General features: G+C 63.5%; 47 protein-coding genes (2 of these 47 only partly in view). 14 read left to right on the forward strand and 33 right to left on the reverse strand.

All coding sequences use genetic code 11. The features are described from left to right. Positions 1-1,487: the 3' portion of a S9 family peptidase gene (locus ACYU0X_RS14935; RefSeq protein WP_461901535.1), read on the forward strand. It extends 538 nt beyond the left edge of the window; 1,487 of the gene's 2,025 nt are visible here — the last part of the coding sequence; its start codon lies off the left edge, out of view; it ends in the stop codon at positions 1,485-1,487. Between the two features lie 60 nt (positions 1,488-1,547). On the opposite strand, the gene ACYU0X_RS14940 is transcribed toward ACYU0X_RS14935, so the two are convergent. The 8 genes from ACYU0X_RS14940 to ACYU0X_RS14975 all read right to left on the reverse strand — a co-directional run bounded on the left by ACYU0X_RS14940 (position 1,548) and on the right by ACYU0X_RS14975 (position 11,991). Continuing rightward, on the reverse strand, positions 1,548-4,052 hold the full coding sequence (locus tag ACYU0X_RS14940) for a DUF5129 domain-containing protein (protein ID WP_461901536.1): 2,505 nt from the start codon (positions 4,050-4,052) through the stop codon (positions 1,548-1,550). Continuing rightward, entirely contained in the window at positions 4,049-5,500 is a 1,452-nt protein-coding gene (locus tag ACYU0X_RS14945) for a hypothetical protein (protein ID WP_461901537.1), read from the reverse strand. The genes ACYU0X_RS14940 and ACYU0X_RS14945 overlap by 4 nt, the downstream gene beginning before the upstream one ends. An 81-nt stretch (positions 5,501-5,581) precedes the next feature. Continuing rightward, positions 5,582-6,502, reverse strand: a complete 921-nt coding sequence (locus tag ACYU0X_RS14950; RefSeq protein ID WP_461901538.1) for a sigma-70 family RNA polymerase sigma factor — start codon at positions 6,500-6,502, stop codon at positions 5,582-5,584. Between the two features lie 25 nt (positions 6,503-6,527). Continuing rightward, a complete protein-coding gene (locus tag ACYU0X_RS14955) occupies positions 6,528-6,971 on the reverse strand; it encodes a carboxymuconolactone decarboxylase family protein (protein WP_461901539.1) in 444 nt (147 codons plus the stop codon). A gap of 212 nt (positions 6,972-7,183) precedes the next feature. Beyond that, positions 7,184-8,608, reverse strand: a complete 1,425-nt coding sequence (locus tag ACYU0X_RS14960; RefSeq protein WP_461901540.1) for a dihydrolipoamide acetyltransferase family protein — start codon at positions 8,606-8,608, stop codon at positions 7,184-7,186. Between the two features lie 22 nt (positions 8,609-8,630). Continuing rightward, complete coding sequence (locus ACYU0X_RS14965; RefSeq protein WP_418907561.1) at positions 8,631-9,608, reverse strand: alpha-ketoacid dehydrogenase subunit beta; 978 nt, start codon at positions 9,606-9,608, stop codon at positions 8,631-8,633. A gap of 2 nt (positions 9,609-9,610) precedes the next feature. After that, entirely contained in the window at positions 9,611-10,756 is a 1,146-nt protein-coding gene (gene pdhA / locus ACYU0X_RS14970; protein WP_461901541.1) for a pyruvate dehydrogenase (acetyl-transferring) E1 component subunit alpha, read from the reverse strand. A gap of 119 nt (positions 10,757-10,875) precedes the next feature. Next, positions 10,876-11,991, reverse strand: a complete 1,116-nt coding sequence (locus ACYU0X_RS14975) for a histidinol-phosphate transaminase (protein WP_461901542.1) — start codon at positions 11,989-11,991, stop codon at positions 10,876-10,878. Between the two features lie 72 nt (positions 11,992-12,063). Between ACYU0X_RS14975 and ACYU0X_RS14980 the strand changes: the two genes are divergently transcribed. Further along, positions 12,064-12,450, forward strand: a complete 387-nt coding sequence (locus ACYU0X_RS14980; RefSeq protein ID WP_309409542.1) for a phage holin family protein — start codon at positions 12,064-12,066, stop codon at positions 12,448-12,450. Here the strand turns inward: ACYU0X_RS14980 and ACYU0X_RS14985 are convergent. Both ACYU0X_RS14985 and ACYU0X_RS14990 read right to left on the reverse strand, forming a co-directional pair. Continuing rightward, entirely contained in the window at positions 12,447-13,784 is a 1,338-nt protein-coding gene (locus ACYU0X_RS14985; RefSeq protein ID WP_461901543.1) for a lipase family protein, read from the reverse strand. The two genes, ACYU0X_RS14980 and ACYU0X_RS14985, sit on opposite strands and share 4 nt — an antisense overlap. A gap of 15 nt (positions 13,785-13,799) precedes the next feature. Continuing rightward, complete coding sequence (locus ACYU0X_RS14990; protein ID WP_461901544.1) at positions 13,800-14,072, reverse strand: hypothetical protein; 273 nt, start codon at positions 14,070-14,072, stop codon at positions 13,800-13,802. 174 nt (positions 14,073-14,246) lie between these two features. On the opposite strand from ACYU0X_RS14990, the gene purB reads away from it, so the two are divergent. After that, entirely contained in the window at positions 14,247-15,653 is a 1,407-nt protein-coding gene (gene purB, locus ACYU0X_RS14995) for an adenylosuccinate lyase (RefSeq protein ID WP_461901545.1), read from the forward strand. A gap of 71 nt (positions 15,654-15,724) precedes the next feature. Here the strand turns inward: purB and ACYU0X_RS15000 are convergent, their stop codons facing one another. Together ACYU0X_RS15000 and ACYU0X_RS15005 are read right to left on the reverse strand one after the other, a co-directional pair. Next, complete coding sequence (locus tag ACYU0X_RS15000) at positions 15,725-15,883, reverse strand: hypothetical protein (RefSeq protein WP_461901546.1); 159 nt, start codon at positions 15,881-15,883, stop codon at positions 15,725-15,727. Positions 15,884-16,311: 428 nt separating this feature from the next. Continuing rightward, complete coding sequence (locus ACYU0X_RS15005; protein ID WP_461901547.1) at positions 16,312-17,796, reverse strand: nucleobase:cation symporter-2 family protein; 1,485 nt, start codon at positions 17,794-17,796, stop codon at positions 16,312-16,314. 393 nt (positions 17,797-18,189) lie between these two features. Here ACYU0X_RS15005 and ACYU0X_RS15010 point away from each other — a divergent pair, with 393 nt between their 5' ends. Genes ACYU0X_RS15010 through ACYU0X_RS15020 form a run of 3 tightly spaced genes read left to right on the forward strand, consistent with a single transcriptional unit; the run spans position 18,190 to position 23,251 of the window. Next, complete coding sequence (locus ACYU0X_RS15010; protein WP_461902820.1) at positions 18,190-19,605, forward strand: MFS transporter; 1,416 nt, start codon at positions 18,190-18,192, stop codon at positions 19,603-19,605. After that, on the forward strand, positions 19,605-21,743 hold the full coding sequence (locus tag ACYU0X_RS15015; RefSeq protein ID WP_461901548.1) for a molybdopterin oxidoreductase family protein: 2,139 nt from the start codon (positions 19,605-19,607) through the stop codon (positions 21,741-21,743). Before ACYU0X_RS15010 ends, ACYU0X_RS15015 begins: the two co-directional genes overlap by 1 nt. After that, positions 21,740-23,251, forward strand: coding sequence for an FAD-dependent oxidoreductase (locus tag ACYU0X_RS15020; RefSeq protein WP_461901549.1), 1,512 nt, complete (start codon positions 21,740-21,742; stop codon positions 23,249-23,251). Before ACYU0X_RS15015 ends, ACYU0X_RS15020 begins: the two co-directional genes overlap by 4 nt. A 236-nt stretch (positions 23,252-23,487) precedes the next feature. Here the strand turns inward: ACYU0X_RS15020 and ACYU0X_RS15025 are convergent, their stop codons facing one another. Together ACYU0X_RS15025 and nirD are read right to left on the reverse strand one after the other, a co-directional pair. After that, on the reverse strand, positions 23,488-23,625 hold the full coding sequence (locus tag ACYU0X_RS15025; RefSeq protein ID WP_461901550.1) for a hypothetical protein: 138 nt from the start codon (positions 23,623-23,625) through the stop codon (positions 23,488-23,490). After that, positions 23,622-23,999 (reverse strand): nitrite reductase small subunit NirD, encoded by a 378-nt coding sequence (nirD, locus tag ACYU0X_RS15030; protein WP_461901551.1) that lies wholly within the window; start codon positions 23,997-23,999, stop codon positions 23,622-23,624. The genes ACYU0X_RS15025 and nirD overlap by 4 nt, the downstream gene beginning before the upstream one ends. Before the next feature lie 362 nt (positions 24,000-24,361). On the opposite strand from nirD, the gene nirB reads away from it, so the two are divergent. Further along, positions 24,362-26,983: a nitrite reductase large subunit NirB gene (gene nirB / locus ACYU0X_RS15035; protein WP_461901552.1), complete on the forward strand. Its 2,622-nt coding sequence runs from the start codon at positions 24,362-24,364 to the stop codon at positions 26,981-26,983. A gap of 12 nt (positions 26,984-26,995) precedes the next feature. Here nirB and ACYU0X_RS15040 read toward each other — a convergent pair whose 3' ends face one another. From ACYU0X_RS15040 to ACYU0X_RS15075, 8 genes are all read right to left on the reverse strand, one after another. Beyond that, positions 26,996-27,265, reverse strand: coding sequence for a DUF6457 domain-containing protein (locus ACYU0X_RS15040; RefSeq protein WP_418907574.1), 270 nt, complete (start codon positions 27,263-27,265; stop codon positions 26,996-26,998). A gap of 20 nt (positions 27,266-27,285) precedes the next feature. Continuing rightward, positions 27,286-27,882, reverse strand: coding sequence for a molybdenum cofactor guanylyltransferase (gene mobA, locus ACYU0X_RS15045; protein ID WP_461901553.1), 597 nt, complete (start codon positions 27,880-27,882; stop codon positions 27,286-27,288). Continuing rightward, positions 27,879-29,117, reverse strand: a complete 1,239-nt coding sequence (locus ACYU0X_RS15050; RefSeq protein ID WP_461901554.1) for a molybdopterin molybdotransferase MoeA — start codon at positions 29,115-29,117, stop codon at positions 27,879-27,881. Before ACYU0X_RS15050 ends, mobA begins: the two co-directional genes overlap by 4 nt. A 66-nt stretch (positions 29,118-29,183) precedes the next feature. After that, on the reverse strand, positions 29,184-29,981 hold the full coding sequence (xdhC, locus tag ACYU0X_RS15055) for a xanthine dehydrogenase accessory protein XdhC (protein ID WP_461901555.1): 798 nt from the start codon (positions 29,979-29,981) through the stop codon (positions 29,184-29,186). Then, positions 29,978-32,338 (reverse strand): xanthine dehydrogenase molybdopterin binding subunit, encoded by a 2,361-nt coding sequence (gene xdhB, locus ACYU0X_RS15060; RefSeq protein WP_461901556.1) that lies wholly within the window; start codon positions 32,336-32,338, stop codon positions 29,978-29,980. The genes xdhC and xdhB overlap by 4 nt, the downstream gene beginning before the upstream one ends. Further along, positions 32,335-33,840, reverse strand: a complete 1,506-nt coding sequence (locus ACYU0X_RS15065) for a xanthine dehydrogenase small subunit (RefSeq protein ID WP_461901557.1) — start codon at positions 33,838-33,840, stop codon at positions 32,335-32,337. Before ACYU0X_RS15065 ends, xdhB begins: the two co-directional genes overlap by 4 nt. Before the next feature lie 348 nt (positions 33,841-34,188). After that, positions 34,189-35,709: an NCS2 family permease gene (locus ACYU0X_RS15070; RefSeq protein WP_461901558.1), complete on the reverse strand. Its 1,521-nt coding sequence runs from the start codon at positions 35,707-35,709 to the stop codon at positions 34,189-34,191. A 13-nt stretch (positions 35,710-35,722) separates the two neighbouring features. Then, on the reverse strand, positions 35,723-36,205 hold the full coding sequence (locus tag ACYU0X_RS15075) for a nucleoside deaminase (RefSeq protein ID WP_309409586.1): 483 nt from the start codon (positions 36,203-36,205) through the stop codon (positions 35,723-35,725). A 272-nt stretch (positions 36,206-36,477) separates the two neighbouring features. Here ACYU0X_RS15075 and mmuM point away from each other — a divergent pair, with 272 nt between their 5' ends. Both mmuM and moaA read left to right on the forward strand, forming a co-directional pair. Further along, complete coding sequence (mmuM, locus tag ACYU0X_RS15080; protein WP_461901559.1) at positions 36,478-37,440, forward strand: homocysteine S-methyltransferase; 963 nt, start codon at positions 36,478-36,480, stop codon at positions 37,438-37,440. A gap of 112 nt (positions 37,441-37,552) precedes the next feature. After that, positions 37,553-38,596, forward strand: a complete 1,044-nt coding sequence (gene moaA, locus ACYU0X_RS15085; RefSeq protein WP_461901560.1) for a GTP 3',8-cyclase MoaA — start codon at positions 37,553-37,555, stop codon at positions 38,594-38,596. Here moaA and ACYU0X_RS15090 read toward each other — a convergent pair. From ACYU0X_RS15090 to fdhD, 4 genes are all read right to left on the reverse strand, one after another. Then, complete coding sequence (locus ACYU0X_RS15090) at positions 38,593-39,471, reverse strand: hypothetical protein (protein ID WP_461901561.1); 879 nt, start codon at positions 39,469-39,471, stop codon at positions 38,593-38,595. The genes moaA and ACYU0X_RS15090 overlap by 4 nt on opposite strands. Before the next feature lie 232 nt (positions 39,472-39,703). After that, complete coding sequence (locus ACYU0X_RS15095) at positions 39,704-40,117, reverse strand: molybdenum cofactor biosynthesis protein MoaE (RefSeq protein ID WP_461901562.1); 414 nt, start codon at positions 40,115-40,117, stop codon at positions 39,704-39,706. After that, on the reverse strand, positions 40,114-41,322 hold the full coding sequence (locus ACYU0X_RS15100) for a ThiF family adenylyltransferase (protein ID WP_461901563.1): 1,209 nt from the start codon (positions 41,320-41,322) through the stop codon (positions 40,114-40,116). Before ACYU0X_RS15100 ends, ACYU0X_RS15095 begins: the two co-directional genes overlap by 4 nt. Before the next feature lie 142 nt (positions 41,323-41,464). After that, on the reverse strand, positions 41,465-42,289 hold the full coding sequence (gene fdhD / locus ACYU0X_RS15105) for a formate dehydrogenase accessory sulfurtransferase FdhD (RefSeq protein ID WP_461901564.1): 825 nt from the start codon (positions 42,287-42,289) through the stop codon (positions 41,465-41,467). A gap of 481 nt (positions 42,290-42,770) precedes the next feature. Here fdhD and ACYU0X_RS15110 point away from each other — a divergent pair, with 481 nt between their 5' ends. The 5 genes from ACYU0X_RS15110 (at position 42,771) to ACYU0X_RS15130 (ending at position 46,594) form a co-directional block, all read left to right on the forward strand. After that, positions 42,771-43,997, forward strand: a complete 1,227-nt coding sequence (locus tag ACYU0X_RS15110) for an ATP-binding protein (protein WP_461902821.1) — start codon at positions 42,771-42,773, stop codon at positions 43,995-43,997. A gap of 85 nt (positions 43,998-44,082) precedes the next feature. Beyond that, a complete protein-coding gene (locus ACYU0X_RS15115; RefSeq protein ID WP_418907585.1) occupies positions 44,083-44,343 on the forward strand; it encodes a MoaD/ThiS family protein in 261 nt (86 codons plus the stop codon). Positions 44,344-44,351: 8 nt separating this feature from the next. Further along, positions 44,352-45,614: a molybdopterin molybdotransferase MoeA gene (locus tag ACYU0X_RS15120; RefSeq protein WP_461901565.1), complete on the forward strand. Its 1,263-nt coding sequence runs from the start codon at positions 44,352-44,354 to the stop codon at positions 45,612-45,614. Further along, entirely contained in the window at positions 45,607-46,095 is a 489-nt protein-coding gene (gene moaC, locus ACYU0X_RS15125) for a cyclic pyranopterin monophosphate synthase MoaC (protein WP_309409600.1), read from the forward strand. The genes ACYU0X_RS15120 and moaC overlap by 8 nt, the downstream gene beginning before the upstream one ends. Next, a complete protein-coding gene (locus ACYU0X_RS15130; RefSeq protein ID WP_461901566.1) occupies positions 46,079-46,594 on the forward strand; it encodes a MogA/MoaB family molybdenum cofactor biosynthesis protein in 516 nt (171 codons plus the stop codon). The genes moaC and ACYU0X_RS15130 overlap by 17 nt, the downstream gene beginning before the upstream one ends. Here ACYU0X_RS15130 and ACYU0X_RS15135 read toward each other — a convergent pair. The 7 genes from ACYU0X_RS15135 to ACYU0X_RS15165 form a co-directional block, all read right to left on the reverse strand. Continuing rightward, entirely contained in the window at positions 46,591-47,265 is a 675-nt protein-coding gene (locus ACYU0X_RS15135) for a FadR/GntR family transcriptional regulator (RefSeq protein ID WP_461901567.1), read from the reverse strand. The genes ACYU0X_RS15130 and ACYU0X_RS15135 overlap by 4 nt on opposite strands. Then, on the reverse strand, positions 47,262-48,503 hold the full coding sequence (locus ACYU0X_RS15140; protein WP_461902823.1) for an MFS transporter: 1,242 nt from the start codon (positions 48,501-48,503) through the stop codon (positions 47,262-47,264). The genes ACYU0X_RS15135 and ACYU0X_RS15140 overlap by 4 nt, the downstream gene beginning before the upstream one ends. Positions 48,504-48,829: 326 nt before the next feature. Beyond that, positions 48,830-53,464 (reverse strand): alpha-L-arabinofuranosidase C-terminal domain-containing protein, encoded by a 4,635-nt coding sequence (locus ACYU0X_RS15145; RefSeq protein ID WP_461902824.1) that lies wholly within the window; start codon positions 53,462-53,464, stop codon positions 48,830-48,832. 172 nt (positions 53,465-53,636) lie between these two features. Beyond that, positions 53,637-54,632, reverse strand: coding sequence for a galactofuranose ABC transporter, permease protein YjfF (gene yjfF, locus ACYU0X_RS15150; protein WP_418907589.1), 996 nt, complete (start codon positions 54,630-54,632; stop codon positions 53,637-53,639). Further along, positions 54,629-55,651: an ABC transporter permease gene (locus ACYU0X_RS15155; RefSeq protein ID WP_418907590.1), complete on the reverse strand. Its 1,023-nt coding sequence runs from the start codon at positions 55,649-55,651 to the stop codon at positions 54,629-54,631. The genes yjfF and ACYU0X_RS15155 overlap by 4 nt, the downstream gene beginning before the upstream one ends. Next, a complete protein-coding gene (locus tag ACYU0X_RS15160) occupies positions 55,648-57,150 on the reverse strand; it encodes a sugar ABC transporter ATP-binding protein (RefSeq protein ID WP_418909344.1) in 1,503 nt (500 codons plus the stop codon). The genes ACYU0X_RS15155 and ACYU0X_RS15160 overlap by 4 nt, the downstream gene beginning before the upstream one ends. A gap of 147 nt (positions 57,151-57,297) precedes the next feature. Continuing rightward, positions 57,298-57,671, reverse strand: the final stretch of a protein-coding gene (locus ACYU0X_RS15165; RefSeq protein WP_461901568.1) for an ABC transporter substrate-binding protein. The gene runs 610 nt beyond the window's last position; the window shows 374 of its 984 coding nt (coding positions 611-984); its start codon lies beyond the right edge, outside the window; the stop codon is at positions 57,298-57,300.

Below are 57,671 nucleotides of genomic sequence, written 5' to 3' on the forward strand. Positions count from 1 at the left end.
CCCCACACCTGTACCGTGCCACCCTCGACGTAGAGCCCAAGGCACAGTTGCACGATCTCACCGCCGGAGTGCGCGGCGAACTGCTCGAGGCCTCCACCACCGTAGCCCCGAACGGTAGCTACCTGGTGAGCACGTGGAACCAACCCGAGGGACGCGGTGCAACCGTCGCCGGGCTGGTGCGCATCGACATGCTCACCGGCGAGCGCAGCGAGCTTATCCGCGCCGATGACGACTACGAATACTCGGTCTATGCCATCAGCCCCGACTCCACCCAGCTGGCCTACGCTCGGTGGGGTCGCGCCACGGTCGAAGAAACCATGGACTGCACGCTATGGATCGTGGATATGGAATCCGGTGAACAGCGCGAGGTGGCTCAAGGGTGGGGTCGCTGGGCCAATGAACTAGTCTGGCTGCCCGATGCCAGCGGCGTGCTGATCACCGCCGACGAGGATGGGCGTTGCCCGCTCTTCCTGTTGCGTTTCGACGGGCGGTCGCCGGTGCGGCTGACCGATGAGGGCGCCTACTCGAACCTCTGCGTGAGCCCGGATGGCGCCACCGCCTACGCGCTCCGCGCCAGCTACGAATACCCGGCCGAACCGGTTTCCGTGCAACTAACCGGCGCACACGAAGTCCTGGCACTGCCCTCGGCCATGGTCCGCCCGGAGCTACCCGGTACCCTCACGGAGGTCGAGACCACGGCCGCCGATGGCTCGCGCATCCGCGCGTGGCTGGCCCTTCCGGCCGGCACCGACGCGCAGCACCCTGCACCGCTACTGCTCTGGGTTCATGGCGGACCGGTGGCCTCGTGGAACGCGTGGTCATGGCGCTGGAATCCGTGGCTGGCTGTCGCGCAGGGGTACGCGGTGCTCCTGCCGGATCCGGCGCTGTCCACCGGCTACGGCCGAGACTTCATCCAGCGCGGCTGGGGCCGGTGGGGCGCCGAGCCATACACGGATCTAATGGCCATTACCGATGCCGTGGAAGCACGCGAGGATATCGACGAATCTCGCACGGCGGCCATGGGCGGGTCCTTCGGTGGTTACATGGCCAACTGGATTGCCGGGCAAACCGACCGTTTCAAGGCCATCGTCACCCACGCCAGCCTGTGGGCGCTGGAAGGATTCGGCAAAACCACCGATGCCTCCTTCTTCTGGGAGCGCGAAATGTCCAAGGCCATGGTCGAGGCCAATTCGCCGCACCATCAGGTCGGCCAGATCACCACGCCCATGCTGGTGATTCATGGCGATAAGGACTACCGCGTACCGATCGGTGAGGGGCTGCGTCTCTGGTTCGAACTACTGAGCGCTTCCGGCCTGCCGCAGGCCGCGGATGGTTCGACCGTGCACCGCTTCCTCTATTTCCCGGATGAGAATCACTGGATCCTCTCCCCGCAGCACGCCAAGATTTGGTACCAGGTGGTCTTCGCCTACCTCGCCGAGCATGTGCTGGAGCAGGGGCCGCAGCAGCTACCCGAACTGCTCGGCTAGGCATCGACCCGTCTCGCCGGTGGATCCGAGTCTGACTCGGCTTCACCGGCGACCGGCGGGCTAACGCATCTCACGCCGCCCGAGGTCAATGAAGGCCTCGGCGCGCTGCGTGACGTCGGCGTCGCGGGCGCCCAGGGCGGCGATCACCCCGGCGAGGTGTTCGACCTTGGCCGCGTACGCCGCGGTCAACCGCTCGGAGAGGGCCGCCGAGCGCAGATCCTGCACTTCACGCCAGGCCATCGCCAAACCACGTTCAAATAAGCGTTGCCCGGCCTCGGCGGACGCCGAGGCCTCCCCGGCGCCAAGGACCGCCACGGCATTGAGCCGGGACTCGTCAAGTGAACCGGTGAGTTCTTCTAGACGACGTTCCGCGGCACGTAGCCGCGGGCCACTGCTGCCAAAGCTGACCCAGCGCAGCAGTAGCGTCCCCAGCACCAGGGCCACGGCTACCGCCGCGAGCACCGTGCACACGATAGCGACATAGAGCAGGAAGAACAGCACGCCATCGGATACGCCAATATCGCGGTATCCGTTATTTTCTAGGTCGTCGGCGAAGTCCTCTAGGACGTTGGCCACCTGAATTTCGCGGTACTTACTGGCGTACAAGGACCCGTATTTCCAGTCCACCGCGGAACGAAAGCCCCAGTCACCGATGTTGGTCACCGAACTGATCATTCCGGGCACTGCTCCCTGACCGTCGCTGGTGATGAACAGTGGCACGATGTTCTCACCGGCCTTCAGCTCTTTGTTCGGTCCGAGCAGTTCCGGTAGTTCTTCCTTGATTCGCCCCATTGCCTCGAGCAGGGAGCGCGGACTGGCCCCGGAGACCTTATCGGCCTCGCGGTACTCGAGTTCGAGATAGGACTGGGCATCTCGGACAGCCACGGTGACATGTTCACCGGCCGGTAGTTCGCGGTCCAAGGTCTTGCGCAGGGCCGCTAGATCGAGATACTGCCCCGGACCATCGACCCGAAGCTCTATCTCGGCCACCGGGCTGGTGGGTGCCTTGGCGCGCATTGTCAGCTCATCCACGCCGAGTCCCGCCGGAACAATAGCACCGATCAGCAAGAGAACACCGGCGGTGATCCCCACCCCGCGGGTAATGCGTGCCGAGCCGCCGGTGAAGCGCGCAACCAACTTGGCCAGAGGGTGCTTTCCGGCCGCGTCTCGGGGCGCCAACGGCGGGTCGAAGGATGGATGTGGGCCCAGGATCGCCGCGGTGAGGGCATTGATCTCTGCCAGTTCGAATCGTGCGTCGAGATGCCGGCGGGTTGGTAGCTTGAGCGATTTACGCAAGGTTGTCAGCGCCGCATCGGGTGGCCGAATCGGCTGGGTGCGGCCGCGCGGATAACTTCGTAAATGTTGGTGCACTTCGCGCAGGTCTGCGAGCAGCTGCGCTTCGGCCTCGCCAAAACGCGCCAGCAACTTCTGGCTCGGTTCGCCGCGACGTGCCACCTCCAGTAACCGGTCCAAGTCCGCGCGCAACATGGTGTGTTGCGCCTCGGGGAGGATCGGCGTGCTTCCCTGCGCAACGCGGGTCAGCAGTTCGGTGACTCCGTCATAGAGCGGGCGCAGTAGCCGGTCAAAGGTATCGGAGAGCCCGGCCAGTTCGGCATGCACCGATCCGGCACCCATAATCGAATCGGAGAGCACCGTCAGCCGCGCGGCCCTGGCCTCAAATTTCTCCAACAGGCTCTCGGTCTCTGCGCTCAGTGCCTTCCCGCGGGCGAATACCCCGTCCACGACCGTCGGTTCCTGACGGGCTAGGTCGAGGGAGAGTTCGTTGAGCCGCACGAAATGCTCGGTATAACTCGCAGGCCGCTTATTCTCTGGCACGGTGGCATAGGTGACTTCAAGTGCCTCGAGGTCGAGCACCACACGGGCCAACTGGCGCTGTGCGGCACGCAGACGCCGATAACGTCGTGCCCAGCGCAGTTGCCAGCGCACGGCCATGATCAGGCTAAGTGCACACAGCGCCGCCCCGCTACTGAGCATGGAGATCCAGAGCACCGGGTTTCGGTTCGGTGCATCGATGCGCTCAGCCGCCTCCCGGGCGGCGGCCAGCACGGCCTTCGGCCCGTGGCCCAATCCTAGGTTGCGTTCGTAGGCATGCAGAATGTCATAACGCAGCTCGGTGCGTGGTTCCTTGGCGCGCTCGAGCTCGACGTTGACCGCCACCCCGTTGAAGCGCTCGTCGACGTCGTAGTTCTTCGTACCGAGCTTGTCCGGTTGCGTGGACAGCAGAATCTCTCCGCCCATGTCCTGGCCGTCGAGTATCTCTCTGGCCGTGAGGTAGCGGTCGGTGACCGTCAGTGTCAGCGGACGCCACGCGAGGATGGGGTCTCGGGTTGAATCGTTGATCGCCTGCTGGGTGATCCCCCAGGGATTATCACCCTGCACACTGATCTGGACCGGATGCGTGGGGGCGCGCCCGAAGGCGAAGGCGGCATTAATCCCGACCACCGTGGTGGCCACCGCCGCGAGGACTGCCAGTACCCACCACAGCGAATAGGGCCGACGCAGGGCACGCCCGAATCTATCAAGTCCATACCGTGCCTGGCTCACAGGATCCCCGCTTCCAACACCGTCAACTCGCGCAACGCGGCGAAGAGGTCCTCCGGCTCATTTTCGACACGTGCGGCCCTGGCGCCCGGGGCGTGCTCCCGGACGGCTTGACGGGTGTGTGCGGCGGCGGCGTGCAGCGCGGCAAAGCGTTCGACCAACTCCCAGCGTTCGCTTGGCGATGCCTGTGATGTCTTGAGCCGGTCTACGCTTTGGGTCAGTTGCTGTAACTCCTGGAACTGCGCGAGGGTCTCGGCACGCAGCTGCGCACCGACGCTCTCATCGCGACCCTCAATCGCCTCGATCTCCGGCATCAGCCGATGTAGGGACTCGGAGAGGGCCACACCGGTGCGTTTGAGGTAAGTACAGGCCTCGGACCAGTTTCCGGTGACCACCTGCCCGTGGTTGACCAGGCGTTGGGCCTGCGTGCACCATCGCCGCTGGGCCCGCAATTCCCGCAGGGCGTCGGGTGCTACCTTGCCCTGGTCCTGCTTCTGCCGGTGCACCTGCTCGAGTACCGCCTCGGCGTGCGTCAAACGGTCCGCTCTCTGGCGCAGATGCTCCCGCCAGCTCTCGGCCAGTACACCGTCGCCGAAAGGTTCGGGCGGGGTGCTCTCACGCAGGCCGCGCAGCATTCCGCGCACCGCCACCAGCTCGGTCGCGGCCGCGGCGACGCGCGTGGCCTCCTGCTGCTGATGGCGAGTGCGACGCCCCCGCCGTGCCAGCAGGCCCACAACCAGTCCCGCGCAGGCCAGGGTCAGGCCCGTCAGTAACCAGGTTGTTGCGGGCCAGCGATTCGGTGCCCAGCCGTCGGGGGCCAGCGTGTAGCTAAGGGAGACATAGTCCTCGGAACGCGCGGCAGTTATGGCGGCATCTAGGCTCAGTGCGGCCGCCTCGGTACGCTGCTGTTCGGCGAACCATTCAGAGATCTGAAGCACCAGTTGCTGTCGCGCGGCGGTGCCGTGCGTCAGGTTGCGCCCATACTGCACATCCACCTCGGGAGTGCCGGTGTCCTGCTGCGGTAGCAAGACCCCGATCACCACCCAGTCCTTGCCCACGTAGCCCAGGCGTTTGCCGTTCTCGACCCAGTCGTCGGCCAGCGCATCGCTGGAACCGAACATGAGCATGGCCCGGACAAGTTGGGCCGCGCCCTTGAGCCGGGTCGGGTGGGTGTCCACCCCTAGGAGTATGCGCACGTCCTTGGACGCGGCCTGTCGCTCGAAGCGTTTCACAAGCCCGGCGGCGTCCACCGAGTCCACCCGGTCGCCCACCGCCAGATAGACATGTTCTGACTGTTGCACGACATCGGGGAACGTGATGGCCTGCTCGTCATCGCGCTCATCGGTGCTCGGAGCGGTGGGAAACACCGGCTCGGTCATATCGGTTTGGGCCGCCGCCGGCGACAGAAAGCCGACACAGATCAGGCCCACCGCGCACAGGCTCAGCAGCACGTTGGATACCCTCAGACGGTGGCGGGGCCGATGGAACCTCACGGCGGGCAACCTTTCGCGCTGGTGACAATAGCCCATAGTTTAGCCGGGTTCGGCTCCAGCCTGTATGACCGTGACCCGACGGTGGACAGGTAGATGTCCAAGCTTTTCGGGGTTGCATACGGTGAGGATTCGTTGCCCTCCATCCTGGTCTTGGGCGAAGAACACCACGTCTTGCCGCTGGGGCGCCTCAAAGAGCAACGCGAAGCCGCCGTTGAGCGCTAGCTCGAACATCTTGCGGTCCGGATGTTTTGCGCTCGTCCCGATCAGGAACCTGGCGACCTTCTCGGCTCCAAGTATTGGGCGACGAGCCGCGCTCAGGTGGCCACCGCCATCGGAGTGCAGCGACACCTCATCGTGCAGTAGCGCGGCGACCCTCGCCACCTCACCGCTAGCGATCGCCTCGAGTAGCTTGGCCGCATAGCGCCGTTGGCTCTCGCTGTCCGCACGACGTGTGGGCGGGTCGCCGATTTTGCGTTGCGCACGGGAGACCAGCTGGCGGGCGGACGCCGTGGTCAGTTCCAGGATCTGCGCAATTTCTGCATAGGGCAGTTGCAAGGCATGGCGCAGCACGTAGGCCGCACGTGCCTCGGGTGAGAGCACCTCCATGAGATGCAATACCCCGAGCTCTAGGAGTTCGCGCTCCTCGGCCTCTTCGTCCGGTAGCAGCCCGGTGTCGATCGGCTCGGGAAGCCATTCGCCCGGATACTCCACGCGTCGGCGCGTGGCCGAGCGCAGTTGGTCGACGGCCCGCCGCGTGGTCATCGTGCGAAGCATCGCCGGCCACGACTGCACTACGCCGGTAGCGTGAGCATCCAACGCGGCCAGTTGCGCGCCGACCTCGGCCACCGCGTCCTCGGCATCACTCCAGGAGCCAAGCATGCGGTAAGCCAAGGCGGTTAGTTGCCTGCGTTGCTCCTGCCAGACGGCGATCGGAGGCAACGCTGTTGCATCGGTGCTCACCTGCCGATCGTAACAAGTCGCTCCGTTAGGCACGGACCGGTGGCTCCAAACGGGTGGTGATGGCGATCCGGTTCCACACGTTAATGGTGGCGATGGCCAGGATGAGGTTACCCAGATCCTTCTCGTCAAAATGTTCTGCGGCCTCATCCCACACCTCGTCGCTGACGCCCTCGGCGGGGTCTAGACGAGTTACCGCATCGGTGAGCCGCAGTGCGGCCCGTTCGGCCTCGGTGAACAGTGGCGAGTCGTTATAGGCGGCCACCGCGAAGAGCTTCGCCGTGGAGATGCCGTGCTTCATCCCATCCTGTGAATGCATATCCGTGCAGTACGAACATCCGTTGAGAATGGAGGCGCGAAGTTTGATCAGTTCGTATAGCTCCCGCGATACCGACTTTGCGGAATAGGCTTCCATTCCCAAGACGGCGGCGTAGCCAAGCTTGTGGGTTTTGTTCATGGGCAAGCGGCTCATGGTGCACTCCTGACGTTCTCGTTCCTGGGTGCCGTTCGGCGAACGGCCCTCATAGAGACTGTCGAGGCGACCGCCCCAGATGTGACAGCACGCGCAGAAATATTTGCGCCGCATGCCCCGAGGCCCATTTCCGCCCTCCATTAACGCCGCAGGCGGCGGGCACCTCGAAATCATCGAAGTGCCCGCCGCCTGCGTTACAAGAGCCGGTGCCCTCAGTCCAGCAGCATGGCCGGTTCCTGCATGATCGAGGCAACATCGGCCATGAAGCGGGCCGAGAGATCGCCGTCGACCACGCGATGGTCGAAGGAACCACCCAGCGTGGTGATCCAGCGCGGTACCACCTGACCATCGACAACCCATGGCTTCTGCTTGATCGTGCCGAAGGCTACGATCGCGACCTCGCCCGGATTGATGATCGGGGTGCCGATGTCGATGCCGAGCACGCCAATATTGGTGATGGACAGGGTGCCTTCGCGCATGTCCTCGGGACGAGTCTTACCCGCGCGTGCGGTCGCGGCCAGATCGTTCAGCGCGATCGCCAGTTCCTTCATGGACAGGTCCTGCGCGTCCTTGATATTCGGCACCAGCAGTCCGCGCGGGGTGGCGGCGGCGATACCCAGGTTCATGAAGTGCTTCTGGTGGATCTCGTCGCCGTTCGGTCCCGGAACCCAGGAGGCGTTCACCGAGGGGTTACGGGCGGCGGCCCAAATGACGGCCTTGGCCAGCACCAGCAGCGGCGAAACCTTAATGCCCTCGAAGTCTCGCGACTTCTTCAGGCGCGCCACGTACTCCATGGTGCGCGTCGCATCCACGTCGACGAAGATCGACACGTGCGGTGCCGTGAAGGCGGAGTCCACCATGGCCTTCGCGGTGGCCTTGCGCACCCCGCGCACCGGAATGCGTTCGATTCGGGTCTCCGGTGCCCCGGTGCCCGGACGCCAGTAGGTCGGGGCCGCTGCGTGTTCGGCCTCGCGCTGCGCCTGGTAACTGTTGACGTCTTCGCGGGTCACCTCGCCCTGCGAACCGGTACCCACCACATCGTTGATGTCGATGCCCAGTTCCTTGGCCAGTCGACGCACCGGCGGCTTAGCCAGTACCCGGTCAACGAAGTTGGCCACCGCCGGCTTGCGGCGATCCACCTCACGGGCCACGACCTGACTAAAGCCCTGGGCACGGCGGGAGATCTGGTCGGCCAAGGCGGCCGGGGTCCCGCTGGCACGCACCGACGCCGTGCGTGCCCCGGTGGCGCTGGGTTCGGGACGGTTCACTCGGGCACGGCGGGTCGCGGAGTCGGCCGTGGGGCCGGAGCCGACCAGCGGCCCGGGTTCCTCGCTAGCCACCGGTGTTGCGGTGCTCAGCGCCTCATTAGGTTCCGGGACACCGGTCGGCACCGGTGCCTCGCCGTCCTCGTTGATGGAGATCAGCGGCTCATCTACCTGCACGGTATCGCCCTCGGCCGCGTGCAGTTCGGTCACCACACCGGCGTAGGGGCTTGGTAGCTCCACGAGCGACTTCGCGGTTTCGATCTCGACAAAGATCTGGTTCACCTCGACGGTGTCCCCCACGGATACCTTCCAGGAGGCCACATCGGCTTCGGTTAGGCCCTCGCCCACATCGGGAAGATTAAAGGTCGTCATTATTACTCCTCGTCAACCGTGACTAGTACGCGAATGAGCGGTCGAGCGCTTCGAGTAGCTTGTCGATATCGGGCAGGTACTGGGACTCAACCTTGGAGATCGGGTACGGCATGTGGAATCCACCCACGCGTAGCACCGGGGCTTCCAGGGACAAGAATGCGCGTTCCGAGACCCGGGCGGCGATCTCGCCGCCCAACCCGCCGAAGGTCGGGGCTTCGTGGGTCACGATCAGTCGTCCGGTTTTTTGGACCGACTCTAAGATGGTGTCGAAATCGATCGGCGACAGTGAGCGCAGGTCGATGACCTCGACGCTACGGCCATCCTCGCGGGCGGCTTCCGCCGCGGCCAGCGCAACGGGTACCAACGGACCGTAAGCCACAATGGTCGCGTCTTCGCCGGGGCGCACAACCTGCGCCTTGAAGGCATCGAGCGCCGGGGCTTCGGTGTCCACCTCACCCTTGAGCCAGTAACGGCGCTTGGGTTCGAGATAAATCACCGGGTCTTTGCATTCGGCGGCCTGCTGGATCATCCAGTAGGCATCGTGTGCGTTGGAGGGGGTGATGACACGCAAACCGGCGGTGTGTACAAAGAGCGCCTCGGGCGACTCCGAGTGATGCTCGATGGAGCCAATGCCGCCACCATACGGGATGCGGATGACGACCGGCACGTTCAGGCGCCCCTCGGAGCGCGCATGCATTTTCGCCAGCTGGGTGGTGATCTGGTTGAAGGCTGGGAACACGAAGCCATCGAACTGGATTTCCACCAGTGGCGAGTGGCCGCGCAGTGCCATGCCGACGGCGGTGCCAACGATGCCGGCCTCACCCAGCGGTGAGTCGATAACACGGTGCGAACCGTATTTATCGATCAGCCCATCGGTAATGCGGTACACGCCGCCGAGACGTCCAATATCCTCGCCCATCAGCAGCGCCCGGTCGTTATTCTCGAGCACCGCGTCCAGTCCGGAGGTGATGGCCTTGGCCAAGGTCATGGTCGTGGTCATACTTACTTCTCCCCGTCTGCGGCCTGATCGGCAAAGCCGGCTTCGTACTCAAGATGCCAGGCGAGTTCTTCCTGAACCAGTGGATGTGCTTCGGCATACACCTGCTCGAAGGACTTGGCCAACGGTGGAACCGGGAAGGCCATGGCGTCACGACGCACGGTGGCCGCCATTTCATCGGCGTCCTGAACCAACTGTTCGAAGAAGGCATCGTCCACGAGGTCGTTCTCCCGCAGGTAAGTTTCCAGGCGCACCAGCGGGTCCTTCGGCGCCCAGAGCTTCTCTTCCTCGCTCATCCGGTACTTGGTCGGATCATCTGCCGTGGTGTGTGCACCTAGGCGGTAGGTGACCGCTTCGATGAACACCGGGCCCTTGCCGGAGCGCGCGTGCTCGAGGGCCCAGCGGGTGACTGCCAGCACCGCGAGCACGTCGTTGCCGTCCACACGGATGCCGGGCATGCCGTAGCCGGCTGCTCGGCTGACCAGTGGCACCTTGGACTGCACCTCGAAAGGCACCGAAATGGCGTATTGGTTGTTCTGGCAGAAATACACCACCGGTGCATTGAAGGAATTCGCGAACACCATGGATTCGTGTGCTTCACCCTCGGTGGAGGAACCGTCACCGAAGTAGGCCACTACCGCCTCGCCTTCGGCGGCGCGCTTGGCCTCGTCCCAACCATGCTGTTCCAGGTTGACGGCCATGGCATATCCCGCCGCATGGGGCAGCTGAGCGGCGAGCACCATGGTGTACATGTGGAAATTATTCTCGCGGGGGTCCCAGCCACCGCCGGAGATGCCACGGAACAAGCGGAGCATCTCGGAGAAGGGCACGTTGCGGGTGAGAGCCACGCCGTGCTCTCGGTAGGTGGGGAAGATGTAGTCCCCGTCGCGGGTGGCTCGACCAGAGCCAATCTGCGCGGCCTCCTGACCACGTAGTGGCACCCAAAGGCAGAGCTGCCCCTGTCGCTGCAGGGCGGTCGCTTCCTGGTCGAAGCGGCGGGTCATGGCCATGTCACGGTAGAAGTCCCGGAGCATGTCGTCGTCGACGTCTTCGAGGTACGCGTCGTAGAGGGAGTGAGATTGACGTTTCCCCTCGGGGGTCAGAATCTGGATCAGGTCCTGCTCCAATGCCTCGGCTGCGCTACGCGGCATGGATCTCCCTTCAATCAAAATATGCCCCGTGCGGCATACATTCCGCACGGGACATATACGGTTTTTCTAGGTATAAGCCTATGTCAGTTGGCTGTGCAAAGGCGAGAAATAAGCCGAATCTACACGGTGAGCAACGTCGCGTTTTCGCGGCAAAGCTCGATAAAGCGATCGTTTGCCTCCGCTTCACCGATACTCACACGCACGCCTTCCCCGGTAAATCCACGCACCGAAAGCGCCTGGGCATCGGCCAGTTCAACGAAGGCATCGGTCTTGTCGCCAAGGGGCAGCCACACAAAGTTCGCGTCCGTGCGCGGGATGGTCCAGCCCAGCTCGTCCAGCGCCGCCACGACGCGCTCACGCTCAACCACCAGCGAGTCGACCCGTTCGAGCACCTTATCCATATGCCGCAAGGAGGCGATAGCCGCGTCCTGAGCCACGGACGAGACGGCAAAGGGTGTAGCTACCACGCGGATATAGTTCGTGATCTCGGGGTGCGCCACCGAGTAGCCCACACGCAGGTTGGCTAGGCCGTGGGCCTTGGAGAAGGTACGAAGCAACAACACGTTCTTATGGGCACGGTAGGTGGCAACACCATCTACGGCCTGCGGGGAACGCACAAATTCGATATAGGCCTCATCGAGCACAACCAGCACGTTCTTCGGCACCCGCGCCAAGAAGTCGTCCACTTCCTGCTGGCTCAGGCTCGGACCGGTGGGGTTGTTCGGGGTGCACAACAGAATGACGGAGGTGTTCTCGTTAATGGTCTCGATCATGGCTTCAAGGTCGTGGCGCCCGTCCTCAAGAAGCGGCACCGGGACCGGCAACGCCCCGGCCGAGTTCACCACAATTGGATAGGCCTCGAAGGACCGCCAAGCGAAAATCACTTCGTCCTGCACGCCATCTTCGTTCTGCCCTGCGAAGGTGGCCAGTACTTGGCTGAGTGCCCCCAGCGAACCGGTACCCGTGACAATATCTTCGGCTGGCACGCCAATGACCCCGGCCAGTTCTTCGCGCAAAGCGGTGCACAGCGGATCAGGATAGCGGTTCAGATCCGTTTGCTCGCGGACCGCTTCTTTTACCTCGTCCAACGGCCCGAAGGGGTTCTCGTTGGAGGAGAGCTTAAAGGGCTGCAGCCCCGGAACCGTCACCGGCGGCTTGCCCGCAGCGTATCTAGGCAAGCGGGCCACCACCGGGCGTGGCTGGACTGGATCATGGTTCACGGAATTCTGACTCATGGTGCACAGCATATTAGACCGACCGCCTCCGACACCCACCGACGATTCAGTTTTATGTGCAAGAGTTACCTTATGAGTTTCCTGATTCGAGTTCTGATCAACGCGCTCGCCTTAGCCGCGGCCGTTTGGATCGTGCCCGGTATTCAAATGTCGCCCTTTGCCGACGACTCGCTGAGCGTTGTGTTGTCGTACGGCGTTATCGGAGTCATTTTCGGACTGATCAATGCGCTAGTCCGTCCGATCATCGCTTTGTTCTCGATGCCGATCACCTGCCTGACACTGGGCCTGTTTACCGTCATTATCAACGCCGGCATGCTCATGCTGACCAGTTGGCTGACCCAATTCACTCCGGTGGGACTGCATGTCGATGCTTTCTGGTGGGACGCGATCGTCGGCACCATCATTATTTCCATCGTCTCTGCCGTATTGGGTGTGTTCGTCAAGTCTGACAACCGCTAATCCTGCGGTGCCGGGTACACCCGGCGTCCCTGATGATTCAACGGCGGCGCCGGGTACTCGTGCCGGCGCCGCAGTTGGAAGCGCCGAAGTTTCACCGGCCCACCATCCAGACTGAGTTCGCGAACGTTCTCGCGCACCTGCCCGGTGGGCCTTCGTTCCAGTTCGGCCAGATGATCTCCGTAATTGTGCAGATTATGCGCCTTGCCAAAGAATCCACTCTCCAACTCATCGGGGCGTCGCGGACCATCAAATGTCACCGTGAGCTGGTTTTGCTGGTACTGGTTCGGCACCCCTTCAAGACCCGGCACCATATCCTTGGCGTCCTCCAGATGTAGGCTGCGCACCTGTTTCGGCAACTGGATGGTGCCCACTGGTGACCCAAAGGTGACCGCCTGATTCAAACGGTACTTCTTGCGCAAAAACGCATTTTTCAAGAGATTGGCCACGTGCAGGCCGCCTTGCGAGTATCCGGAAAGAATGACCTCATCGCCGGGAGCGGCACCGCTGAGTCTCAGCGCCTCGTCCACCGGCTCCTGCAGATTCTGCGACTCTCCCCCGTATGCATCAAGAATGCCCTTGGCATCGAAGGGTAGTTGCCCCCAACTATTGTCTTGGGTTCCCGGCAGTACGACCAGATACACATCCCGTCCGCGTTGTTCGGCCTGCACAACCATGAACCTGCCCGGATTCTGTTGCGCATCGCGCTCTAAGTAATCGTGTAGTTGGTAATAGCCGCTGAGCCCTCCATCAATTTCCTGACTCATGATGGGTGCGGTATCGCAGAGCTTCATGCTGAAGAGCCGCCGCGAGGTATCTAGGCCCAACACTCGAGACAAGGTGCGCAAGACATCGCCGTGACGTCTGCTCTCGCTGTCGTCCAGATACCCCCACAGTGGGCCGGTCAGCATGTCCACGACCAGCCGCACGAGTTGCTCAGTTGTCTGCCGTGGCGGGCGCAAGTCGTTGAAGGAGGAACTGACCACCAGGTCGGCCAATTGGTCTAGGAGCCGTCGGTCCGTGATGAGCCGCTGGGCCAGCCGCTCGGCCTCAATGTAATTCACCATTGCCTGACGTGTACGTTGGCTCAGCTTTTCTGCCTCGGTGGCGGCTTCGCTGGCAAGCGGAGCAGTTGACAGCAACTTCAGCCACAATTCATTGAGCGTGTGTCCACGCGGACCCAAGCCGGCGGCAATGCATTGCGACTGCACGATCTGCTGACAGTTCAGCACCTTGTCACGCAGGCGCAGGACAGTCTGCTCTACCTCACGCAATGAGCTATTCGCCGCATCGCAGATCGTTGCCGCATCTGCGTAATCGGCTTCGTTGAAGTTCACGACGTAACCCACGGATCAGCCCACCATCCGTTGACCCATGATTTGTGCCTCGAGGGCATCGAGTTCTCGCTTGGCCACCATCACGTAGTTGGCCGTGTCGTCCAACGAGCGCTCCAGCATGTGAAGTACCTCGATGAGCTCAAGGACCTTCTCTTCAAAGGACCGCCCAGCACTGGAGTTCCACGTCAGGTTAGTTATCGAGCCGAGGTTTCCGGCGGTCTGATGGGTCGATTGCCGCGCCCGAACGAGTTCGCTCATCACCCCGTCCAGACTAGAGTCGAAGATCATCACGCTTTACCCTCCTGTTCCTTCCTGATGGGCTTTCCTCCGCCCGCTGGCATCATCCTGCCCCTAGCCGGTGAGTGCTGCGGGGCGTGATGCAACGAGCTGTGGATCGGTCGAGTCCGTTGCGGCGCGCCACAAAAGATGTACCGGCTCGCAAGTGATGGAAGAATAGGAATCATGGCTGAGATTGCGCGCACTTCACTTGCAGATGAACCCCTGGCCCTTGGGGCCCTTGACGGCCGCTACCGCGGTGCCGTCGCTCCCCTGGTCGATTACCTTTCCGAAGCAGCGTTGAACCGAGATCGCGTTCACGTAGAAATCGAATGGTTGATCCACCTGACCGAGAACTCCGTACTGCCGGGCACCAGCCCACTGACGGCCGAGCAAAAGGCCGGTCTGCGCAAGATGGTCACGGACTTCAACCTCGATTCCGTCAAGGAACTGGCCGAGATCGAAGCCGTGACCGTGCACGATGTAAAGGCCGTCGAGTACTACATCGCTAACCGCCTCGAGGGGCTGGGCATCGGCCAGCTCAAGCCACTGGTGCACTTCGGCTGCACCTCGGAAGACATCAACAACTTGTCCTACGCCGTGGGCGTGCAGGGTGGCGTGACACAGGTATGGTTGCCTGCCGCACGCGCGCTGGTTGCCCAGCTGACCACCATGGCCGACGAATCCCGCGACGTGCCGATGCTCTCGCGTACGCACGGGCAGCCGGCCACGCCGACCACCTTGGGTAAGGAATTGGCGGTTTTGGCCTGGCGACTGACCCGCCAGCTCAACCGCATCGAGAAGACCGAATACTTGGGCAAGATCAATGGTGCCACCGGCACCTACGCCGCCCATTACGCCTCGGTGCCCGGTGCAGACTGGCAGCAAATCTCCAAGTCCTTCGTGGAGCACTTGGGTCTGACCTGGAACCCGCTGACCACCCAGATCGAATCTCACGACTGGCAGGCCGAGCTGTACGCCGACATTGCGCGCTTCAACCGGATCCTGCACAACCTGTGCACCGATATCTGGAGCTACATCTCCATCGGCTACTTCGCACAGATTCCGGTGGCCGGTGCTACCGGTTCCTCGACCATGCCGCATAAGGTCAACCCGATTCGCTTCGAGAACGCCGAAGCGAACCTCGAGATCTCCAACGGCCTACTCGACACTCTGGCCGCTACCTTGGTCACCAGCCGCTGGCAGCGTGACCTGACCGACTCCTCTTCGCAGCGCAATATCGGCACCGCAATTGGGCACTCGATACTCGCGATCTCGAATGTGGCCAAGGGCCTGGATCGCTTGGATGTCGCCGAGTCCGTTCTGGCCGAGGACCTGGACCACAACTGGGAGGTGCTAGCCGAAGCCATTCAGATGGTGATGCGTGCCGAGGCCATCGCTGGTGTCGAAGGGATGGATAACCCCTACGAGCGTCTGAAGGATCTGACTCGCGGCCACCGTGTGGATGCAGATCGCCTGAAGGAATTCGTTGGCGAGCTGGGCCTGTCCGCCGAAGCGCAGGCGCGCCTGCAGGAGCTGACCCCAGCTACCTACAACGGCATTGCCGCGCAGCTGGTGGATCACCTCAAGTAGCCAGCACAGAAAAACCGCCGGCCGCCGCCCCTCTCAGGGGTCGACGGCCGGCGGTTTTTTAGCGTCGGTACCTACCAACGAGGATGAATCTGCTCGCGCAGTTCGACATCGTAGAGTTCACGGACTGCGGCTAGGAATTCCGCAGAAACGCTGTAGTTGGCGGCCTCGGCATTGCCGCGGGCCTGTTCGGCGTTACGCGCCCTAGGCAATGACGGTGCTGATGTCATCATGGGCAACCAGCCAGGCCAAGGCGGCTTGTGCGGTGCACGGGGTTTGTCATAATAATCCCGACGGCTTGTCCGCGAAACTGCGACTCTCTCTCGTGGACCATAATCAACGAAAGTTCTATCCGAACATTTTCACGCCTAGCCTGCAGTTGCATCGAGTGTATAGCATCCTCGCGAGTGAACACATGTCATGTCCGTTGGGAACAAGGAACCGATGCATCAGGCAAGGCTGACCGAGGAAGTTCCAGTTCACCGCCGGTGGCTTGGCTAGGACTTCGCCCAGCTTGCGTCAGTTCCGCCAGCGCTGGGTTCCCCGTCTCGGATACCTGTTCACGAGCAATCCGGAATGCTAACGAACCGGCGTCGCAGCAAGTGATACATGCCGCGAACGCCAATACGTCTCGCCGACCCCGCGGTTGAAAGCCATGCGGCTACAGCGGTGGCATTGGCCGGTCGCCGGCGGCACCATATTCTTCGCTGATTACACGAATCTCTAGGCCGTGGCCGTCATAGAGCTTTCCGTCGATCATACGGTCCCCGTCCTGCAGGCCTTCGGTTTGATACTTATAGACGGTGCGCGGTGACAGCTCGGTCTGCTTCTTGCGGGTCAGCTCGTTGAAGATCACGTTGAGCAGTACAGCCATGATGGTGGCCGACGAAATACTGGACTGGAAGATCGTGCCAACCCAGGCAGGGAAGTTTGCGTAGAAGTCTGGCTTGACCATCGGGATGCACCCAAAGGCCAGCGAAGTGGCAATGATGAGCATATTCATGTTGTCATCGCGCACTTTGGCCAGGGTTCGGATGCCAGCTGCCGCCACCGATCCGAAAAGGGCAACACCGGCGCCACCGAGCACCGGCGCCGGGATGGAAGCGACCACTCGACCCAGCACCGGCAGCAAGCCCAGAACCACCAAAATGCCGCCACCGGCAGCAACGACGAATCGACTCTTGACCCCAGTAATGGCGACCAGCCCCACGTTCTGCGCAAAGGCCGACTGAGTGAAGGTATTGAAAATCGGGGCGACAGTCGAGGAGAGCATGTCGGCCCGCAAGCCGTTGGCGATACGTTTGGAATCCACCTTGGAGCCGGTGATTTCAGCGACCGCGAGCATGTCGGCCGTGGTTTCGGTATAGGTCACCAAGATGACGATCATCATGGAGATAATTGCGCCGATTTCAAAGACCGGAGTACCGAATGCGAACGGTGTGGGAAAGGCGAAGATGTCGCCGTGAAGTACCTGCGAGAAGTCAGTCATCCCCATGAATGCCGCAACGACAGTGCCCAGAACGATGGACAGCAGAATCGACAGACGCGATAGCGCAGGTACCCCGGACTTCGAGAGCACGAGCAGGATCACCAGAGTGATGGCGGCCAGCGCAATATTCTTCAACGAACCATAGGAGTCTCCTGCCGCGGCACCGCCCATGGCCCAATCGGCGGTGACCGGAAAGAGCGACACGCCGATGATCGTAATCACCACGCCCGTGACCACCGGAGGAAAGTACTTCAACAGTCTCGCAAAGAAGGGCGCGATGACGATGCCAATCGCACCCGACGCTAGGACCGCACCGAATACGGCCGGCATGCCGCCCCCGCCATTGAGGATCGCGATCATGGTAGCTACGCCGGAAAACGAGGTTCCCTGTACAAGGGGGAGCTGAGCTCCGAAGAACGGTAGCCCCAAGGTCTGCAAGAAGGTCGCTAGACCACCGATGAACAGGCAGCTGGCGACCAGCACACCCATTTCGGCAGTTCCCATGCCAGCGGCTCCACCCATGACCAGCGGCGGCGCGATAATGCCTCCATACATGGTCAGCACATGTTGGAATCCGTAAGCAACGGTGCGCCCGGCGGACAGGCGCTCATCTTCGGGTCGGGCGGCCGGTGCCGCTGTGCCGCGGGCAGAGCTCAAGAGTGATCTCCTCGTCGGTGGGGGTTGATGCTCACTAGATCGCGCCAGTGAGATAAAACGACCCCATTAATTCTTCCGCACTGAATTCTTGTGGCAGCACGCCAAGACGCGCTCTGCGCGTAAGCTATGTCACGTTAAGCGCTTAGTGTGCGGATTCGCGCCTCCACCCTAGCCCAGCGATTCGAAGTTTGCCGACGCTAACCGCCCTTGTCTTTGCGCCTTTCCTCCGACGAATGCCTCCGAAAAATCCGCTAGGTTTCAGATGCGTTACGCCTTGCTCTCCACACGACACGTTTCGGTGACGAAAAATTGTCATTGGTGCAATACGCTCTGCACGCTCATGAAATACCGCTCTGGAATGCTCGAAGCATCATCCACGAGTGAAAGGCAACGATTCGCGTGAGCGCCCAGCTAGAGTCAGAAACGCAAACAACCGCCACTCTGCCCGCATCAACCACTTCCCTGATGATGACCAAGGGCCGGTGGGTCCACAACTGGGATGCGGAGAACCCAGAATTCTGGGAAGGTATCGGTCGACGTACCGCGGCTACGAACCTTCGGTGGTCGATCTTTGCCGAATTCCTAGGCTTCGTAGTGTGGCAACTCTTCGCCATTGTCGCCGTGTATCTGCCGGCCGCAGGCTTCGACTACAGCACCTCACAGCTATTCTGGCTGATCTCAATGCCCAGCCTCATCGGTGCTACCCTTCGCATTCCTTACACCTTCATGGTGGCCCGATTCGGCGGGCGCAACTGGACCATCGTTTCGGCGCTGCTTTTGCTCATCCCGGCGCTTGGGCTGGCCTTCGCAGTGTCCAACACGAGCACTCCATTCTGGCTGATGCTCACGCTGGCCGGACTGGCCGGCTTCGGCGGGGGTAACTTCGCCTCCTCGATGGCCAACATCACCTACTTCTATCCGGCCTCGCAAAAAGGGTGGGCACTGGGACTCAATGCGGCAGGCGGCAACTTGGGTGCCGCGGTCGCCCAGCTGATCGTTCCTGTAGCCATCACGATCTTCGCCGCTGGCTCGCTACAGTTGCCGCTGGCCGGGTTCATCTGGGTTCCGTTGATCATCGTTGCTGTTTTCGGTGCCTGGCGTTCAATGCACAACCTCAGCACGGCTCGTTCCGATGTGCGTGGCGCGCTGAACAGTCTGCGTGAACCGCATTTGTGGATCATCGCGGCCCTCTATATCGGCACCTTTGGTTCTTTTATCGGGTTCTCGGCCGTCTTCCCCAAGCTCATTGCGGACACCTTCCCGGAATTCTCCGCATTTGCCCTCGGCACGGCCACCGTTTCCCTAGCTTTTCTTGGCCCGTTGGTTGGGTCGCTGTCTCGCCCCTACGGTGGTAAGCTCGCCGACCGTTTCGGTGGAGCACGCATCACCCTATGCTCATTCGCCGTCATGGCCGCGGTCACCGTGGCCCTGGTATTGCTTCTGCCCACGCTGAATTTCTGGATGTTCCTGGGCTTGTTCCTTGTGCTCTTCACTACCAGCGGTATCGGCAACGGTTCGACCTACCGAATGATCCCGGCCGTCTTCGCCATCAATGCGATACGAGCAGGTGACACCAGTGAAGCGCGGATGAACGGTGCGCGCACCTCCGCGGCCGCGCTCGGACTCATCTCCGCCTTCGGTGCCTACGGCGGGTTCCTGGTCCCCCAGTCACTGAACCTCTCGATCACTACCAGCGGGAGCTACGTCCCCGCATTCAGCGGCTTCGTCTTGGTCTACTTGGCGCTCATGGCGCTGACCTACGCCTGCTACGTACGCCGCAGCAGCATCTTTGCCGCTCAAGGAGTCTAATGTCGCACAGCACCAGCCCCACCGACACCCACTGTCCCTACTGCGCACTTCAATGCGGTATCTCGCTGACGCCCACCCCGGGTCCCGAGGCCGCAATGCCTGTCGCATTGCAGGGACGCAACTTCGAAACAAATGGTGGGGCACTCTGCCGCAAGGGATACAGTGCAGCCGAACTGCTGGCGCATCCCGAACGACTTAGCGCCCCGCTAGCCCGACAAGCCGACGGCTCGTTTGCCGCCGTTGAGTGGGATGAAGCTCTGGATCTGGTGGCGCACAAGGTGCGTGCTTTGCAGGCAAGTGACGGGCCGGATTCGGTGGCGGTCTTCGGTGCCGGCGGATTGACCAACGAGAAGGCTTATCAACTAGGCAAGTTCGCGCGGCTGGCGCTGGGTACCTCGCGGATCGACTACAACGGGCGTTTCTGCATGTCCTCGGCGGCGGCCGCCACCAACCGTGCCTTCGGGTTAGACCGCGGTTTGCCTTTTCCCCTGCGGGATCTGGATTCGGCCGCAATGATTCTGATGCTCGGCTCCAACGTGGCCGAAACCATGCCACCCTTCGTCCGTCACCTCGACGGCGCCCGGGAGGCAGGCGGCTTGATTGTGGTCGACCCACGGCGCTCCGCCACCGCACAGCTCAGCGAGAACGGGGCCGGATGGCACCTGCAGCCCACCCCGGGCAGCGACCTGCCGCTCCTTCTCGCACTAAGTCACGTGCTCCTGGCAGAGAACTTGGCCGATGCTCGCTACCTCGAGGAACGCACCACGGGTCTTGCCGCCTTGCGTACCTCGCTCAATGCCTGGTGGCCCGAGCGGGTCGCAACGCTGACCGGAGTACCCGCCGCGCAGATCCGTCGTACCGCCCGCGCGCTGGCCGCCGGAGCAGAACGCGCTAAGCAGGGCGGCGCCCCGGTATTCATCCTGACCGGCCGCGGTGTCGAACAGCATGAAAACGGCACCGATACCGTTAGTGCCGCCATCAATCTTGCCCTGTTACTGGGACTGCCTGGCACCCGCGCCGGCGGCTATGGCACCATCACCGGCCAAGGCAACGGCCAAGGCGGTCGCGAACATGGCCAGAAATGCGACCAACTGCCCGGGTACCGCAAGATCAGCGACCCGGCACACCGCGCACATGTGGCCGCGGTCTGGGGTGTGGCGCCCGAGCAGATCCCGGGCCCAGGTCTTCCCGCCACCGAGCTATTGCGCACCCTAGGTACCCCAGGTGGCTCGCGCATGCTGCTGGTGCACGGATCAAACCCGGTTATTTCGGCCCCCGATGCCGGCAACGTGTTGCAGGCGCTGCGCCGTCTAGATTTCCTCGTGGTCTGCGATTTCTTCCTCTCCGAAACGGCCGCCGAAGCCGACCTCGTGCTCCCGGTGTTGCAGTGGGCCGAGGAAGAAGGCACCATGACCAATCTCGAGGGCCGAGTGCTGCGACGCCGCGCGGCGCTCACTCCACCGACGGGGGCCCGCAGCGAACTATGGATCATGTCCCAGCTCGCCGAACGCCTGGGCGCCCCGGGACATTTTTCCGAAGATCCCCGCGAAGTCTTCGACGAATTGCGTCGAGCGTCGGCCGGTGGGCTGGCCGACTACTCGGGTGTGAGCTGGAGCGCGGTGCAATCCGGGCAACCGGTGTATTGGCCTTGCCCGGCCGGTGGCGAACCGGGTGGCACGCCGCGCCTGTTCCTCGACCGGTTCGCGCACCCCGACGGCAAGGCCCGGCTGATACCGGTCACCGCCCATGGCGCCACGGAAGCCGTCGATGCCAACCAGCGGCTGTGGCTCATTACCGGTCGACTACTGGAGCACTACCAGTCCGGGGTCCAAACTCGCCGCGTACCCCAGTTACAGGCAGCCGCCGATCAGGGCTTGCTGGAAATCCACCCGTCCACCGCCCGGGCCCACGGCATTATCGATGGCCAGCCGGTTCAGGTGAGCAATGATCGCGGCACCGTGACCGCACGCGCCCGATTTAGCCCGGAGTTGCGTTTAGACACCGTGTTTCTGCCCTTCCACTTCCCGGGTGAAAACAACGCCAATCTGCTGACCCGGGACGACGTTGACCCGCACAGCGCCATGCCCGAGTTCAAGAACGCCGCCGTGCGACTGACCCCTTTGGAGAGCCGCGAATGAGTCACACCCCTAGCGAAAGAATTCTGATCATCGGTTTTGGGCCGGTAGCCGCCTCGCTCATCGAGGGGTTGCTACCGGGCGTCAGCGCCGGGCAGATCGAGCTGACCGTGCTCGGTGCCGAACCGCAGCCCGCCTACAACCGGGTGCTGCTCGCCGAGGTCGCCGTGGGAAGCACGCGGACCGAACATCTGATGCTGAGCGACCTGGACCGGTTGCGCGACGCCGGGGTGCGCGTGCTCAGTGGCTGCACCGCCACCCGTGTGGACCGGGCTCGTCGCAAGGTGCATCTGGCTACCGGAGAACCGCTGAGCTACGACCGGTTGATCTTCGCCACCGGTGCCCGCGCAATGATTCCCTCGCTGCACGGCGTGAACTTCGATCCCCACACCGAACCCGACCTGCCCGAAGGGGTACTGGCCCTACGCACCCTCGAGGACGCATTGTCGTTGCAGAAGGTCTTGGCGCGACGCGGTCGAGTGCTTATTCTCGGTGGCGGCATTCTCGGACTCGAGGCCGCCCTGGCCATGGCGGCGGCCGGGCACACGCCGGTGCTAATTCACCACGGCCCGGCACCGCTGGGCCGCATGATGGATGCCGACGGAGGCCGGCTCCTGTTACGCCAACTGAGCGAAGCCGGCGTTGAGGTGCACAGCCAGGTGCGCGCCACCGGGGTGCGGCTCAACGAGAACGGATTCGCCGCACTCGGCACCGAAACCCACGGGGAAATCACCGGCGACGCGCTGCTCATCTCCACCGGCGTGCGCGCACGCACCGAGTTGGCGGCCGGTTGCGGCCTCGAAGTGGGCCGCGGCATCAAGACGGACGAGTTCCTCTGCGCCGACGCAGAACATCGGATCTTCGCTCTCGGCGACTGCGCCGAGGTCGCCGGCACCGCACCCGCTGGACTGTTGGCCCCGGGTTGGGCTCAGGCCGGGTGGCTGGCCAACTACTTGCTCACGCACCGGGCCCCACGCCCGGACCGGGCGCCGGAACCCCAATCGGCGCTGACCCCGCCCCCACCATTCACTGCCAGTCAGGTGCTCATGCTCAAGGGCCAGGGCTTGGTGCTGACCGCCGCCGGGGACATCGACGCACCGCTCTTCGCCGAGGACGGGCGCGAAGTCATGGTCTTCGCCGACCCATCGCGCGGATGCTATCTCAAGCTTGTCACCCGCGATTCGGTGGCTCTAGGATTCGTCGCCCTAGGGTTGCCGCGCACCAGCGCCGAACTGGTGCTGGCTTTCGAACGCGGGGCCGCGCTACCCGAGGACCGTTCGCTACTGTTGCGCCTCGACGATCCGGGCCTGCCGGAACCCACCGCGGCTGCCGCCGATGAAGACACCCTATGTCGTTGCTCGGGGGCCACCTACGGAGATGTGGCACATGCCGTCTCCGAGGGCTGCGAAACCGTGGCCGAGGTGGGTGAGAGTTGCCGTGCCGGAACCGGTTGCGGTGGCTGCCGCGAGAAGATCGAACAGATGCTTCAGCGCGTAGCCATCCCCGCCTAAGCAGCTTGCCACAGGGCGATCTGCGCAAGGCTGCCACCTGGTGGAGCATTACGTTTCCCTGTGCGCGGTGTCGGTAGCGATGACCGTTTTCTGCTGCCCCAAGGGTGCCAGTTCCCCCGGCCAAGCTCGGGCCAGCGGCGGGAACTGGCATTCGGCCTACTCTTCACAGGCCAGGCACGTTAAACTCCTGAGGACCCGCCATGCGGGTCCTCAGGAGTTTGTTGCCGGGATTCGGGCTAGGTCGAATGGCCCGGTTTGGCTCGGTTGGCGGGAGTCTGCGCCTCAAAGCGCACTTCGCGTTCCTCGGGCGCCTCGTACCATCCCTGCCACGCGGTATGTTCGACGGGCGTCGCTGTGCTCGGTCGGGTACTCATGCGCCCTGCTCCATCCAGATCCAGCCATCACGTTCGGTGACCTCATACACGGCCAAGGCCTCGGTGTCGGCGTTCAAGCACAGGCCGGTGTCCAGCCGGTACACCTCTTTGTGCAACGGGCAGGCGATGGTATCCACGCGCTGTCCATCAATGGTTGCGTCTCCGAGGATTCCTCGGGCCATCACCTTGGCTCCTAGGCTCGGGCAGTGGTGAGAGGTCGCGTAGAAGCGCCCCGCTTCGGTCCGGAACAACGCGATCTGGCGGCCCTCCAGCCAAGCGGCTTCGCCCCAGCCCGGAAGCAGGTCGGAGCTACGACAAATGGGGGCCGCTTCCTGCGACTCAGCGATGACATTTTCGATGGTTTGTGCGCTCATCTGTGCATTCCTTTCAGCGGATTGATCCGATTGATTTCGAGCTTAATCCGTGAATGTTTCGATGGACACGTTCCTCCGTTGCCGTCGCGTAAACCATATTTCACGCCCCGTCACGAGCCTCGTTAGGCCCGATAATCCGCAAAATCTCGGGGTTCTTGCCAACACCACCCAGTGTTGGCCCGTGCGTCTGCGCGGTTCATGAGTCCATTGTGTTACGCCCGGCTCACCACCGCTCACCGAGTCGGTCAGAGGAATTTGCTGTGACCGAAACATCTGGGTAATTCCGGGGCAAACATGAATTTATAGGCTTTTCGCAACGAAACAAACCCCTTCAGGGAAAACGAGCGATAGTGGGAGAGACCATGGGCGCACAGAGCGTTGAACGCAGCATCATCGTGATCGGCGGCGGCCCCGCCGCGCACCGATTTACCGAGGCACTCGCCAGCCGTGCGCCGAGCGGGGTGCACCTGAGAGTACTCACCGAGGAAAAGCACCTGCCCTACGACCGCGTGGCTCTTTCCCAGGCGCTCACCGCCCCGGATGTTGACCTCACCCTGGGCGATGCCTCACTGTGGGAGGCGCAGAACGTCACCCTGGAGACCAATGCTCAGGTGACCGAGCTGGACCCGGCCAAGCGCCAGGTGCGCACCGCCGATGGACGCTGCTTCGAGTACGACGAACTGGTCCTGGCCACCGGTTCCAACGCGGCACGGCTGCCCATTGAAGGGGCCGAGTACACCCACGTTTATCGCACGCTGGAGGATGTCTGGGGCATCGCCGATTCGGTCCGTGAGCTGGGTCAGTCGTTGGGCCGCGCACCGGTGGTGGCCACCATTGGTGGTGGCCTGCTCGGACTGGAAGCCGCCGCCGGCGCCAAGGCGTTGGGCGCCGAGGCGCTGATCATCGACGGCGGCAAGTGGCTCATGGGCAATCAGCTCGACGAGGGAGCCGGTCAGGCGCTCGGCCGACTGATCGACGAGACCGGACTGGTGGTCCACGGTGGTGTCTTCCCGAAGAGCATCCTTCTCGACGAGGAAAGCCAGAGCCCGTCCGTACGCGGTGTGCTGATGGCCGACGATCGCACCATCGACGCGGATATGGTTGTGGTCTCCATTGGTGTTCGCCCCCGCGACGAACTGGCCCGCGGCTACAATGAACGCGTCGAGGCAGGTGAACTCTCCGGACCGGCCTTCGGCATCGGCCCACGTGGTGGCGTTGAGATCGACGCGACCTGCGCGACCGCGGTCCCACATATTTGGGCCATCGGTGAAGTCGCCAACTTCGAGGGAATGTGCATCGGCCTGGTGGCCCCGGCCAACGCGATGGCCGAGGTGGTCGCCGACCGGTTGCTGGGCGGCAGCGCCGAGTTCACCGGATTCGATACCGCCACCAAGCTCAAGCTTTCCGGAGTGGATGTGGCCAGCTTCGGCGACGCCTTCGCCCGCACGGAGGGCGCGCTCGAGGTGGTTTACGCGGATGCGCCACGCGGGCTGTACCAGAAGCTGGTGGTCTCCGCCGACGCCAAGGTCCTGCTCGGCGGCATCTTCGTGGGCGACGCGACGCCATACCAGTCGCTACGGCCGATGCTGGGCCGCGAACTGCCCGGCGAACCCGGCGCGTACCTCTCGGCCCTCGGCGGCGAGGTGCCCGATGGAGAACTGCCCGACGATGCGGTGTTGTGCTCCTGCAACAATGTTTCGGCCGGCGCGATCCGAGATGCGGTCGGCGGTTGCGGTAGCTGCGAGGGCAAGGAGCCGGTCACCAAGCTCGCCGAGCTCAAGGGCTGCACCAAGGCCGGCACCCAGTGCGGTTCCTGCGTGCCGATGCTCAAGAAGCTCATGGAAGCCGAGCTGCGCAAGAACGGCGCCGAGGTCTCCTCGGCCATGTGTGAACACTTCGAATTCTCCCGCGCCCAGCTCTTCGAGGCGGTACGCCTGGCCGGCCTGCACACCTTCGGGGAGGTTATGGAACGCTTCGGTACCGGCGCCGGATGCGATATTTGCAAGCCAGTGATCGCCTCGGTGCTCTCCTCGCAGACCTCGGCCCACCCCATGGAGGCGGGACTGGCCGGCGCGCAAGACACCAACGACCGTGTGATGGCCAATATGCAAAAGGACGGCACCTACTCGGTGGTGCCGCGTATCCCAGGTGGCGAAATCACCCCAGAGAAGCTGGCGGTGATCGCCCGGGTTGCTCAGAAGTACGGGCTCTACACCAAACTCACCGGTGGTCTACGCATCGACATGTTCGGAGCCCGGCTCGAACAGTTGCCGGAGATCTGGCGCGAACTGGTGGAGGCAGGGTTCGAATCGGGCCACGCCTACGGCAAGTCACTACGTAACGTCAAAACCTGCGTGGGTTCGTCCTGGTGCCGCTACGGCATGCTCGATTCGGTGGCCATGGGCATTGAGATCGAGTTGCGTTACCGGGGCCTGCGGGCGCCGCACAAGCTGAAGATGGGTGTCTCGGGCTGTGCCCGCGAATGCGCCGAGGCGCGCGGCAAGGACGTCGGCGTGATCGCCACCGCCGAGGGGTGGAACCTGTATGTGGGCGGTAACGGCGGCGCGAACCCGGCCCACGCCCAGCTGCTGGCCGGCGGGCTCGATGACCGCACGCTCTTGCGCTACATCGACCGCTACCTGATGTACTACATCCGCACCGCCGACAAGCTCCAGCGTACGGCGCACTGGGTGCAGGAGCTCGAGGGCGGGATCGACATGGTCCGTTCCGTGGTGGTTGACGATGCGCTCGGCCTGGCGGCGGATCTGGATGAGGCCATGGAACGGCATGTGGAGAACTACGAAGATGAATGGGCCGCCACGCTGGCCGACCCGGAGAAGCTCAAGCGTTTCCGTTCCTTCGTCAACGCACCGAACTTGGCCGACCCGGATCTGGAGTACGTGCCCGAGCGCGGTCAGCACCGTCCGGCCGGGCCGGTGTCACTTGGTTCCACCATTGCGGTGGGTGCTCCGGCCCAGCCGTAGGCTGACGGGTTTTTACTCCTCGGCTTCCTCGGCCCAGCGCCTGGCCCGGGCGTTGAGCTGAGTGGCCAGGGCCTGCAGGTCCGCGTCCTTTCCGGCGCGGGCCACGGCCAGGCCGAGCAGGAAGGTGCTCAGCGGTGCCGCCGGGCGGGCCACGGTATGTGCCACCTGTCCGGCGACACCCAGAATGGTGTCGATATTAACCTCGGAGGTATCCAGCTGGAGCTCTTCGCCGGCGGCCTGCAGCCAGGGAATCAGTGCCTCCGCGGGGAGATGTTCTGCCATGATCGTCGATCTTTTCCTCGTTAACTTTGTGGACTAGATGGTGGAAGATCCTGTGCGCGGGCTGCGGCCAGGGCCTCGGGAGTATCCAGGTCGGCGCAGAGCGCATTCTCGACCGGTAGCGTGCGCAACTCAAGCTCGGCCAGCACGGCGCGCAAGGGCGCATTGGCCAGCCGCGGCCCGAGGGCGGCGCATCCGTCGCGCAGGGCCTGTACCCGGTAGCATCCGGCCAGCCACTGCACCCGCTCGTCCTCGTCGACCAGCACCACACCGTCGGCTCCCGGTTGCTTCATCGCCTCGCGCAGCCGTTCAATGAGCGCACCGGGATGCTGAAGATCGCAGGGTAGGATCATCACCCATTCGGTAGCTACTTGCGGCAATCCGGCGGCGATGGAGGCCAAGGGCCCGGTAAAGGGCGGGTCTTCGCGCGCCACCAGATCGGCCTGATCCCCGGTGTGCTCCGGGCCGATCACGATCACCGGGCGAGCCTCGGCGTGGGCGGCGGCGGCCACCACCCGGTCCACGAGCCGCTGGCCGCGCAGCAGCAGCGTGGCCTTCTCAACTCCCCCGAGCCGCCGTGAACGGCCACCGGCGAGCACCAGCGTCGAACACCAACTCATGGGCACAACCTCAGCACCGTGACGGTGTCCCCGACCGCCACCTCGGCGCGTTCGGGTTCCACCAGTGCGTAACCCTGAGCCGCCCCGAAACCGCCGACCGAATGTGAAATTCGGGTGGCCGCGACCGCGGGCAGGCAGCGCAGCGTCGGTCCCGGTTCGAAGATGACCGGCAGGACCTGCCAGCGTCCCGGCGCCGAACGCCAGCCGAGGGCCGCCGTGGCTTGCAGGGTGGGGGTCAACGGCTGGCTGGCCCCCTGTATGGCGCGCAGGGCCGGGCGGACGAAGAGTTCAAAGCTCGCCGCGGCGCTGACCGGGTTGCCCGAGAGCGCGAAGATGAAGGCCCCGTTGGACAGCCGTCCGGCCGCCTGATGCTGCCCCGGGCGCATCGCGACGCGCAGCTGCCGCACTACCGGCTCGTCGATCAGCGCGGCGCGCATGACATCGTGGGTTCCCGGCCCTACCCCGCCGGTGGTGATGATGACCTCGTGCTGCTGGGCCAGCTCATCCAGTAGCGCTTGCACCTGCGCCAGTTCATCCGGGCAATGCCGCACGCTGACCTGAGGGATCCCGGATTCGGCGAGAAGTCCGGCGATAAGTTGCGAATTGGATTCGGGGATCTGCCCGCGGCGCAGCGTGCTGCCGGGGGCGGCCAACTCGGCCCCGGTGACCAGCACCGCCACGCGCGGTGCCCGGTGCACAAGCACCTCGTGCACCCCGGCGGCGGCCAGCGCCGAGCGACGCACCGCGCTGAGTTCATCTCCCGCCCGGGCCACCGTGGCCCCGGCGAGCAGATCTTCTCCGGCCGCGCGCACCTCTTGACCGGCGGGCACCTCGGCGGTGAGCGATACGTGATGCTGCGCCCACTGCCCCGGCCCGGATTCGCCGCTGGTGTGTTCCACCCGGACGATGGTGTCCGCGTCGCTGGGCAGCGGCGCACCGGTCATAATACGCACCGCCTGCCCGGCGGCCAACGGCGGATCCCAGTCGCTGCCGGCGGCCACCTCGCCGAGCACCTGAAGGCTCACCGGTGCCGCGTCACTGGCACCGTAAGTGTCCGCGCTGCGTAACGCGTAACCATCCATCGCCGAATTGTCCCAGAGCGGCAGCGAGTGCACGGCGCTGACATCTTCGGCCAGAATCAGCCCCTGGGCGGCAGAAAGCGGCAGACGCTGCACCTCGGTGCGGCCGATGCGCTGCATAATCCAGTCACGGTGTTCCTGCGGGCTAACCCCCATGCCGGGCTACCTTTCGTCGACGTCACTTGTAGTATCGCACTCGAAGGTCGCCGTCGGGACGAAAGATTACGCGGCCGTGGGTGCGTGCCGAGCGAGCAGTTCGGCGGCCACCGAAACCGCGATCGTTGCCGGCTGTTTGCCCGCCACTTCGGGGATTCCGATGGGGCATTGGATCCGTTCGATGGTGGCCCGGTCGTGGCCGAGTTCGCCGAGCTTCTTAATGAAGCGCTGCCACTTAGCCTTGGACCCAATCAGCCCGATCGAGCCGAGCTGAGGGTGCCGCAGCGCGGCATCACACAGGTGCAGGTCCTCGGCATGATCGTGGGTCATGATCAGCACGTCGGTCCCGGCGGGCAGCCGTGAGATGGCCTCCTCACCGAGCACCGCGACCTCCGCATGAATGCGGGCCACCGCCGGTTCCAGCACCGGCAACGCATCGAGGAACTCGGGCCGCGAATCACTCAACATCAGATCGAGGTCGTGACGCGAGAGAATGCGTGCCAGTTCCAGCCCCACATGCCCCACCCCGAAGATCGCCACGGTGTGGGCCTGAGCCAGTGGTTCGAGCAAAATGCTCACCTCGCCTCCACAGCACTGACGGCCGTATTTCGCCGGTGCCTTGTCGTTGAGCCGCAGCTCGAGCAGTTCGGGGGTGCGGACCGACTCGTTGAGCATTTCGCGGGCCCGGTTGACCGCCACCATTTCGAGATTGCCGCCGCCGATGGTTTCGTAGATTTCATCGGCGGCGACCACCATTTTCGCCCCGGCCTCGCGCGGGGCGTGGCCCCGCACGGCGGCCAGGGTGACCAGCACCGCCGCGCGCCGCTCGCCACGTAATCGGGCGACGGCGTCGATCCAGGTCATGACGTGGCGCTCGCGGCCTCTGCCACGGCTGGTTCGCGCACCGACTCGATCGCCCAGAACACCGCTTCGGGAGTGGCCGGCGAGGCCAACTCGACGCTCGCCTCGGGGGCGCCGAAGGCAGCCACCGCCTGGCGCAGCGCCTCGCGGACCGAGAAGGCCAACATCAGCGGCGGCTCGCCCACGGCCTTGGAACCGTACACGGCTCCTTCCTCATGGGCCTTGTCCAGCAACGCGATGTTGAATTCCTCGGGCATTTCCGAGAAGCTCGGGATCTTGTAGGTGCTGGCCGCCTGCGTGGCCAGGCGCCCGCGCGTGGGTCGGTCGGAGGTATCCCAGCGCAGATCCTCGAGGGTCATCCACCCGGCGCCCTGCACGAATCCGCCTTCGATCTGACCGATATCGATCAGCGGGGAGAGCGAATCTCCCACGTCATGCACGATGTCGACGCGACGTAGCGTGTAGGAGCCATCGAAGCGGCTGACCTCGACCTCGCTGGCGGCCACCCCATAGGCGAAGTACTTAAAGGGCTCGCCGGTCATGATGCTCAGATCCCAGTGCAACCCCTCGGTGCGGTAGAACCCGGCGGCCGATAGCTGGATCCGCTGGAAGTAGGCGGCCTTGACCAGCTCTTCCCAGCTGATGGTGGCCTTGGTGCTCAGCCCGCTGACCACCCCGCGCTCGAAACGCACCTCATGGGCGGGCACCCCGAGCTTGCCGGCGGCGACCTGCGCCAGTCGCGCCTGAATCTGCTCGCACGCGTCCTTGACCGCTCCACCGTTCAGGTCGCTGCCGGAGCTGGCCGCGGTGGCCGAGGTGTTCGGGACCTTATCGGTGCGCGTGGGGGCCAGCCGCACCGTGGACATCGGCACGCCGAGGGTGGTGGTGGCCACCTGCAGCATCTTGGTGTGCAGGCCCTGCCCCATTTCCGTGCCACCGTGCGTAACCAGTACCGAGCCGTCCTTATACACCAGCACGAGGGCCCCGCCCTGATTGAAGGCGGTGAGGTTAAAGGAGATTCCGAATTTCACCGGGGTCAGCGCCAAGGCACGCTTACTGTGCTCGTGGGTGGCGTTGTATTCGGCAATCTCGGCTTCGCGACGCTCAATCTCGGCCTGATCGATAACCTGTTGCCAGGCCGCATCGATCCGGTCCGGGTGGCGTACCGGCTGGTAGTACGGGGTGTCCTGTCCCTCGGTGTAGAAATTGCGCCGACGCAGCTCGCGCGGGGAGAGGCCCAGCTGCGGGGCCACCCGACCCAAGATGTCCTCCATAACCAGCATGCCCTGCGGCCCGCCGAAGCCGCGGAATGCGGTCTGCGAGGTCTTGTGGCATTTGGCCACCCGACCGTGCACCTTGATATTCGGCACCCAGTAGGCGTTGTCGATATGGCACATGGCGCGGGTGAGCACCGGCTCGGATAGATCCAACGACCAGCCGCCATCGGCGGTGAGCGTGGCGTCGAGGGCGAGAATTTTTCCTTCGGCGGTGAAGCCAATCTTCCAGCGCGAATGGAAGCCGTGACGCTTGCCGGTCATCGTCATATCCAGGGTGCGGTTCAGCCGCACCCGGACCGGGCGCCCGGTCAGCGTGGCGCCAAGGGCGGCCACCGCGGCATAGCCGTGTGGTTGCATTTCCTTGCCGCCGAAGGCACCGCCCATGCGCAACACCTGCACGCTGATCTGGTGGGCCGGAATGCCCAGCACATGCGAGACGATGTCCTGGGTTTCGGTCGGGTGCTGGGTCGAGGAGTGGATCATGATCTGTCCACCCTCATCCACGTAGGCCAGCGAGTTCTGCGTCTCGAGGTAGAAATGCTCCTGACCGGCGAACTCAAACTCGCCTTCGAAAATATGCGCCGCGTCCGCGAAGGCGGCCTCGGTGTCGCCCTTGTCGATGACCGGCTGCACGCCGTGGAAGCTGTTCGCGGCGATCGCATCCTGAATGCTGATCAGCGATTCAAGCGCCTCGAATTCCACGGTGACGGCGGCGGCGCCGGCCTTCGCCGCTTCGAGATCTTCGCCGAGTACCCAGGCCAGTGGCTGACCATAGAACATGATCTCGTCGGTGGGCAGCATCGGCTCATCGTGCTTAGCGCCCTGGTCGTTGACCCCGGGGATGTCCGCGGCGGTCAGTACCCGGACCACGCCGGGGATGCGCACCGCCGGTGCAACATCGAGCGAGAGCAGCTTGGCGTGGGCAATGGTGGATTGCACCGGGTAGGCGTGCAGTACGCCGACCATGCGACCGACGAGGTCGTCGGTGTAGAGCGCGGTGCCGGTGACGTGGGCGGCCGCGGACTCGTGTGCGTGGCTTTCGCCGACGATCGGGTTATGTGGGCGTTGCGAGAGGTGGCTCATGCTAACTGCTCCCCTTTGCTGAAGCCGGTATTCGGAAGTTGTTGGGCGTAGAACCGCTCGAGTGAGGAGGCCAGCATGGCCTTGCGGTAACGCGAACTGGCTCGGTGATCATCCATCGGGGTTCCTTCTCCGCCCATGATCTCGGCGGCCGCCCGGATGGTTTCCAGGCTCCATTCCTTGCCCTCTAGGGCCGCCTCGGTGGCGGTGGCACGCAGCGGGGTCGCGGCCACACCGCCCAGCCCGATACGGGCCTTGGTGATCAGCCCGTCGGAGACACTCACCGCGTAGCCGATGGCCACCGAGGAGATGTCGTCGAAGCGGCGCTTGGCGATCTTCTGGAAGCTGGTCAGCTCGGCCAGTGGCCGCGGGATGCGGATCGCGGTGATCAGTTCGCCGGGCTGGCGCACGGTCTGCCGGTAGCCGGTGAAGTAGTCGGCCAGTGGAACCACGCGTCGCCCGGAGGCGCCGGTGAGCACCAATTCGGCTTCGAGAGCCAGCAATGCCGGCGGGGTGTCACCGATCGGGGATCCGGTGCCCAGGTTGCCACCGATGGTCGCCCCGTTGCGGATCAGGCGCGAGGCAAACTGCGGGAAGAGCTTAGCCAGCAACGGAATCTTGCCGTCCAGAGTGCGCTCCAGTTCACTGAGCGTCAGCGCCGCACCGATCTCGATGTGATCTGGAGTTTCAATGATCTGGCGCAGCTCTTCAAGCCGGTCGATGGCCACGACGGAGCGGGCACGGGTGCCCTTGATGTTGACCTCAACGCCCCAGTCGGTGCCGCCGGCCAGCACGAGGGCATCGGGTTCGTCGGCGAGGATCCGTAGGGTTTCGAAGAGGTTCGCCGGTCGACGGTAGCGTCCTAGTTGCCCGGTGGGGGTATCGGCACGCAGTATATCGGTGCTCACGGCGTCCGGGGCCGGTTGCCGGCGGCGTGCGGCGATGGCGTCGTCGGTTTCAGGCTCCCCCAGCGCGTAGGCCGCGTCTTTAATGGGGCGGTACCCGGTGCAGCGGCACAGGTTTCCGGAGAGTGCATGCAAATCGAAGCCGTTGGGACCGCAGTGGTGCTCCTCGCTGGATTCGAGTGCTTGGGCCGCATCGGTCGGTCGCTCGGGCCGGTAGTATTCGGCGGCCATGGAACAGATGAAGCCCGGGGTGCAATAGCCGCACTGCGATCCGCCGCGCTGGGCCATTTCTTCCTGAACCGGGTGCAGGTCATCGACGCTACCTAGGCCTTCGGAGGTGAGCACCTCTTGACCGTCCAGCGCGGCGGCCGGTAGCAGGCAGGCGTTCAGGGCGGTCCAGCGAGTTTCCTCGCCGTCCGCGCGGGCTACCAGGATGGCGCAGGCGCCGCATTCGCCTTCGGCGCAGCCTTCCTTGCAACCAATCAGACCCTGCGTGCGCAGGAAGTCGAGGGCGTTGGTGTGGGTGGGACCGTCGAATTCGCGTACGGTTCCGTTAACGGTGATCAGGCACCGGGATTTTTCTGTAGCTTCAGCGGTCATGCCGCCAACCTCCTACGCCCCTGCAACAATCGTCGGGCGCATCGAATGATGGTGTGTGGATGAGAAATGCATCGGTAGCCAAGCGCAGAAAAACGTGCGCGGGCTCGAGCGAAAACTGCTCGTTGGTAGCCGGCTCGAGCCCGCGGACGCGACGGTCTGCGGTGAGGCTCAAGCGTCAGTCGCCGTGGGCGATCTGGCCTTTCGACCAGGCAATGCATCCACCCATGATGGACCTCCTGGAATTTCGAATCTCGGAAAAAGTTTTTCAGCTAGGACTAGTGAAGCCCACTACTACCCAGTATGTCAAAGCTCACATCGAACTGGGAAGAGCTTCGGTGACGTGCCCGCTCAGGACAACAGCGTGGTAATCGGGCCGCGCGCAAAGTAAACGAGGAATCCCGCGGCAACGATCCACATCAGCGGGTGAATCTTCCGGTACCGTCCGGCCGCGGTGTTGACCACCACCCAGGCGATGAAGCCCGCTCCAATGCCATTGGCAATGGAATAGGTCAGCGGCATGGTGATCAGCGTCAGGAAGGCCGGCATGGCCGAGGAGAAGCGCTTGAAATTGATCTCCCGAATCTGTGCGCACATCAGCGTGCCAACCAGCACCAGCGCCGCCGCGGCAACTTCGATCGGCACCACGGAGGTCAACGGGGTAAAGAACATCGACCCAAGGAACAGCAGTCCGGTGACGATTGCCGCCAAACCGGTTCGCGCGCCTTCACCAATACCGGCCGCCGAATCCACGTAGACGGTATTCGACGAGGAGGAGCCCATACCACCGGAAACCGCACCCAGACCCTCGACGACGAAGGCCGCCTTGAGCCGTGGGAAGGTCCCATCCTTGTGGGCCAGGCCGGCGTTCTTCGCCAAACCCGTCATGGTGCCCATGGCGTCAAAGAAGTTGGTGAACACCAAGGTGAACACCAGCATCGTCGCCGCCAGCGCCCCGATGCGGGTAAAGGAGCCAAAGAGGTCAAAGTTTCCGGCCAGCGACATATCCGGTAGCGAGGCAAACTGTCCGGCCAACACCGGGGTATTCAGATGCCAGCCATGCGGATTATCCGCGGTGGCCGGGCCAATCTTCAGCACGGCCTCGGCGATCACCGCGAGCACCGTGGAGATGACGATTCCGATGAGGATCGCGCCCTGCACCCCGCGGGCTACCAGCGCGCCCATGATGAGCAGCCCCACCACGAAGATCATCGTGGGGATGGAGACAATGGAACCACTATCGCCCAGCTGCACCGGTGGGCCGGCCGGGGTCCGAGTGACGAATCCGGAGTCCACAAATCCGATGAAGGTGATGAACAGACCGATACCCACCGTGATGGCGGCCTTCAGATCCTTGGGAATGGCGTGGAAAATCGCGGTTCGGATGCCGGTGAGTCCGAAAATCACGATGAGCACACCGTTGATCACAACCAGCCCCATGGCTTCGGGCCAGGTGACATCCTGAATCACCGACACCGCGAGGAAGGAGTTGATCCCGAGCCCGGCGGCCAACCCAAAGGGAAGGTTTGCCACCAGTCCAAAGAGGATGGTCATAACCCCAGCCGTCAGGCCGGTCATGGCGCCGACCTGCTCGGCCGGCAGCCAGCTACCGGCCACATCCACCGGGGCGGCGTCGGCGCTAAATCCGCCGAGGATCAACGGGTTAAGAATCACGATGTAGGCCATCGTGAAGAAGGTGACGATCCCGCCGCGGAATTCGCGGGCGAGAGTTGAACCGCGCTCGGTGATGCGGAAGTAGGCATCGAGCACGCCGCGCGGGCCGGCGCCACCGGAACCGACGGCTGTGGACCGTGCCGCGCGCGTATTCCCGACCTTGCGGGGTTCTACCTGCGACTGACCTGTCGTCGACATTGTGATCGCACCCTTAGTAGTCGGTGCGGGTTTCGAGGGAGTCCCAAACCTTGAATGGCTTGAGTCGCTCCTCACCATCACCGGCGCGTTCGACCGGCATGAGCTTACGGTCAGACTCCGGCTCGAAGTAGTCGTAGAACACCGCGTCGTCGAACCCGGCGGCCGCGGCGTCGTGACGGTCGGCGGCGAAGACCACTCGGTCAATGCGGGCCCACAGCGACGAGGCTAGGCACATAGGGCAGGGTTCGCAGCTGGAATAGAGCACACAGCCGCTGAGGTTGAAGGTACCCAATTCTTGGGCGGCGGTGCGGATGGCGACGACTTCGGCATGGGCCGTGGGGTCGTTATTCGCGGTGACGCGGTTGACCCCCTCGAAGGTCCGACCATCCGGAGCGACAACCACCGCCCCGAAAGGTCCGCCGGCGTTGCGGACATTGGTGGTGGCGATCTCGATGGCCATGGACAAATAGTCGTGGCCGGTAGTTGCGACACTCATTGCGCGACTCCTCAAATTCTCGATGAGTCCAGCGGCCACGGCCTTGGCAACCCAGGCATCGACGCCGGCCCATCTGCTGAAATGGATCAGTTTCACGCCCGGTAGATAGCGACCCGTAGTCGGGTGCCCGCCATAGACAGTTACCGAGATTAGCAGTGAACTGTGAGCCGCGCCACAGATTTTGGAAAAGTAATTTCGCCGCACGCCATCATCTGATGTCACCGGCCGTTCATCCACTGGGCGGGACAACGCTGGAGGTATAGCCTCGAAGGGTGAGTACCCCCGCACCCACCGACTCCTTGGCCGCGGCCCTAGCCGCCAATGCTCCCCGCCCACTGCTCCTCGACGGCGGTCTCGGCACGCATTTGGCCGAGCGCGGCAACGACATCACCGGCTCGCTGTGGTCGGCGCACATTTTGCGCGAGAATCCGCACGAGGTTCGCGCGGCCCATCAAGATTTCTTTGCCGCCGGGGCACAGCTGGCCACCACCTGTTCCTACCAAGTCAGTGCGGATGCACTGGCCGCCGCCGGGTTGGATGCGGCCCAGGCACCGGAATTGCTGCGGCGCAGCGTGCAGTTGGCCCACGCGGCCGCAGAGTTCGATGCTGGAGCGAGGCAACGGTGGGTGGCCGCGTCGGTCGGCCCCTATGGTGCCGGCCCGGGGCATGGCACCGAATATGACGGCGCCTACGGGCTCACGCAGGATGAGCTAGCGACCTGGCATCGCCCACGTATCGCCAGTCTGGATGCCGCCGGGGCCGACCTGTTGCTGGCCGAAACGGTGCCCAGCCTGCCCGAGGTAGTCGCGCTGCTCGACGAACTAGCCGGCACCAAGACCCCGGCAGCGCTGAGCCTGGCCGTGCGCCGCGACGAAACGGGACGGGGCGTGGTGCTGGGTGATGGCAGCACCCTTTCGCAGGTCGCGCAGGTGATCCGCGAGCGCGGGAACCTGTTGGCCGTGGGCGTGAACTGCGCCCCGGTTTCGGTCGTGCTTGAGGCCCTGGATATCTTAGGTCAGGAACTGGACGTGTCGCTGCTGGCCTACCCGAATGGCGCGGAGATCTGGGACCATCAGGCCCGGCAATGGCGCCCCGGTGGTGTCGAGCCGGACTTGCCGGAGGCGGTCGAGGCCCTGCTCGCCAGGGGCGTACGCCTGCTCGGCGGGTGCTGCCGGGTCTCCCCGGAACAGATCTCCCGGACTAGCGAAACGCTCACACGCCTTACTCGGTCATGAATCGGCATCTGATGGTGCTTGCGCCTGGTTTGTTCCGGTACCATGAAATGCCCGCTGTGAATTGGGCCACGATATCTACGCGAATCTCGCGACGTTTTTTGGAGGTGAATCCATGACCACTCTTGAGCCGGATCCCACATGGTCCGATACCCGCGGCCGCGCCCTGCGTGACCTGCGCATTTCGATCACCGATCGCTGCAATTTCCGTTGCGTTTACTGCATGCCCAAGGAGATTTTCGGTCAGGATTTCGTCTTCCGCGACCGCTCGGAGCTACTGAGTTTCGAGGAAATTGAACGCCTAGCGCGCATCGTGGTGGCCCGCGGCGTGACCAAGCTGCGCATCACCGGCGGCGAGCCGTTGCTGCGCCGCGGCGTCGAAGATCTGATCTCACGACTCGCGGCATTGCGCACCCCCGAGGGAGAACCGGTGGATCTGGCCATGACCACCAACGGTTCGGCATTGGCCGTCAAAGCCGCCGCGCTGAAGGAAGCGGGACTGAACCGAGTCACGGTCTCCCTGGATTCCTTGCGCGAGGAACGCTTCAAGGCCATCAACGACGTGAACTTCCCGGTGGCCCGGGTACTGAAGGCGATCGACGCGGCCGAGCGCGCCGGGCTGGGCCCGGTGAAAATCAATACGGTTCTCAAGCGCGGAGTCAACGACGACGAAATCCTCGAACTTGCCGAGCACTTCCGCGGCACCGGACATATTCTGCGCTTCATCGAATTCATGGATGTCGGGGCCACGAACGGGTGGAAGCTCGACGAGGTGGTGCCCTCCGCCGAGGTCGTGGAGCGCATTTCGGCGCGTTACCCGCTCGAACCGATGGCCGCCGCCCAGCCTGGAGAAACCGCCAAACGCTGGCGCTACGTGGATGGCGGCGGGGAAATCGGCGTCATCTCCTCGGTGACCGGGGCTTTCTGCGGAAGCTGCACCCGCGCCCGAGTCTCGGCCGAAGGCCAGCTATATACCTGCCTGTTCGCCGCGGAAGGCACCGATCTACGCGCAATGCTCCGCTCCGGCGCCGACGACGAATACATCGCCAACGCACTGACCGCGGTCTGGTCGGCGCGCGACGACAACTACTCGGAGATTCGTGCGGCGCTGGCACCCGGCAACCGTCGACGCATCGAAATGTCGTATATCGGCGGCTAGTTGCGCTCCCACAGTGCCTCGCGCACCGCGTAGGAGGAATCGACGCAGCCGCTGCCGGCCACAATATTGTTGGTTCCGATCTCCCACGCCGTGACGATGCCCATCCCACCACGGGATATTTCAACGATGCGGGCGGTATGGGTTCCCTGCGTCACCGATTCGACCGCACAGCTACGCACCGAGGCCCACGCCTCACCATCGAGTACCGTATGGGCCAGCGCGAGGGGCAGCAATAAGGTGGCCGCGACGTAGAACATGACGCGTTCGATTCCACGCACTTTCCGCTCATCACTGGAGGGTCGTAGCCCTTTGCGTACCCGGAAGATGTTGCGCAGGATGAACAGATCGCTCGGCGCACTAAAGGCGAGCGTCGCGGCGGCAATAGCCAGAGCCCAAACCGGCCCGAACAGCACCAAACCCCACAAGAAGCCAATTCCCGGGGCCACCAGGTCGAGTAGCAGTGTCACCGAACGTGAATTCTGTTGTCGCACATCTGGATGCCCGAGCAATCGGCGTGCTGTGGAACGCACTAGTTTCGGCAAGCTTGAGCCGCTGATCAGGGCATAGAGCAATAAGAACAGCAACGGGTAGCGCAAGATGTTATCGATGACCGTATCGATCCAACCCATCGGCCCGAGCAGACGAATGACCTCGCCGGCAATGGCAGAACTCTGCGTGACATAGAAGATCTTCAGAAAAGGAAAGCTGATCACCAACGCGAGTGCGATCATCTGAACCGGCATTTTGCGTGACTTCGTTGGATCCACGCCAAGTTCCTCGGCCAATCCATCGATGTCGGCGTCGTCCGGGTCCTGCTCACCGGCTTCACGCACGATGACCTCCCTCGGGGTGGCGGTAATCCCTGTCTGTGGCATCGTAACCGAGCGACGACCGCGACGTCCCGTAGCACCCCGAACGACGTACTCGTTATTTCACCAGCCGACCCGAAGCTATCCCCAAGGCATGGCTCAGCTTGCCCATAGACTCCACTTGTAGAGTGGTAATTACCTCATGAAGGTGCGAGTGATGATCTGAAACGGTCCCGCTGTCCGATGGACAGTGGGGCCGTTTTGGTTAATCCGACAACGCCTTAGCGGCGCCCGCTGGCTAGAGCCCCACCCATTCACTCGTTCCGGTTTCAAAGTGCTGCCGCTTCCAGATCGGCACCTCGAACTTAATCCGCTCCACCAGCTGCTCGAGCGCGGCAAAGGCCTCACCACGGTGTGCGGCGGCGCTGGCCGCCACCAACGCAGCGTCGCCGATAGCCAGTTCACCCACCCGGTGCACGGCCGCCAAACGCACCCCGCTACGCTCAACTTCCTCGGCGACGATCTGCTCCAGGAAGGCGGTGGCTTGCGGGTGGCTCGAGTAGTCCAACCCACGCACCGACTCTCCACCGTCGTGATTGCGCACAATCCCGTGGAACATCACCACGGCGCCAGCATCTGGCCCGTCAACGGCCTCTCGCACGGCCACCTCATCGATCGGCTGGTCGGCAATCAGCGCGTAGTGCTCACTCATAGATTCAGATTCTCCTGATGTCGTGCGTCCGCCAGCGGGCCGCTTTCAATAAATTCTGGGGCGCGCTCTTCGAAGGCAAAGATGCCGCCGATAACGTACCGAGCCCGTAGGCCCCGCCCGGCCACAAGCTGTGCCGCGCGTATGGAGCGCGGCTGCCGGGCACAGTAAATGGTGATCTCGTCGGCCGCCTCAAGCTCGGGAAGGGCACGGTCCTGATCGATCGCCTCTTGCAGATCATCCAGCTCGAGAGCGTGCGCTCCGCGGATCCGATGCTCGAGGCGCTCGGCCGGCGTGCGCACATCCAACAGCCACGGCGTATGCCCCGCACGCAGCTGTGCGGCCAACTCGGCAGCCGACAGCCCCTCCGGTTCGGGGTCGGAGCCGCGGCAGAACAGTTCATAGTCGATCAGCTCGGTGACTTGTTGCCCGCCGGGGTCCTTGGCGTATGGGATCTCCCGGGTCCGAGCGGCCAGCGCATCGTAGACCAGAACCCGACCGAGCAGTAGCTCGCCCAATCCGGTGATGACCTTCAGCGCCTCGGTGGCGAGCAGACTTCCCACCGTGCCGCATAGACCCGGGAGCACACCACCGGCGGCACAACTTGGTACCTCGCCGGGATTGGGCGGGTCGGGAAACAGGTCGCGGTATCCCGGCCCGTAGGCGTGCCAGGCCAATCCGACTTGACCGTGGGTTGCCAAAATGGCGCCCCAGACCAAGGGGATATTGCTCAGCTGAGCCGCATCATTGGCCAAGTATCGCGTGGGAAAGTTATCGCTTCCGTCGATGACTAGGTCGTAGTCGGCAAAGATCTCCAGCGCATTCGTGGAATCCAGCCGCACCCGGTGTTCGATAATTCTGACCCCCGGGTCCAAGGCCGTGGCGGCCTGGGCGAGGGATTCGGTTTTGGCCACGCCGAGGTTCGCGGTGGTGTGGGCGACCTGGCGGTGGAGGTTGGACAGCTCCACCACATCGTCATCGACCAGTCCGATGGTGCCCACCCCGGACCCAACGAGGTAGGGGACGCTGGCGCTGCCCAGTCCCCCGGCACCGATCACTAGTACTTTCGCGTTAGCCAGTCGCCGCTGGGCGACCTCGTCGAATCCCGGCAATAGCAGTTGGCGTTGGGCTCGCGCCCGACGGTCATCGTCCAGTTGCGCTGCAGGGTGGACGGCGGGCGGCGGCGCGCCGTGCTCACGTTGCTTCATAAGGCAAAATTCTACGCAGTTCTAGCTCCGGAGTGATTCGCATTACAGCACGTGGCTCCCCCACCGTAATGTCTTCGTTCGCTCCCAGGTTCCCCGTGCCACACCCTAGGTTCAGGTACCCGGTAAACACCGGCTTCAACGGCTAGTAAATACGATCCGTGTGGGTATAGAGGTTGACGCTGCTGCCGCGCGAAAAGGCCGCCAAGGTCATCTGCGATTCCTCGGCGAGCGCAACGGCCAGCGATGAGGGCGCACTGACGGCGGTCAGTACCGGAATTCCGGCCATCGCGGCTTTTTGAACTAGCTCGAAGGAGGCACGGCCGGAGACCTGCAGGACGCAATCACGTAGCGGAAGTTTCCCGGAGCGCAGGGCCGCGCCGATGACTTTATCCACCGCGTTATGTCGTCCGACGTCTTCCCGGAGGATCAGCAGACGGCCATTGAGATCGAAAAGTCCCGCGGCGTGGACGCCACCGGTGGAGGAGAACAGTTTCTGGGCATCGCGCAGGGTGTCGGGCATACCCAGCAATACGCCCAGTTCTACCCGCGCCGACGCGAGGTCAAGTTCGTGCGGGGACTTCTTGCGCACCTCATCAATGGAATTCGTGCCGCAGATACCGCAGGCCGAACTGGTCACCACATTGCGGGCCGCGCTCAGATCCGGAACCTCTGCCCCAAAACCCAACTGCACCTGGATGACGTTATATGTCTGATTTCCCTGCTCATCGGTGCCCGCGCAGTAGCGCATGGAGACCAGATGTTCCGGCGAGCGCACGATCCCCTCGGCGACGAGAAACCCGGCCACCAAGTCAAAATCATCCCCGGGAGTACGCATTGATGTGGTGAACGCGGTCGAACCAAAGCGGATTTCTAGGGGCTCTTCGCCCGCGAGGCGTTCATCCCGGGGCCGGCGTACCCCGTCGGCGGTGGCGCGGATAATCCGCTGGCGCACAATCTTGCGTCCCATACAACTCCTTTGGCGATCTGCGACGTACTCGCTCGCATTCACCGAAAGTCTACGCATTTCCGAGTGCGGATCAATCGCAGAGAGTCGTCTTCGTCAGCAAGGGCTCGGGGGCCATCTAGTGCCCGCGCCCACCGCTTGCTGGCACGCGGCCGATTCAGGACATTATCGGCCAATACCGGCGCTGGAGGTCGACTCCCCGCTCTCGCGTCCTGCCTTGCCCGGCTTTCAGGACTGCGACGTGGTCGGTGACAGACACCGAAATATAGTCCGCAACAGCTTTCGCCGCTCTGTCTGCGTCCCGTAGAAGCGCCTAGCCTTTGCATCGCGCAACTTCAAAGTGACGAGTAGAGAGGTTTCAAAGTGACGAGTAGAAATGCCTCAAAGTGACGAGTAGAATTGTTTCAAAGTGGCGAGTGAAATACTTACAAGATGAAGATTAGCCCATTTGACTAGTGTATTTGGAGAGTTAGCTATGAAGTACATGGCTCGGACTATCGACACTCAATTAGCATCCGCCCTATCACGAAGTGGAGCCGTGGTGCTCGAAGGCCCCAAGGCGTGCGGGAAAACCGCCACCTGCCTCCAAGCCAGCAAAAGCCACAGTTTCTTGGACACAGACCCAAACGTCGATGCGCTGTATTCCATCAACCCGGGACTACTACTTGAAGGTCCAACTCCACGCCTGCTTGACGAATGGCAGTTATATCCCGAGCTTTGGAATCATGCTCGACGAGCCGTAGACGAACGACAGTCCACCGGGCAATTCATCTTGGCCGGGTCAACGGTCCCTGCGGCCGAGGCGTCCAGGCATTCCGGAGCAGGGAGATTCTCGCGCCTGCGTATGCGAAGTATGACCCTCCAAGAGACCGGCCACTCGACGGGATCTCTGAGCTTCGCCGACCTGATCGCCGGCGTGGAACCCTCGTGTGCCGAAAACAAACTGGAGCTTTCAGACCTCATTGACCGTTTAGCTCGGGGCGGCTGGCCGGGCCTTCAAAATAGATCCTTGGATGATGCCATTGCATCGAACAGGGACTACCTACGGAACTTCGCCTACATAGAGGTCAAAACGATTCAAGGTCCTATCAAAGACCCGGCCCGCATCGCTCGCCTGTTCCGCTCGCTGGCTCGTTCAACCGCGAGTGAAATCAAAATCGCATCCCTTGCGCGCGACGTCGACACCACGCGGGACACCGTACGGTTAGATTTGGACGTGCTTGAACGCGCTCACCTGAGCGAACCACAACCAGCGTGGTCGACCCATCTACGCTCCTCTGCCACGCTACGCAAGGAACCCAAACGCCACTTGGCCGATCCCTCGCTCGCCGTCGCCGCACTCTCGGCGTCGCCTCAGGTGCTCATGCAGAATCTGAACTTCACGGGCGAACTCTATGAGTCACAAGTGGTACACGACCTCCGCGTTTTTGCCGATGCCCGCGATGCCCGGATCTTCCACGCCAGAGACTCCCAGGGGCACGAGGTCGACGCTATCGCACAATTCGATGATGGCTCGTGGCATGGCTTCGAGATCAAACTCGGGCAACATCCCGATGTTCTGGATCAGGCGGCCAAGTCCTTGAAAACCTTCGCCAATAACGTCGATGCGCCCGACTCCTGCAAGGGACTGACAATTCTGACCAACACCGACTACTCCTACCGGCGCAAGGATGGAGTCAACGTCGTCTCGATCGCTTCGTTGGGCGCGTAGCTCGCGCTCAGTGCCGGGCCAGCGGCACCGAAACAAGCGGTTCACGGGCTCACGCGTGATGTGGCGTGGGCGATAGTATGGCGGCATGACCGAGATCCAAATTCGCTACTTCGCCGCGGCCGCCGAGGCCGCAGGGGTCGAGGAGGAGCGCTGGCCCGCCACGAACACGCTGGCCGAGCTGCGCACCGCGCTCTCCGCTAAATACGGTGCGGCAATGACCAAGGTGTTACGTAGCGGCAGTTTCCTCGTCAACGGGACGGTACGCCGCGACGACGGCGCGCTCGAAGCCGCCGACGGCGGTGCGGCCATCACCGTAGACGTACTACCGCCCTTCGCCGGCGGATAGCACCAGCCATGGTTTGCACCCTCGAAAACCACCGTGCCGAAGTGCGTGAGCTTCTCGCCGCGGCGTTCGATTCGATCGATACCGGGCCCACGCAGCTACTGCCACTGTCCAGCGAGTCGCTACCGGGCCGTGCCCTGGCCCGAGCGATGCATGCCCGCCTGCCCATCCCGTCCTTCACGAATTCGCAGATGGATGGCTTCGCGGTCCGCGCCGCGGACCTTGCCGAGGCCAGTACGAGTCACCCCGTCACCCTGCCACTGGGTTTTACCGCGGCCGCCGGCGGCGCCCAGGTAATCCACCAGCCAGGGACGGCCACCCCGGTCATGACCGGTGCCGAGATCCCCGCGGGAGCCGACAGCGTGGTACCCGTCGAAGATACCGACCCTGGGGTGTTCACCGACCTGGTTCGCCCCGGTGAGGGAACGCCAAGCGGCAACGTCAGTTTCAGTTCGCCAAGCGCCGCGGGGCGCTTCATCCGCCCGATCGGCGACCAGCTACCGGCCGGAACCCTGCTGGCCGAAGCCGGCACGCGACTGACCCCAGCCCTCATCGGTGCCCTCGCCGCGAGCGGGATCCATGAAGTCCCGGTGCGTCGCGCTCCACGAATCCTGCTGTGCACTACCGGTGACGAATTAGCTGCCCCCGGCGAGCAGCTGCACTCCGGGCGCATCCCCGACGCGAACTCACCGATGTTGGCGGCCTTGTTGCGCGGTTACGGAGCACAGGTCAGTACCGCGCGGCTACCGGATGACTCGCAGGGATTTACCGCGCACCTACATAAGCATGCCGGCCGGGTCGATCTGGTACTGACCATTGGCGGTATCAGTGCCGGTGCTTTCGAAGTGGTGCGGCAAGGTCTCGAACCATTCGGCGGCACCTTCCATCACGTGGCCCTGCAACCCGGGGGCCCGCAAGGTTTCGCACAGCTCAACTCCTCACAGGGCCCCACCTTGCCGGTACTCTGCTTCCCGGGTAATCCGGTCAGTGCGTACCTGTCGGCCGAACTGTTCCTCGCTCCCCTGCTACGATCGCTGGCCGGCCTGCCCGAACCGGCCAGCCGTAGCGCCGTGCTGGCCAGCGAGGTTCATTCGCCCGAACATAAGCATCAGGTGCGCCGAGCCGTCTTCGAACATGGTCGAGTGCGCGTGCTCGACCCCGGCTCACACCTCATTCACGACCTGGCCAACGCGGACGCATTAGTCCATATTCCGGTCGGAGTTTCACATCTGCCGGCCGGATCACGCATCGACACCTGGAGTTTAAATGTCTGAGCCTTCAAACCTCACCCACCTGCGCGCCGATGGCAGCGCCCATATGGTTGATGTCAGCGATAAGGCCGTTACCAAACGGGTCGCAACCGCTCAGGCGCTCTTCGTCACCCGCCCCGATGTGATCGAACAGCTGATGACCGGCAACCTGCCCAAGGGCGAGGCGCTAGGCACGGCACGTGTGGCCGGAATTATGGCCGCCAAACGCACCTGGGAACTTGTCCCGCTGTGCCATCCGCTACCCATTTCCAAAGTTTCGGTGGACTTTGCCGCCGAGGGCGATACCGTGCGCGTGACCGCGTCGGTGACCACCAAGGGCGTCACCGGCGTCGAAATGGAGGCGTTGACGGCCGCCAGCGTGGCCGCACTGACGCTTTACGATATGACCAAGGCCGTGGACAAGCACGCCAAGGTCACCGACGTTCAGGTACTGGCCAAGTCCGGAGGCAAAAGCGGAGATTGGGACCGTGGTGTCACCGGCTAGCAACCCCACCCGTCGGGCCACGGTGGTGGTGGCCTCCACGAGCGCCGCATCCGGTTTGAACGCGGATCTGACCGGCCCGGTTCTCGTCGACTGGCTGCGCGGGCGAGGGTTCGAACTCGACGCCGCTCAGGTGGTCGCCGATGGGGACCCGGTTGGCCAAGCCTTGCGGGCGGCGGTAGAACGGCACGACGACGTGGTGATTACCACCGGAGGCACCGGTGTATCACCGAGCGATGCCACTCCAGAGCAGAGCCAGGGTTTATTGGACGTGGAACTGCCCGGCATCATAGAGGCTATTCGCCGCCGCGGTGAATCCCAGACGCCGCTTGCGGTGCTAACCCGCGGCGTGGCCGGCTTTGCCGGCAACACCTTGATCGTGAATCTTCCTGGCTCCCGCGGCGGGGTGCGCGATGGGATGGCCGTGCTTGAGCCATTGCTCGATCACCTGCTCGACCAGCGCCGTGGCGCCGGTTCCCACGGACCGCGCGGCCAAGCTTAGGGCATCCAGCCCATGCAGTAGTCAAGGTTCGCGATCACCGTACGGGCGGCAGCCTCGTCATCGGCGGCCTCAATGGCTTCGACGAGCGCTTCATGTCCTTCACGGAGGCACCCGTCAAAACCTTCGGCGAGGCGCTGGGACATCTTGGTGCCGTGAAAGACATCTCCGAAACTCTCATAGAGTTCGTGGAGTAGCGGCACCCCCGAGGCGCGGGCCACCTCAAGGTGGAAGGCCCAATCCGCTTGCGACCACGCCGAAAAGTCCTGACGTTGCCAGGCATCACTACGCTGATCCAGCAAGTCCCTGAGCCGTTCGATGACCTCTTGGTCACTGGCCCGGGCAGCCAGCCGCGCCGCCTGGGTGTCCAGGGCGAAGCGCACCTGCAACACGTCGTGGTCCGAATGCTCGCGGTACACCCGTTGTGCGGTGCCGCAGATTTCGCTCGTGGCTCGCACGTAGGTGCCATCGCCGCGGCGCACCTCAAAGATGCCCGAGTGCGCCAGAGCTTTAATGGCTTCGCGCAATGTGCCACGTGAAACACCCAATTCGGCGATCAACTCAGGCTCGGCCGGGATTCGCTGACCCACGGCCCACCGCCCATTGGCCACGTCCTGGCGTAGCTTGGTCATCACTTCGCCGGCCAATGGCGGGCGCATCGCCGACGTGCTCATGATCGTGCCTCCGGCGCGGCGCCATCGACCTCAATGAGCTGTCGCCGGTCGGCGTCGGTGCGCAACCCGCCGAGCTTGTAGCAGAACACCAACTGAATAACGGCCAGCACCAGCACGATCACCAACCCAACCGTCCATGAGCCAAGAACGCCCTGCAACAGGCCAAGCGCGAAAGGACCCACTGCGGCGATCAAGTAGCCCACCGACTGCGCCACCGTGGACAGCGCCGTGGTTTCCGCCGCCGTCTCGCCGCTTCGGCTCAGCATGAGCATCACCAGAGGGAAGATCCCAAAGCCCAAACCGATTAGCACCGCGGAAATCAGCGACAGAGTCACCGGAAGCACTAACAAGGTAAGGAAGCCAAGTACGGAACAGCTTGCGGTCAACACAAAGGCAGGGCGCAACAGGTGTGGCTTGGCGGCCATCCACAACAAGATCATCACTGCCGGGATGCTCACCCCTTGCACGATTCCCAGCATGAGTCCGGCGGCCGCCGGTTCCAAGCCGCGCGAGATCAGAATATGCGGCAACCAGCTAACGACCGTGTACACGAGTAGCGATTGAACACCGAAGACGGCGGTGAACAGTAGGCCCTTGCCCGTGGCCAGCAGTGGCCACGGTGAAACGTGGGCGCCGGTGGTGGTTTTGCCGCGCCCGCCGGCGAAAGCCAGCGGAATAAAGGCCACCAATGCCAAGCTCGCGGGAATCGCCCATAGCGCCAGAGCCGTAGTGGGCGAACCGACCTGCACCGCAAGCGGAACACTGACGGCGGAGGCGAAGGTCGCACCAATCGACATGGTGGTGGTGTAGGCGGCGGTCATCGACGCCGAACGGTGTCCGTGGTGTTCGCGAATGAACGAAGGCATCGCCACGTTGCAGACCGCCAACCCACACATTCCGACCACCGTTCCAGCCAACAGCGCCCACGTCGAGTCCACGACACGCAAGGCGAGCCCGGCGGTGAGAAGCACCAGGGACAGCGCAATGCCCAGTTCGAGTCCGGTACGGCGAATCAGTACGCTCGTCGCCGCTCCGGCGACGGCAAAGCAGAGCACCGGGATGGTCGGTAGCAGCGAGGCGACGAAGGTTCCGTAGCCCAGTAGTTCTTGAAGCTCGTGGAAGAGCGGTGAGGCCGAAGCAATACCCATGCGGAGGTTCAACCCCACCAAGACCACTGCTACGACGGCCAACGTGCCGGTTATCCATGGTGCCGGGCGGGTCACCGAGCTCGCGGGCATTGGGGGCGTAGGTGCAGAGTTAATGGTCACTCTTAAACGTTAGACGTTTGATGTTTACCCTTGCGAATTATGTGGCGAAAACCATGAGGAAGGTGTCCGATGATTCATGGGCACGCTTGATTTGTCATGCCGCAACAGCCTGGTCAACATGCAACAACGACTCGACCCGGCAGCTCCGCTTGGAGATACCGGGCCGAGCCGCTATATGTACGCCGCTCGCTAAATCTTCTCTAGCCAGCGTCGATTGATGAGGCACACTTCACCATTTGCACGGCAAGTTGTGCACCGTTTACTACCGCGCGGTCGCGTCCAATTCCACTCTTAGGTCAGCGGTCGGACGATCCGCCGGTAGCCATGCGCAGGAAGGTAACGGAGTACGCCGGAACCTCGTAGTTCAGCCCGTGCTCCCCGGCCGCCACTTCGAAGTCACGCGGTATCACATTCTCCGGATCTTCCTTGGTGTTTTGTGCTTCCGGTGCCGCGACCAGTTCGGTGGCCTTCACCGGGCCCGCGAGGTTAGCGTCCGAAACCTCGATGGCCGCCTGCGTTGCCGTACCGGTCGGGTTGACCAGCTTGACGATCAGCTCATCGGTGTCGGCATCGCGCGTCACCACCTGGTAGAGCGGCTTGGGTGCCGGCTCGGTGTATTCCAGCTCCAGCTCCCCGTCGAGGTACATCTTGATGGTGTTCCCCTCGACGACGATCTTGACCTGGTAGTCGCGTCCGGTTTCGACGGAGATATCCTTCCCGGCCGCAACTTCACCCTGACGGGCGCCGTCGGCACGTTCAAGCACCGAGCGGGTGTTGCCCCAGCCACCGATATTCCACCAGTAGAAGTCATCCGGTGCCCCGGCCGCGAAACCGACCATGAACCCTTCCGATCCGGCTTCCTTGCGGGCGGTGAGCTCCAGGGTGTAGTTGCTCCAGTCCTTGTCATAGCCATCGGCGATGACGCTGCGCGCATCCTCCGTGCTGGCGTCCTGCTGCACATAACGACCGTCCACGACCTGCCAGTCGCCACCCTGCGCCTGCCACTGCGAGGCATCGGAGAAGTCGTCGGCGAAGAGCGTTTCGCCACTGGCGTTGTCGGTGACCCTGACGTTGTCATAGGCAGCCTTGGTCAGCCAGCTGGTGAGGAAGATACCGCCACAGAGATCCGCGGCGCTGGAGGTTTCCCCGCTGAGCTGCGAGGGAACGACCTGGTCGCCGACGTTATTCATCCACAGTTTCTGGTTGTAGTAGTTCACCGAGCCCCAGGCTTGGTCGTTATCGAACCACATCATGTCCGGCGACCACTGCACGTAGTCCTCGTTGGCAAACATCGGTGCGTAGGAGGCCATCTCCACCACATCGGAGTTGCGTTCCAGACCGGTCATGTAGGCCGCTTCGGCCAAGGCGTTGGCGAAGGTGTTACCCCGCGAGGCGTACTCGCCGAGGAACACATGCGGACCGTTGCGATCGTAGGAGTCATAGCGTTCGTCGTTGCCCAGGAACCAGGAGGGGTCGTTGTAGTAGTGCTCATCGACCATGTCCACGCCCTGTTCGCGGTTGAACTTCCAGAGCTCATCAAAACGCGTGCCGGCATCGTCGGGACCGGTGTTGGAGATGATGGTGACCTCTGGGTACTTTTCGGCGATCGCATCGCGGAACTTCGGGAAATTGGCCTCGAAGGTCTTGGTGTTCTCTTCGTTGCCTAGCCCGATGTACTTCAGGTTGAAGGGCTCCGGGTGACCGAGTTCGGCGCGCTTGGCGCCCCAGGTGGTGTTGGTGTCCCCGTTGGCGAATTCGATCAGGTCCAGGGTGTCTTGCACCCAGACGCCGATGCGTTCGTCATCGGTCATCTCCGGGATATTCGAGCCACAGCCATTGGCACCGACCGAGACCACCGGCAGCGGGGTGGCGCCCAGGTCTTCGGCCCACTTCATATATTCGAGGTAGCCGATGCCGTAGGACTGGTTATACCCCCAGAAGTTCCAGTTGGTGGGCCGCTGTTCGATGGCCCCAATGGTTTCCTTCCACTGATAGGTGCGCTGGCGATCCTGACCATCCGAGTCGAGGTAGGTGTCAAAGGTACCGACATTGGTGACACAGCCTCCGGGGAAGCGCAGGAAACTCGGCTTGAGTTCCTCCACCATCTCGGCCAGGTCCTTGCGCAGCACGGACTTGCCGTTCACCGGCCCGACCCAGGTGTCCTGTGGGAAGAGCGAGACCATATCCAGACGCAAGGTGCCTGCCGCGCCGGCGGCAACCTGCAGGCGCCCGGCATCGGTGGTGCGTTGCGCGGTGAGGGTTGCGGTGTATTGCTTCCACTCATCGCTGCCGTCGATGGCCACCGTGACGCTGCCAAGGTCCTGCTCTCCGGTGGCATCGGTGAGGCTCGCCTGGAGGTCTTGGGCGGTCGCGGAGCGGGCCCACACACTGAAGTCGTACTTCTCGCCTTCTTTCAGCGCCACTCCCTCGTTGTACGAGGTGTTGCGCACCCCATCACCGGGGGCACTGGCGTCAATCTGCAGGTAGGCACGGTTGGAATCGTTCAGCCACTGCTCGCGCTCAGAGGCGACCGCGATTTTGCCGCCGCCGACGGTCTCCCAGGCGGTGAGGCCGTGGAAACTCTTATTGTCGCTGGGCGCAAATTCGAAGGAACGGTTCCGCACCAATTCGGCGTAGATGCCGCCGTCGGCCGCGTAGTTGATGTCTTCGTAGAAGGCACCGTACATGGTGTCGCTGATGTCGTGGGCGGTGCCGTCACCGTCGATGCTCAAGGTGTGTGCACCGACTTCCCCGGAACCCAGGCTCAGGCTCACGGCCTGGTCCCGGCTGCCCAAACGCAACGATCCATCCTCATGCTGCACGACCCAGGCCTTGGCCTCATGCTTGGCATCGGCCAAACGCAGCTTTAGCTTGCCGCCGCCGGCATCCACCAGACGCCACGCGGCACCCTTCTTCTGACTCAACTCGAGCTTCTTGCCGCGCACGGAAAGTTCGCCCTGTTCGGCCACGATACGCAGCGGGCTCGTTTCGCCATCGGCCTTCAGCGTGGAGGCGGTGAAGCGCAGGGTTTCGGTCGGGCGAGTTTCGCTCAACGACAGGCGCTGGTGCTTATCGGTGACGAGGTACCGTTGCTTGCCTGGTCCATCGAGGGTGAAGGAACCGGCAGGCACCACGTCCTTGGCTCCGGCTTCGCGCAGCCAGAAGCTATCGAAGCTGGCCGTGTGCCCGGTGCCGTCTTGGGCGGCCAAGGCGTACAGACCCACCTGGGTGACATCCCAGGAGACCGTGAATTTGGCGGCTTCGGTCCACTGGCCCTCGGAGTCACCATAGAACACGGTCAGTTCGTTGCCGGTGCGATCCAGGCGCAACCATTCGGTTTTCGACCCGGGGCGCGGAGTGAAGGACGAACCAAAGACACCGTCGGTTTCGGCGGCGGATTCGATGACCACCGGTCCCCCGGCGGCGCTGTTGACATGGGCCAGTCCGGCGCGCACGTAATTATCGAAGTCCTTCCAAGCCAGCAGTCCGGCGCCCTGGAAGTCCTTGGAGACCGGGGCGGTCAGATGCGTGGCCACCGAGAAATCCCCGGCGGGGACATCGACCATGAACAGGTTCTTCGCGTCGTTCGAGTCCTGCCAGGTGTCTCCGCGCTGCGAGGTGATCTGCAGTGCCGAGTCCTTGAGCTCCCAGCTGCCAGCCTGTTCGTTCACAATGTTGAAGCGCTCGTTCAGCTCGGCGGAATCGAAGCTCTCGGTGAAGGTTCCCTCGGGCAATTCGGGATCCGGTCCGGGCTCGACCGGCGCCGGCGGCTCCGGCTCCTCGGTCTCGTCGGCCGGCGGGAAGGCCTCGATCAGCGCCTGCTGTTCGGCGGCGGTAATCGGCAGCACGGTGCCGTGACGCGGGCTGGAGGGCAGGTCGATTTCCGGGGCGCTGCGCCAGTCTCCGCTGGCCAGGTCGTCGGTTTCGAACACCATGTAGCCCTGGCCACCGTGGTAGGAGGGCTGGTCGATCATCAAGTACCAGCTGTCATCGCGTAGCGAGGGGAACATGGTCGGCCCCTCGCCGGAGGTAAAGGTCCCGCCCCACGGATTGGGCTGCCCGACGCCGATCTGCTCGGTAATCAGGTTCCACCCGTCGCCCTCGGTTACCCCCTGGGTGCGGAGCAGTTCCGGCGAGGACTCCATGCGCACGCTCATGTCGCCTTCGTCCTTGGTCAACCGGTAATAGGTGTCGTCGACCTCGGCCACGGTGGAGTCGATCATCCCCAGGCCGTCGCCGCGCTTCTCGTCGATCCACAGCTTGGGTTCGGAGAAGTCCACGAAGTCGGTGGTGGTGGAGTACATCATGCGCTGGTAGGAGTCGCGAATATTGCGGTCCTCCGGGGCCACCTCGTCCGGGTAGAGGGCCGAAGCCCAGTAGACCACGTACTGTCCGGTGGCTTCATCCCAGTGGGCCTCGGGAGCCCACAGGTTGCCCGAGTTCTCCGGGGCCAGCTCGACCTCGCGCTGTTCGGACCAGTTGATCAGGTCATTGGATTCCCAGATCATCAGTGAACGGCTGCCCATTTCCTGGGCATCGCCGAAGCTCCCGCCACCGTACATCTTCAGGTCGGTTGCCAGTAGGTAGTACTTCGAACCGTCGGGCGAGCGGATCAGGAAGGGATCGCGCAGGCCCTTGGTTCCCAACTCGGATTCGAGCACGGGCTTACCGTCGTTGAGCGTGTACCAGCCATCCGGGCTATCGCCCTTGGAGACCGCAAGGTGGATCTTTTCGCCGTCATCGCTGCCTTCCCCGGTGAAGTAGGGGAAAACATAGGCTTCATGCTCCTCGGCGGGTGTATCGTCGGCCGGTTGGGCCAATGGCGTGGCCGGCCGCGGAAGTTGCGGCACGGCCGCCGCGGCGCTGCTGACCGGCAGCGTGAGGGAGACGAGCAGTGCCAGCGGCACCGCCCAGCGTTTTCGTTGGTGCATCACAGCTATAAACCTCCGTTATGGTAGGTCGACGTGCTAACGTCGTGATGGCGCGCGTGGGCATTTGACAGTTGAGCCACTTGCGCTGGGAAACACCGCCGGATGGCGGCGAAAATAATGGGTCAGAGTTCGGCGCCGGTAGCCGCCGACCTCTGACCCGCACCCGGACGGGTCAGGTCCGCCGCAGGGTGAGTATGCGCTGGAGGATCACGAACACCAGCAGCAGCACGCCGATGACGATCTTGGTCCACCAGGAGCTAAGCGTCCCCTCGAAGGTGATGATGGTCTGGATCAGACCCAACACCATCACTCCGAGGACCGAGCCAAGCACAAATCCGGTGCCGCCGGTGAGCAGCGTTCCGCCGATCACCACCGCGGCAATAGCATCGAGCTCCATGCCTACGCCCGTGAGCGCGTAGCCCGAACGGGAAAACATCGCGAAGAGCACCCCGGCCAGGCCGGCGCAGGTCCCGGAGATCACGTACACCATGACCTTGGTGCGTTCGACGCGTAGGCCCATGAGCGTGGCGGACTGTTCGCCGCCGCCCACCGCGTAGACGGTGCGGCCGAAGCGGCTGCGGTGCAGTACCCACCACGAGACCAGCAACACGAGAGCGGCGATCACCACCGCGGCGGTCAGCCGCCAGCGTCCGGAGGCCATCCCCCAGTTGGTCAGGGCGATGAAACCCTCATCGCGGATCGGCACGGATTCGGGGGCGAAGACGAAGCACAGGCCGCGGGCCAGGAACATGCCCGCCAGCGTGGCCACGAAGGGTTGGACCTCGAAGTATTGGATCATCACGCCCATACCCAGCCCGAGCAGTGACCCGGCGGCGATGGCTAGCGGTAGCACGAGCGCTACGTTCCATCCGGCGTTGAGCAGGGTCGCGGTGATGACCGAGGATAGCGCCAGCACCGAGCCCACCGACAGGTCGATACCGCCGGTGAGGATCACGAAGGTCATGCCCGCGGCCAGCACGATCAGGTGCGCGTTGTTGATGAAGAGGTTGGAGATGACCGCCGGGGATAGGAAGTTGTCGTAGCGTAGCCCACCGATGACGAGCATGAGCCCGAATACGAGCATGGTGCCCAGTACCGGAAGGTAGCGTCGGTCGAGTTTGGGCGGGCGGAATGTGCGGGTGCCGGCGAGCGCGGTTGCGGTGCTCATGCGTTGACCTCCTGGTAACGGCGGCGCTCACGCAAGCCCGCCAGCATGCCACGCAGTCGTGGCGACATCATTAGGGTCACGGCAATCACGACGATCGCCTTGAACATTGGGGTCACCAGCGGGGAAATGCCCAGTACGGTCACCGTGAGGTTCAGCGTGGTAATGATCAGCACGCCCACCAAGGTGCCCCCGAGGTTGAATTTGCCCCCGGCCAGCGAGGTACCACCGATCACCACCGCGAGGATGGCGTCCAGTTCGATAAACAGTCCGGCGTTATTCGCGTCGGCGGCCATGGTGTTGGAGGCGAAGATCAGCCCGGCTAGGCCGGCTAGCGCGCCGCAGAGGGTATAGACGGTAAAGACCAGCGTCTTGGATTTCACGCCGGCCAGGCGACTGGCATCCGGGTTGATGCCCACGGCCTCGAGCAGCATGCCCAGCGCGGTGCGGCGCACCAGGAGCGCGATCACGATGAAGACCCCGTAGGCGATCAGTGCGGCCACCGGAAGCCCGAGCAGGAAGCCCGAGGCCAGCGCCGCAAAAGGCGCGCTGTTCACGGTGGTGATCTGCCCACCGGTGATCAGCATGGCCACGCCACGACCGGCGGTCATCAGGATCAGCGTCGCGATAATCGGCTGAATGCCTAAGCCGGAGACGAGAAATCCGTTGAAACTACCCAGCACGAGGCACAGTCCGAGGGCCACCACAATGGCACCGAGTGCGGTGCCCAGCGATCCGGGGTCGTCCGACCCGGCGATAAAGGTCAGTGCCACGGCTCCGGCGATGGCCACCGTTGCACCCACCGACAGGTCGATGCCGCGGGTGGCGATCACCAGGGTCATGCCCAGCGACACCAGCAGCAGGGGTGCGCTATTGCGCAGAATGTCGATCGGGGCCCCGAAAAGGTGCCCGTCAAGGACGCTGATGCCCAAGATGTCGGGACGTTTCAGGGTACAGGCCAGTAGCAGCGCGGCCAGCGCCACCACGGGCCAGAAGAGTCGATGTTTGTAGATGCGAGTCATTTGCTTTCTCCCCCGTTGGCGATGACTTCGATCAGCTGCGGAACGTCGACGTCACGGGTGGTTGGGATTTCTGCGACCTTCTTGTGATCACGCATCACGGCGATGCGGTCGGAGAGGCGCAGTACTTCTTCGAGTTCGGCGGAGATGAACACCACCGCCATTCCCTGGTCGGCCAGTTCGGAGACCAGGTTCATGATTTCGGTTTTGGCACCGATGTCGATGCCGCGCGTGGGCTCGTCGAGCAGCAGCAGTTTCGGGGCGGTGGCCAGCCAGCGGGCGAGCAGCACCTTCTGCTGATTGCCGCCGGAGAGGTTTTTCAGTAGGGCGTCCGGGTTGGCCGGGCGCACCCCGAGGGCCTTCATATAGGCCTCGACAATTTGCTTCGCCTTGGTCTTGGGCAGTGGTCGCATCCAGCCGCGGGCCGCTTGCAGGCCCAGGATGATGTTCTCGGCCACCGTCAATTCCCCGACCACGCCCTCTCCCTTGCGGTCTTCGGAGGTATAGGCGATCTTCTGGGCCAGCGCCTGGCGTGGGGTGCGCAGTTTGAGGTCGCTGCCGGCGGCCCGTAGCTGGCCGCTGTCGGACTTGTCGGCCCCGTAGAGCAGTCGGGCCAATTCGGTGCGTCCCGAACCGAGCAGGCCGGCCAGGCCGATCACCTCTCCGGGGTACAGGTCCAAGTCGAAGGGCTCGACCGCGCCCTTGCGTCCCAGCCCCACGGCCTGCAGCAGCGGGGCGCTGTCCTCGGTACGCACCGCTTTGCCGCGGCGTTCGGTGGCCACGCCGACCTCGGCGTCGCTGGTGCCGGCGATCATCAGCGAAACCAGTTCGCGTTGCGGCAGGTCGGCGGTCATCCGCTCCTGCACTAGTTGCCCGTTGCGGAGCACCGTTATGCGGTCGGAAATGGCGTAGATCTGGTCCAGGAAGTGCGACACGAAGAGGATCCCGACCCCTTCCTCGCGCAGTCGGCGCATCACCCGGAAGAGCTGCTCGACTTCGTCGGCGTCGAGCGACGAGGTCGGCTCATCGAGAATGAGCACCTTGGCGTCGACCACCATGGCACGGCTAATCGCCACGAGCTGCTGCACGGCGAGCGAATGCGAGTCCAGGGAGCTGGCCGGGTCGATATCTAGTCCCATGCGTTCAAGGTGCACGCGCGCCTGGGCACGCATCGCCTTCCAGTCCAGGCCGCCGAAGCGCCTGGGTTCGTTGCCCAGCATGATATTTTCGGCCACGGTCAGGTTGCCGCAGAGATTGACCTCTTGGTAAACCGTGGAGATGCCGCGTTCGCGGGCATCGGCTGGACCGCCGAACAGGGTTTGCTTCCCGTCGACCACGATCGTGCCGGCGGAGATTTGGTTCACCCCGGTCAAGGCCTTGATCAGGGTGGATTTGCCGGCACCGTTCTCACCCATCAGCGCATGCACTTCGCCGGGGAAGAGCCGGAAGTCCACCGAGTCCAGCGCCTTCACGCCGGGGAACTCGACGCTGATGCCGGTCATTTCGACCACCGGGCGGGCACTTCCCGCGAGCTGATCGGTGGCGGCGTTCTGCCGCTGGTGGGGAGTTGATGCAATCATGGCCTTGCCTTCAAGGGGTTCGTCTAAGGGTGGTGGCGGTGGGCTCGAGCCCACCGCCAAACCTGCTGATTAGTACTGGCGATTCGGTAGCGCCTCGGCTGCCTGTTCCTGGGTAAAGGCGGCGTCTTCAACAACGATGCGCTTCTCGACCGGCTCACCGGCCACAACCTTCTTCGCGATCTCGGCGAGGTCTTCACCAAGCATCGGGTTGCATTCGACGATGTAGTTGATCTTGCCGTCGGCCAGGGCCTGCATGCCGTCCTTGACCGCGTCGATGGTGACGATCTTGATGTCGTCGCCCGGCTTCTTACCGGCGGCCTGGATGGCTTCGATGGCGCCTAGACCCATGTCGTCGTTGTGGGCGAAGACCAGGTCAATGTCGTCGTGCGAGTTCAGGAAGCCTTCCATGACCTTCTTGCCGCCGGCGCGAGTGAAGTCACCGG

Source organism: Glutamicibacter sp. X7 (assembly GCF_054889245.1).

Coding starts and splice junctions, on each gene's coding strand:
- ACYU0X_RS14955 (WP_461901539.1), bottom strand. CDS start 6,971: ATGAGCCGCTTGCCCATGAACAAAACCCACAAGCTTGGCTACGCCGCC.
- ACYU0X_RS14960 (WP_461901540.1), bottom strand. CDS start 8,608: ATGACGACCTTTAATCTTCCCGATGTGGGCGAGGGCCTAACCGAAGCC.
- ACYU0X_RS14965 (WP_418907561.1), bottom strand. CDS start 9,608: ATGACCACGACCATGACCTTGGCCAAGGCCATCACCTCCGGACTGGAC.
- pdhA (WP_461901541.1), bottom strand. CDS start 10,756: ATGCCGCGTAGCGCAGCCGAGGCATTGGAGCAGGACCTGATCCAGATT.
- ACYU0X_RS14975 (WP_461901542.1), bottom strand. CDS start 11,991: ATGAGTCAGAATTCCGTGAACCATGATCCAGTCCAGCCACGCCCGGTG.
- ACYU0X_RS14980 (WP_309409542.1), top strand. CDS start 12,064: ATGAGTTTCCTGATTCGAGTTCTGATCAACGCGCTCGCCTTAGCCGCG.
- ACYU0X_RS14990 (WP_461901544.1), bottom strand. CDS start 14,072: ATGATCTTCGACTCTAGTCTGGACGGGGTGATGAGCGAACTCGTTCGG.
- purB (WP_461901545.1), top strand. CDS start 14,247: ATGGCTGAGATTGCGCGCACTTCACTTGCAGATGAACCCCTGGCCCTT.
- ACYU0X_RS15000 (WP_461901546.1), bottom strand. CDS start 15,883: ATGATGACATCAGCACCGTCATTGCCTAGGGCGCGTAACGCCGAACAG.
- ACYU0X_RS15015 (WP_461901548.1), top strand. CDS start 19,605: ATGTCGCACAGCACCAGCCCCACCGACACCCACTGTCCCTACTGCGCA.
- ACYU0X_RS15020 (WP_461901549.1), top strand. CDS start 21,740: ATGAGTCACACCCCTAGCGAAAGAATTCTGATCATCGGTTTTGGGCCG.
- ACYU0X_RS15025 (WP_461901550.1), bottom strand. CDS start 23,625: ATGAGTACCCGACCGAGCACAGCGACGCCCGTCGAACATACCGCGTGG.
- nirD (WP_461901551.1), bottom strand. CDS start 23,999: ATGAGCGCACAAACCATCGAAAATGTCATCGCTGAGTCGCAGGAAGCG.
- nirB (WP_461901552.1), top strand. CDS start 24,362: ATGGGCGCACAGAGCGTTGAACGCAGCATCATCGTGATCGGCGGCGGC.
- ACYU0X_RS15040 (WP_418907574.1), bottom strand. CDS start 27,265: ATGGCAGAACATCTCCCCGCGGAGGCACTGATTCCCTGGCTGCAGGCC.
- mobA (WP_461901553.1), bottom strand. CDS start 27,882: ATGAGTTGGTGTTCGACGCTGGTGCTCGCCGGTGGCCGTTCACGGCGG.
- ACYU0X_RS15050 (WP_461901554.1), bottom strand. CDS start 29,117: ATGGGGGTTAGCCCGCAGGAACACCGTGACTGGATTATGCAGCGCATC.
- xdhC (WP_461901555.1), bottom strand. CDS start 29,981: ATGACCTGGATCGACGCCGTCGCCCGATTACGTGGCGAGCGGCGCGCG.
- xdhB (WP_461901556.1), bottom strand. CDS start 32,338: ATGAGCCACCTCTCGCAACGCCCACATAACCCGATCGTCGGCGAAAGC.
- ACYU0X_RS15065 (WP_461901557.1), bottom strand. CDS start 33,840: ATGACCGCTGAAGCTACAGAAAAATCCCGGTGCCTGATCACCGTTAAC.
- ACYU0X_RS15070 (WP_461901558.1), bottom strand. CDS start 35,709: ATGTCGACGACAGGTCAGTCGCAGGTAGAACCCCGCAAGGTCGGGAAT.
- ACYU0X_RS15075 (WP_309409586.1), bottom strand. CDS start 36,205: ATGAGTGTCGCAACTACCGGCCACGACTATTTGTCCATGGCCATCGAG.
- moaA (WP_461901560.1), top strand. CDS start 37,553: ATGACCACTCTTGAGCCGGATCCCACATGGTCCGATACCCGCGGCCGC.
- ACYU0X_RS15090 (WP_461901561.1), bottom strand. CDS start 39,471: ATGCCACAGACAGGGATTACCGCCACCCCGAGGGAGGTCATCGTGCGT.
- ACYU0X_RS15095 (WP_461901562.1), bottom strand. CDS start 40,117: ATGAGTGAGCACTACGCGCTGATTGCCGACCAGCCGATCGATGAGGTG.
- ACYU0X_RS15100 (WP_461901563.1), bottom strand. CDS start 41,322: ATGAAGCAACGTGAGCACGGCGCGCCGCCGCCCGCCGTCCACCCTGCA.
- fdhD (WP_461901564.1), bottom strand. CDS start 42,289: ATGGGACGCAAGATTGTGCGCCAGCGGATTATCCGCGCCACCGCCGAC.
- ACYU0X_RS15110 (WP_461902821.1), top strand. CDS start 42,771: ATGGCTCGGACTATCGACACTCAATTAGCATCCGCCCTATCACGAAGT.
- ACYU0X_RS15115 (WP_418907585.1), top strand. CDS start 44,083: ATGACCGAGATCCAAATTCGCTACTTCGCCGCGGCCGCCGAGGCCGCA.
- ACYU0X_RS15120 (WP_461901565.1), top strand. CDS start 44,352: ATGGTTTGCACCCTCGAAAACCACCGTGCCGAAGTGCGTGAGCTTCTC.
- moaC (WP_309409600.1), top strand. CDS start 45,607: ATGTCTGAGCCTTCAAACCTCACCCACCTGCGCGCCGATGGCAGCGCC.
- ACYU0X_RS15135 (WP_461901567.1), bottom strand. CDS start 47,265: ATGAGCACGTCGGCGATGCGCCCGCCATTGGCCGGCGAAGTGATGACC.
- ACYU0X_RS15140 (WP_461902823.1), bottom strand. CDS start 48,503: ATGCCCGCGAGCTCGGTGACCCGCCCGGCACCATGGATAACCGGCACG.
- ACYU0X_RS15145 (WP_461902824.1), bottom strand. CDS start 53,464: ATGCACCAACGAAAACGCTGGGCGGTGCCGCTGGCACTGCTCGTCTCC.
- yjfF (WP_418907589.1), bottom strand. CDS start 54,632: ATGAGCACCGCAACCGCGCTCGCCGGCACCCGCACATTCCGCCCGCCC.
- ACYU0X_RS15155 (WP_418907590.1), bottom strand. CDS start 55,651: ATGACTCGCATCTACAAACATCGACTCTTCTGGCCCGTGGTGGCGCTG.
- ACYU0X_RS15160 (WP_418909344.1), bottom strand. CDS start 57,150: ATGACCGGCATCAGCGTCGAGTTCCCCGGCGTGAAGGCGCTGGACTCG.